Source organism: Candidatus Binatus sp. (assembly GCF_030646925.1).
Lineage (GTDB): Bacteria > Desulfobacterota > Binatia > Binatales > Binataceae > Binatus.
Genome location: NZ_JAUSKL010000125.1, coordinates 1 through 50,724 on the forward strand (window position 1 = coordinate 1; position 50,724 = coordinate 50,724).

Below are 50,724 nucleotides of genomic sequence, written 5' to 3' on the forward strand. Positions count from 1 at the left end.
TGAGACTCAAGTCGCTCGACATCGACATATCTGAACTCTCCTCGGGTTCGCTGCGCGTTCGCCCTTCGATGGCGTTCGGCGCTGGCGACGCGGAGCGCACACCGATGCTGCGCGTCCAACGACATGGATAGCGCCTTTGCCCGCTCGTCGTCCATCGCAACTCCGCTGTACTGCCTCGTTTAATCGGGTCATTGCCTTCCATTGGGCATCGGTGTTTTGCTTTGAAAAGGTGGCTGACTTTGCTACAGCGAGATCATTGGCAGATGACGACGAAGCCGAATCTCGCTCGCGGATCCAAGTCAAACGACATCGTTGTGATCACATCCTCGATGAATAAGTCGCTCGATATTCTGACACCGTAAACTAACCGCACGGGCAACCGCGCGAATCGCGATTCGAAACCGATACGGCCTGAACATTCCAAGGAGGAAACCCAATGGCCGAATACGATGCGGTGATACGGAACGGAATGGTGATCGATGGAACCAGGATGCCGCGCTATCGCGCCGACGTCGCGATCAAAGGCGGCCGCGTCGCAGCCATCGGGCGCTTCCCCACTAGCGCAGGCGCGAAGAACATCGACGCCACCGGCATGATCGTCGCCCCCGGCTTCGTCGATCTCCACACCCACTACGACGCGCAGTTGTTCTGGGATCCGTACTGCTCGATTTCGAGCTGGCACGGCGTCACCTCGATCGTTATCGGCAACTGCGGCTTCGGCTTCGCCCCGGTACGTCCCGCCGAACGCGAGCGCGCCATGCAGACCATGACCCGCGTCGAGGCGATTCCGTACCACGCGATGAAAGCCGGGATGCCGTGGGATTGGGAAACCTTCCCCCAATTTATGGACAGCATCGATCGCACGCCGAAGGCGATGAACATCCTGCCCTACATGGCGATCTCGCCGTTGCTCGTTTACGTGATGGGCCTCGAAGCAGCCAAGACGCGCCCGCCGTCCGAGCAGGAGGAGCGCGAAATCTGCCGCCTGCTCGACGAGGCGATGGATGCCGGCGCGTGCGGATGGTCCGCGCAGCGGCTCGATCCCAATGGTCCCGCCTGCGTGCAGCGCGATTTCGACGGCACGCCGATGGTCTCCGACCTGATGTCCGACGACACCTGCTATGCGCTCGCGCGCGTGCTCGGCCGCCGCAACGAAGGCTTCATCCAGATGACGCTCGCGTCCGGCGACACTGCGCACGACCTGGAGCATTTCGAAAAGCTGGCCGAGTTCAGCGGACGTCCGGTGCTGTTCAACGTGGTGCAGCCGCGCGACGGGATGCCCAATGTGCATCGCGGCAATATCGCGTGGCTCGAGAGCTGCCGCAAGAAAGGGCTGCGCGTGTACGGCCAGTCGGTCACAACCGACACCAACATGACCTTCACCTTCGTCGATTGGAACTTGTTCGATGAAGTGCAGGAGTGGTGCGATGCGACCACCGGCACTACCGAGGAACGGCTCGCGAAGCTTTCCGATCCGAAGGTCCGCGAAGCGCTGAAGAAAGCGCGCATCCCGATGATCATCACCGAGCAGTTCGACTTGATTTTCGTCACCGGGGTTGAGCGCGAGGATCTAAAGCATTTCGAGAACATGACGATTCGCGAAATCGCCGAGCAGACCGGCAAGCATCCGATCGACGCGATGCTCGATCTGGCGGTCGAAGACGGTCTGAAGACCGAGTTCTACGCGCCGGGGCCGAATCAGAACATGGACTTCATGAAAGAGATGCTCGACTACCCGTACCTGATTCCGGGCGTCTCGGACGGCGGCGCGCACACCAAGTTTTTCACCGGCGGCCGCTACCCGACCGAGTTCCTTCAGAAGCTGGTGCGCGAGCACAACATGATGACGCTCGAGGAAGCGCACTGGCGCCTCAGCGCCCTGCCCGCGATGTGCGCCGGCTTCCGCGACCGCGGCACGCTGCGAGTCGGCGCGCCCGCCGACGTCGTGATTTACGACTACGAGAACCTCACGATGGGCCCGATCGAAACCGTGCGCGATTTCCCGGGCGGCGAATGGCGTCGCGTGCAGAAGGCCAAGGGCTACAAGCACGTGATGGTAAACGGCGAAGTCACGCTCAACGACGGCGAGCCGACCGGCGCCTCGTCCGGACGGCTACTGCGGCATGGTGCATAGATAACGTCGGTCTGGCGGGCGAATCGATTCGCCCGCCAGACCGTGCTTGTCATTCAGAGCGAAGCGAAGAATCCCGGCTCCGAGTGAATTAATACGGAGTCCATGGGTACAGAATCTCGAATACGAATCGGAGAAGTAATCGGTGGCAAACTGGACTGAAGAAACAATCTCCGTCGCGGGCACCGAACTCGCGATGGTCAAAGGCGGCGCCGGCAAACCGCTCCTCATCTTTCACGACGAACTCGGCTACACCGGCTGGATGACCTGGAACATGGAACTCGCCGAGCAGCGCCAATTGCTGATGCCGCTGCAGCCCGGATTCGGCAAGACTCCGCGCCTCGACTGGGTCCGCAACTATCGCGATCTGGCCGGCTACTACTCGCGCGTCATGCGCGAGTTGCATCTCGATCCAGTTGACGTGATCGGGTTTTCCGCCGGCGGTTTCATTGCGGCTGAAATGGCCGCGGCTGACCCGCGGATTTTCTCGCGCATGATCCTGGTCGCGCCGATGGGCATCAGGCCCGCCGAGGGCGAAATCATGGACATCTTCCCGATGACGATGCGCACGCATCTGCGCGCCACTGTCGCCGATCCGCTGCACACGCCTGAGTTCACCAAGATTTACGGCGGCGAGATGACGCCCGTGCAGTTCGAGGCCTTCGAGGAAGCGCGCGCCGAAAGCGCTCGCATCGGCTGGGAGCCGTACATGCACAATCCCAGCCTGCCGCATCTGCTGGAGGGGCTATCGCTCCCCACGCTGCTCATATGGGGCGATCACGATCGAGTCGTGCCGCGCGGATGCGTCGATGCTTATCGCCGCGTGATCAAAGGCGCGCAGGTGCAGGTGATACAAGGCGCCGGCCATCGCCCCGAGATCGAGAATTGCGGCGAGTTTGTGAAAGGCGTCAGGAATTTTCTCAAAAGTTAATCGCAGCCAGGAGAATCGATCGTGCTGATAGGATATTTCACCGAACGTCCATATCGCTGGATTCCCGAGGACGAGGTTCTTCGCAACCACGCCTACTTCGCGATTTCGAATAAGTTCTTCGATCGCGAGAAAGCGGCCGACGACTACAACTACTTTCTCGACGAGTATTGCTACGGCGAAGAGCTCGGCTTCGACGCGCTCGCGCTGAACGAACATCACGGCAATCCGTTTTGCATGGGCAGCGTGATGAACGTCGAGGCGTCGATCCTCGCGCGCATCACCAAGAAACCGAAAATCGTGCTGATCGGCAATCCGCTGCCAGTGCTCAAGCATCCGCTCCGCATGGCGGAGGAACTCGCCGAGATCGATCTCATTTCGCACGGGCGGCTGGTCGCCGGATGGGTCCGCGGCGCAGGCAGCGAGCAATTCTTCAACAACGCCAATCCCGCTTACAATCGCGAGCTGTTCAACGAGGCGCACGATTTCATCATCCAGGCGTGGACGCGGCCCGGCCCGTGGCGCTACGAGGGCAAGCACTTCAATTATCGCCACGTGAATCCGTGGGCGCTGCCGTATCAAAAGCCGCATCCGCAGATGTGGATACCGGGCGTGCTCAGTCCCGAGACGGTGCAATGGTGCGCCGAGCATCGCTATCCTTACATCGGGCTCGGCACCGCGATCGGCCCGACCTGCGATCTCTGGGACTACTATGCCGACGCGGCGGCGAACCTCGGCTATCAGGCCGGGCCTGAGAACTTCGGCTACCTGGTCCCGACTTTCCTCGCGGAGACCGAAGAGCGCGCGCAGGAGCTTGGCCGCAACTTCGCGTTCGGCGGCGGCCAGAATGCGTTCTCGCGTCCCGAGCACACGCTGCCTCCCGGCTACAATTCCAAGGATGCGATTCGGCGACTGTCGCATCAGCCCGGCGGCAGTTGGCTTGGAATCAGCGCGGATAAACTCGGCGGCAGCCGGCACGACGAGGAAGAGGTCTCCGACTTGAACGAAGTCCGCGCCAAGCTCACCGCCGGATACAAAAAATCTCAGCAGAATCTCCAGACGATTATCGGGACGCCCAAGACCGTGCTGCCAAAGCTGAAAACCCTGATGCGAGTGCTGCGCCCGGGCGTCTTGATTGTCTTCAATATCCAGGGTCCGGTGAGCAACGAAGATCGCATGACCAGCATGCGCTTGCTCGCGAATGAAGTGATGCCCGCGATGCGCGAGTATGCTGACCAACTCGAGTTGCCCGATTCTTACACGAGGACTCCCGGTTCAGTTGCCTTTCGCTCAGGCACCAAACGCGATCCCGTCGTCGATCGTTCGCCACTCGCCGAGTTGGGTTTGAAATAGCCCCAAAAGTTTGTTTGACCGGATTCGGCGACGGCGATACGCATCCTGCGTTTCGCCGTCGCTTTTATTTCGAGGTCACGCCCGTAGATCCAATTGCGGGCCTGACGAGCACCGCGATCGCCCGGAGAAAAAACTCGCTGCCGTTTTGAATCTCCTCGGCCGAGAGCTGAGCCAGAAGCGGCCTGAGTAGTAGCTTGCCGCGTTTCGCCATCATCGCGATAAAGCTTTTCCCGTCCGGCGTCAGGCTGACCATCTGCTCGCGACCCGAGCGGGAATCTTCGCTTAGCTGCACCAACCGCAACGGCGGGCGAGCCATCGAACGCAACGCGCGGGTGATGGTCGGGCTGCTGATTTCGAACCAGGTTCCGATGAGCCGCTGAATGTCTTTGCGCCGCAGCCGCCCCTTTGCCCCGCCTTCTGAACGCAGCAGCCACAAGATAGCGACTTGTTTGCGCGACAGTTGCTCATTGCCGAGCGCATCCTCGAACGCCTTCCCGATCTGGTAATAGACCGGATAGAAGAATTCGAGAAACTCTGCGGCCGAGTCGCGGCGGCGGCCGGTTTTCACTCTGTCCACGCTGGTTCCAGTCCGTCGACGCTCTGCGGCGCACGTCGAGACTCACTCCTTTACGGAAATCCCCCTCGCTCGGCAAGCATGCGGCGCGACCGCCACGTTTTGCGTTGCCCAATTAGTTCTGTTATGAAACAGTTTCATAGTGAATGAATCTATTGCAATTGAAATCGCGGAGGCTGTCGCGTGGAATACAATCCGTTCCTGCCGGAAGTGAAAGCGAATCCATATCCGTACTACGCGCAACTGCGCCAGCATGCGCCGGTGTACCAGGTCGAGGGCGCGGGCATGTGGGCCGTCAGCCGCTACGACGACGTCCTCGAGGTGCTCAAGAGTCCCGATCGCTTTTCGTCGAAGATCCTGATGACGGCGCTGCTCGGCGATTTGAATCCCGTCCCTAACGCGTCGAACCTGATTGCCTCCGATCCGCCGGTGCATACGCGCCTGCGTAAACTGGTCAACCGCGGCTTCACGCGGCGGATGATCGCCGCACTGGAGCCCCGCATGCGCGCGATCACGACCGAGTTGCTCGCACCGCTGGCGTCACGCGGTGCGTGCGATCTCGTCCATGATTTGTCCACTCCCCTGCCGGTTATCGTCATCGCGGAAATGCTCGGCGTAGAGCCGGATCACCGCGGCCAATTCAAGCGATGGTCGGATGACATCGTCGGCGCCACCAATGGTGTCGCCGGAGACGAACGCAAGCGGGTTGCACAGAGCATCGCGGAATTCCGCGACTACTTCCAACGAGCAATCGAGTTGCGTCGCACCGAGCCGAAGAACGATCTCATCACCGCGTTGGTCCGCGCGGAAGAAGAGCAACAAATGCTGACCTCGGAGGAGGTCCTGAGTTTGACCACGCTGTTGTTGATCGCAGGCAATGAGACGACCACGAATCTGATCGGCAACGCGATGATTGCGCTGCTCGATCATCCCGAGACGATGGCGCGCGTGAGTTCTGATCCGACCCTCATCCCCAAGGTCGTCGAGGAGGCCCTGCGCTACGACGGACCGGTGCAGGGAATCTTCCGGCAGGCGACCGAGGACGTGAACCTCGCCGGCGCCAGGATTCCGGCCGGAGCGATGGTGCTGCCGCTGTTCGCGTCGGCCGATCGCGATGAGCGCCAATTTCCAAACTCAGAGCAGTTCGACATCGACCGCAACACGGACGGGCATCTGGCGTTCGGCTTCGGCACCCACTTTTGCCTGGGAGCGCCGCTGGCCCGGCTGGAAGCGAAGATCGCGCTGGAGGAACTGCTGGCGCGCTTCCATCGCATCGCGCAAAAGGAGCCGACGGTAACGAGGATCGATTCATTTATTTTGCGAGGACCGAAGACTCTGCCGCTGACGCTCGAGGCGATCGCTTAGAGATCGAATCAGGCGCGACGGGACGAACTTGCCTTCGGCGGCACGCTAGTGCGATACAGATGATTAGATGGCTTTTACTTGAGATTAGGAGGGACTATCCATGGCAAACCTACGCGTGATTTCCGCCGATTCGCACATGATGGAGCCTGCCGACCTTTGGACCGAGCGCCTCGATAATCAGTTCAAGGATCGAGCGCCCAAGGTGGTCCAGAACGAGCGCGGCTCGGGCTACATGTTTGTCGCTCCGGGAGTTCGCCCGTTTCCCGTCGCCGGCGGCTTCGGCATCGGCAAGAGCGGCGCGGAATTAAAGGAACATCTGAAGAAAGGCTACGAGGCGGCGCGGCCCAGCGGATGGGACCCCGTCGAACGCCTAAAGGACCAGGACGTTGACGGCGTCGAAGCCGAGGTCATCTATACGACACTCGGGATGCCGCTGTTCGGCCTCGATGACGACGAACTCAGGCGCGCGTGCTTCAGCGTGTACAACAACTGGGTCGCCGAATTTCGCTCGCATTGCCCCAGCCGGCTTCATCCCGTCGCACTCATCTCACTCGACGACATTCCGCTTGCGGTCAAGGAACTCGAGCGATGCGTCAAGATGGGCCTGAAGGGCGCGATGATCTGGGGCGTGCCGCCCGAGGACAAGCCCTACTTCAGCGAGATTTACGATCCGTTCTGGACCGTCGCGCAGGAGACGAAAACACCGCTCTCGTTGCATGTGATCACGCAGCGCGATCAGAAAGGCAAAAGCAAGGACGGCGCGGCGAAGAAAGAAGGCGCCGGCGGTATATCGCTGGGCGGCGTCAAGATGCTGCTCGGCACGATGCAACCGGTTTACCAGGTGCAGCGCACGCTTTCGAGTTTCATTTTCGGCAAAGTGTTCGAGCGTTTCCCGGGATTGCGGATCGTCTCGGCGGAAAACGACACTGGCTGGATCGCGCATTTCATGTACCGGATGGATCACATGTACGCCAAGTTCGGTACGATGAATGAAGACACCAAGCTCAAGCTGAAGCCGTCGGAATACGTGCGGCAAAACGTCTGGGCGACCTTCCAGGACGACATGATCGGCCCGATGATGCACGGCTACTTTGGCGCGGACAATTTCATGTGGGCGTCGGACTTTCCGCATACCGACTCGACCTGGCCCAACTCACTCAAGGTGATCGAGCAGGATTTCGAAGGCGTGCCGGCGAACGTCAAAAGCAAGATCGTGTTCGGCAACGCGGCGAAGCTCTACAACATCGAGTTGAACTAGCAGATCACGCACGACGGAAGTTCGAGAACGGTCGTCACTTTTCGTCGTCGAAGCTTGTAAATGGGGGGTTAACAACGGGTGCAAATCACCGGCAAGATTCTCACGGGATGTGCAGCGACAATCTTCTGTTGCGTGCTAGCTTCCTCGACCAGCCACGCCCAAGGCTGGCGGAATTATGGCACGCGGAGCGGACAATCGACCGGGCCAGGCGGCGGGCAGTCGACCGGTCCCGGTGGCGGGCTGTCGACAGGTCCGGGTGGCGGACAGTCGACCGGCCCGGGCGGCGGGCTCTCGACCGGTCCAGGTGGTGGACTTTCGACCGGTCCCGGTGGCGGGTTGTCGACAGGCCCGGGCGGCGGGCTGTCGACGGGTCCGGGCGGTGGACTTTCGACAGCGCCTTGCGGTGGCCTGTCGACCGCCCCGTGCCCTTGAACCTCGAGAAAGCGCGAAGCTTTAGTTGAACTAGCCGCGGACGCACGACTGGAGTTCCGAAGATCGCGGTTCCGGGCTCCCGTCGCGTTGCGGGAGCTTTCTACCGGCCCGTGTAGCGAGGTTTCCGTTTCTCCATGAAAGCGCGCGGGCCTTCCTTGGCGTCGTCGGTCACCATCACTTCGCGCGCGATTGCGTTCTCGATCTTGAACGCCTCCGGCAGCGGCACTCCGGAGCATTTGATCACTGCTTCCTTGATTTTGCGCACCGCGAACGGACCGTTTTCCGCGATCCGCGCGGCTAGTTCCTCCGCCTTCGGCATCAGTTGCTCGCGCGGCACAACGTAGTTGATAAGTCCGAGGCGGTACGCTTCCGCCGCGTCGATTCGATTTCCTGTCAGCAGAATCTCCATCGCCTTGCAGTACGGCATTTGCCGTTGCAGGCGCGCGAGCGATCCCGCGCCCGGAATGATCGCCCACTTCACTTCCTGCAAGCCGAAACTCGCGCTATCGACCGCGACGCGCAGATCCGTCGCCTGGATAAACTCCATCCCGCCCGCAATACAGAAGCCGTTGATCGCCGAGATCACTGGCTTGTAGAACTCGAAACCCCGCAGCAGCGCGGTATCCGATATCGACGGATCCGCCAGCAGCTTGCGATCCCAGTCATCCTCGGGCTGCCGCGCGCGCGAGAATAGCGGAATCAGCCGGCCGAGATCCGCGCCCGCCGAGAATGCCTTGTCGCCGGCGCCGGTTACGATTGCAACACGCACATCGTCATTGCGCGCGACTTCGCGCCACGCCTCCGACATCTGCACGAGCATCTCGGGGCTGAGCGCATTGTGCACCTCGGGACGGTTCAGCGTTAGGTAAGCGATATGTCCGCGGGTCTCGAACTTGAGTGCCGACATCGGAGCGATCCTCCAAGCGTGGGTTTCCCTTCTCGTAACTCACGCGACGCGCGAAAGCCACAGCGCGCACACGATCAGTTTGAGAATTTGATGCTACGCAAAAGGCAATGGCGCCGAGGATGCGGCCATCCCTGACGCCATCAAGCGACTTCAAGCTGATTCGCGGCGATACAGGACCTCTCCGCGAAGAGATTACTTCAGTTACCGGGCAACGCGCTGCCTAGATACGCGAAATCGCCGTTGCGATTCGCCGACATCGTCACCGCGCAAACCGTGTGCTTGGTCGATTCCAGAGTGTCGGCGGCCGGCAACGCTTCGGCCCTCGGCATCGTGAGATCCTCGAGCGTTTTGCCGCTGGTCAATTCATAGACCGCCTCGCGCCGGTCGGCATTCGATCCGCCGAACAGGATCGCTCCCGAATTGAGCACGACCGGATCGGCAACGCTCGCGAGCACCGGCCCGGCTTGCGCGTCCGGGTTGGTGCTGACCAGTACTTCGCGCCGCCGATAGACATCCGCGCTGACCAGCACCGGCGTCGTGCCGCATTGCGCCAGCAACGCGATCCTGCCGTTCGCATCGAGGCCCGGCCTGCCCGTCGAATAGAAATTCAGGCCCGCCTTGCCGCACGACATTCCCGACAGCGGAACCTGCTCGAGCTTGGAATCGTAAACGAACAGGCCCTCGCCCGCGGTGGTGCGAGCGGTGAACGCGGCCAGCGTTCCCTCGGCGCGCGGCAGCGGACTAACCGCCGCCGGCAGTCCGAAATTCTTTTTGAAGACGCCGCCGCCGGCCGCCGCTTCGCCTTCGATCGCCATCGCGCGCAGCCCGTCGCCGGAAAAGATCAGCTCGGCCTGTTTATCGCCCTCGAGAAAGCCGATGAACGCGCACGCGCCCGGCGCCCAACTCGTAACGCTGCCGAACTCGATATGCTTGAGCCGGCGTCCGTCCGGAATTTTGTCGCCGATCGCCACCAGCCGCGACAGCTCTCCCTCCGCGATGCGAAAGATTGCCTCGCTATTGCTCGAATCGCGCGCGACGAAGATTACCCCGCCCGCAGCATCCACTTCAGGCCGTGGATCGACGTTCACCACCGGCTCGGGAAAGGCGCCATGCGAACTCGGAACTGAAATGCGCGCCACCCGTCCGATCGAGTCGCCCGCTTCGGCGCGAAACATGATCCAGCGCGGCATGCGAGCCTCGAACACCATCCCGCCGAAGAGCACGCTGCCGTCGTCGCTCACCGACGGCTGGCCCAGATCGCTGAGAATCGGCAGGTCATCCTGGCGCGCATCCACTTCGACCAGTTCGATCTCGCGGCCGTCGCGATTGTGCAGGTAGAGTCCATTCGATCGATTGGCGGCCCCGCCGCCAAGCTCGAGCACGAATGCATGGCTCGAAGATGACGCGCCGGCCAGCAGGAAAATTGCGCCGATCGCGATGAACAGTTTCGATTTTATCCGTGGGTTCACTCGTGACAAAAGTGAGAACTCCTTGAGGCAGATGCGGATGCGAATCAGGTCGCTGCGATGAATGCCGGCCGAGGCGGTTCCTGCCGGCGTGATTCATCGGTACCAGATTTTTATCATTGGTACCTTTATGAAGCAATTTAATGTCAGGAAATTCCGACTTGCGCCGGACTTTCGTTCAGCCATGTCACGCTCGCGACATTCATGCGCGGCGCGCTGAGATCGCGACGAGCCAGCGTATCGATGAGAGCCAAAAAAAGCGGAGGAACTCAGGATCGACTCGTTGACCCGGCGGATCCGCCGCGAACCGGCATTGAGCGCCCAGGTATCGTCGCCTTTCCAGGCATCGGCGTAGCGGCATCGGATGAAGCCCGTGCCGCGGATTTCCTGCGGCGCAAGCAGTGGATAGAGCGCGAACAGCCAGTAGCGGCCGGTCGTCTTGAAGTCCTGATCGGTCGGCATCGGTTCGACTTCAGTGCGCCCGACCAGGTCATAGCCGGCGTAGTGGCCGACCTGGAAGTACTCGATCTGTCCAGTCTGCGGACCTTTCTTCTGGTAGGCCGAATCGCAGTCGAAGAAGCGCAGATCGTAGTCGTCGGTCGAGATCGGGCGGAACGCGTTGTTCCAAATGATCTTGACCGCGACGTCGCGATCGTTGGCACCGATCAGCGGAAACGGCTGTCCGGCCACGTAGCCGACGACCGAACGTTTGTCCTGGGATAGCCTGACCTGCGCGGAGTACTTTTCGGTCGCGTCCTTGTACGGCGGCGGCCAATCGACGCGCTGCGTCGGCACGATCTTCATCGTCATCCCGCGCTCGACCTTGTAATAAACCCCGGGCCCGACAAGATCTTTAACCTTGGTGGCGTTGTCGGGCGTGATGAAATCTCCGGGCCGGACCTGCGCGTAGCCCGGCGAGTAGCCCAAAATCAGAAACGCCAGAATCGAGATGGATGTTGCGCAGACAGACGAGACGCTTTACCCCTATGCATACGCTGCCTCCACTAGTAGTTATTGAGGTCTAAATTATGAAGAAAACTAATGTTGCCATTAGACTAAATTATTCTGAACGTCAAAATCTAATAATGCTGGTCGAAGAATCAATGAGGAATTAGGCTCGTCTAACGCTCGTTAGCCGCGACGCAAAGCGGATGCTCCGCCACCGGATGACGAGTTCGGAGCGCGGGAAATATTAGCGCGCAACGGTTTTACTTCTGCGCGGCTTGCGCTAAAGCTACTGACTCACATGACGACCGTAGTTCAGCACGAAATCGAGTCCTCGCGCATTCAGCGGGTTATTCGCGAAGCGGAAGAGCTTTTTCTGCAGGAAGGCTTTCTGCATTTCAGCACCAACGACCTCGCACAGCGCCTCCGATGCTCGAAGCGCACGCTCTACAGTATCGCCGCGGACCGCAGCAGCTTCCTCGAATTTATTATCGCGCGGCATCTGCTGCGCTTGAATGAAAACATGCTCGCCGCGGCCGAAGCGGCCCCCGATTGGATGTCCGCGATCAACGCGATCCTCGAAGCGACGCTCGAAACCTTCGGTGCCGAAGCCACGCGCTTCATCAGCGACCTGACCCTATTCCCCGGCGGCGTGCGCCTGCTGCGACAGACCGAAAATGCGCGCCTGGATATTCTCGCGCGCGTGATCGCCGCCGGAATCGCCGACGGAACGTTCCGCAAGATCGATTCGCGGCTCGCTGCCTACGCGATCATCGGAGCTTCGCGGCGAATATCGGAGGCGGATTTTCTGACGCGCTCGAAAATTCCCTGGAGCCACGCGCTAACCGGCTTGTACCAGTTCTTTTCGCGCGGATTGCTCGCGCCGGAATCGTCGCGCCGCATCCAGGCGCGCACTGCGCGCGGCGATTTATCGAGCGTCAAGGTTCTTTCCGGCAACGGCGCCCGGCCTGTTGTCGCCGGCCTGATATCGCGCGCCAAAAACGGCCGCGCGAATCGCTAACGCACGATCCATCCAATCGTCGCCCTACTCGGATCAAAGCTCTGCGTTTCTCAGCCGGAGCGCGTTGGTGATCACTGACACCGAGCTAAGACTCATCGCGGCGCTCGCGATAATCGGACTTAGCAGGATGCCAAAGAAGGGATACAGGACGCCCGCCGCGATCGGCACGCCCAGCACGTTGTAGAAAAAAGCAAAGAACAGATTCTGCCGGATATTGCGCATCGTCGCGCGGCTGAGGCGCCGCGCTTTCGCGATACCGCGAAGATCGCCCTTGATCAGCGTGACGCCCGCGCTCTCCATCGCAACGTCGGCGCCGGTGCCCATCGCGATACCGACCTGCGCCTGCGCCAGCGCCGGTGCGTCGTTGATACCGTCGCCGGCCATCGCGACGATGCGGCCCTCGGATTGCAATCGCTTCACCACCGACGCTTTCTCCTCGGGCATCACCTCGGCTTCAACCTGATCGATACCTAGCTTCTGCGCGACCGCCGCTGCGGTGATTCGATTATCGCCAGTCAGAATGACGATCCTGATGCCGTCATCGCGCAGCATCCCGATGGCTTCAGCGCTGGACGCCTTGATCGGATCGGCAACGCCGATCAGACCCGCCGCGCGGCCGTCGATCGCGACGAACATCACGGTGCGGCCGTCCTTTCGCTGCGCGTCGGCGTCAGCGGAAATCGCGTCGATCGCAACCCCGAGCGTGCGCATCAATTGAAGATTCCCCAGCGCAATCGCGCGCCCTTCGATTCGTCCGGTCACACCCTGCCCCGTGAGCGATTTGAAATCATCGGAGGATGCGAGCGCCAGCCCGCGCTCTTCAGCGCCCGCGACAATCGCCGCGGCCAGCGGATGCTCACTGCCGCGCTCGAGACTCGCAGCGAGCCGCAAAACGTCGGCGTCGGCGAAACCGGCGAGCGCAGTCACCGACGCCAGGCGCGGTTTTCCTTCGGTTAGAGTCCCGGTCTTATCGACTACCAGCGTGTCGATCTTTTCCAGAATCTCGAGCGCTTCCGCGTTCTTGATCAAAACGCCAGCCATCGCGCCGCGGCCAGTGCCGACCATGATCGACATTGGAGTGGCAAGCCCGAGCGCGCACGGACACGCGATGATCAACACCGCGACCGCATTGACCAGCGCATACGCCATCCGCGGTTGCGGCCCGAAGATCGCCCAGGCGGCGAACGTAATCGCCGCGGAAATCACAACCGCCGGGACGAAGTATGATGCGACCACGTCGGCGAGCCGCTGAATCGGCGCGCGGCTCCGTTGCGCTTCGCTCACCATGCGCACGATCTGCGCGAGCAAAGTGTCGCTGCCGACCCGCTCGGCGCGCATGATCAAGCCGCCGGTTCCGTTGATCGTCGCGCCAATCACGCGGTCGCCACGTTTCTTCTCGATGGGGATGGGTTCGCCGGTGACCATCGATTCGTCCACCGCGCTTTTTCCTTCTTCGACGACGCCATCGACCGGCACCTTCTCGCCGGGGCGCACGCGCAATCGATCACCGGGAACGACTCGATCAAGCGCGATATCCTCTTCGCGGCCGTCGGGCCGGATTGCGCGCGCAGTTTTCGGCGCCAGCCCGAGCAATGCCTTGATCGCGCTGCTGGTATTGCTGCGCGCGCGCAACTCCAGCACCTGCCCGAGCAGTACCAGCGCAGTGATAACCGCCGCCGCCTCGAAATAGACCGGCACCTCGCCGCCGGCGCCGCGGAACGAATCGGGAAAGATGACCGGGAAGACCGCTGCGATCAAGCTATACCCGTAGGCAACGCCGATACCCATTCCAATCAACGTGAACATGTTGAGGCTGCGATTGACGATCGATTGCCAGCCGCGAACGAATAGCGGCGCGCCCGCCCACAACACCACCGGGGTTGCCAGCGCCAACTCGAGCCACGGGATGAGCCCCATCGGAATCGCGCGCTGAACCGGATGCCCCGGTATCATGTGTGACATCTCGATCAGTATCAGCGGTATCGCGAGCGCGGCGCTGATCCAGAAGCGGCGCGTGATGTCGGCCAGTTCGGGTGAGACGGGTTCGTCGGCCGTCGCGACGCGCGGCTCCAGCACCATCCCGCAAATCGGGCAGTCGCCCGGCGCGGCGCGAACGATCTCCGGATGCATCGGGCAGGTGAAATCGCCCGCTTTGGACACTGATGCTTCCGGATGCGCGTGCTTCGGCGGCGACAGGTCAGTCTTCCGGGCTTCGAGATATTGATGCGGCGCGGCTTTGAACTTCTCTAGGCATTTGGAACCGCAAAGATAAAATTTGCGTCCATCGTGCTCGAACGACCACTTCGCGGTGGCGATATTCACCCGCATCCCGCAAACCGGATCGATCGCTTGATTCGCGGCTTGCGGACTCTCGGCGCTCTTCTCGGTGTCCATCTGGTTCAAATCTTACGACGTCGCGTCGTCATTTCAGCGACCAGCCTATCCATACTTAGTATGAGGCTCAAACCGACGCTATGAGTGCGCGTTTTCGAACAATTCGAATCGCACCAAGTCTATGCGACTCACGCGGCTAAAGAGAATTGCGCGCTCAGTTCGAATTACAGAAGCTTTATCCGAGCCGGCCTGGATTCTTCGCTATCGCCTACTTCGCCCCAACACTGCGATGCACATCATCGGTTGCGGGATTCGCCGGAGGCTGCCGCTCCGCGATGCCGACTGCATCATCCTCGACGGCGCGAGTGAAGAATTCAACCGTAGCATCCAGATGCGCCCGCTCCCGATCCGTCGAAGGCAGCTTGGGATAGAAGTGAGATTGAATCGTGCGCGACCGCTCGGGCGTTGGCCCGGGAAAAAAGCTGCGAGACCAGGCCGCCGTTGCGCGACGGCGCCATCGAGACGTTGGGAAATATTGTCCGCACCACCGCGACGCCTTCCTCGGTCCGCCATTCTTCGACTGGCTTGCTTCTAAGCGCCGCGATTTTATGCTCGGGGAAAGCGACCCGCTGATGAGGTCCGTAAGCGTCGTAAGTCATGATGTTGTTCATGACCTGAGTACCTATGCTCTTAGGATGCAGCGTTGCAAAGTGGTATCCCTCAAGATAGCCGTCGTGGGCCACCTTCCAGTTCGAAGTCGCCATCTCGTTGCGCTTGTAAACGTGACAGTTTTCGAAGCCGAACGATTCCAGCTCCGGCAGCATCCCGCCGAGATAGGTTTCAATATCGATGACCGCGCCGGGCTTCAAAGACACAAAGATGAGCCCCGCCTTCTCGACGGATGGCAACTGCACGAGTCCGCGCGACGATTGATCCAGCTCGCCGAACTTCCGCTTGCCCGCGATTCCTATCAGTTCCCCGCAGTCATCATAGGTCCAGCCGTGATAAGGACAAGTGAACCGATTACACTGCCCAACGCCCTGCTCAAGCAGCACCGCGCCGCGATGAGAGCATAAGTTGATAAAAGCTCGCGCTATTCCGTCCTTCCCGCGCACCATAGCCACGGGCACGCCTACGACTTCAATTGATTTGTAATCGCCCGACTGGCGTATCTCGCAGCTAAAGCCCAGCATCAGGGGCAGGCGCTTAAAGATTCGATCCATCTCGAGCTGCCAGCGTTCCGGATCGGTATAGTTGCGGATAGGGACATACTTCACTTCGTCGGCGGAATCGGTCGTACCGTTATCGATGTGTGCGATCAGGCGTTGCGCAAGGTCCAAATATTCAGCTCGTCTCATAAGCGCTCCTTGCGGACTTCCAGCCACTTTAAGTCAAATGCGTATTCAAGGCGAGTCTCAGCGATTCTTGCGTTTCTCGAGTTCTTCAAGCGTGGCCGGCCAATCCTCGTGCAGCAGCCGCGAAAGCGCGCGATCGGCGAGCAGTCGTCCGCCGGTCTGGCACGCGGCGCAATAGTTGGTCTCGTTCGAGGCGTAGCGGATGCGCTGCACCTTCGCGCCGCATCGCGGACACAGCTCGCCGTAACGGCCGTGCACCGCCATCGCGGGGTGAAAGGCCGTGACCTTTTCAGGAAATGCGCCGGCTAACTCAGATCGCAACCGATCGATCCATTCGCCGAGCGTCGCCTGCGTCGCGAGGTAGAGCTTTTCGATATCCTGCGGAGTGAGCTTTTGCGTCATAGCAAGCGGCGATAGCTGCGCGCGATGCAGAATCTCGTCGGAGTACGCGTTGCCGATTCCGCTGATAAGACTGGGGTCGGTAAGCGCGCGCTTAAGTGTATGGTTGGCCGATCGCAATACCTCTGTGAACGCGGCGAGGTCCGTCTCCAATGGTTCGATGCCGCCCGCGGTCATCGCCTGGATACCCGCATCGCCTTCGACCACGTGCAGCGACGCGCGATGCTGAGTACCGGCTTCAGTGAACGTCAACGCGCCGTTGTCGAACTCGAACGTAGCCAGGGCGCCTTTGCGTCCCGGCTTCGAATCCACCGGCTTCCAGTGCAGCCGGCCCGCGATTCGCAGATGCAGCACCAGCCACAAGTTGTTGTCCAGGCCAATCGCGATCTGCTTGCCAATGCGCCGCACGTCGCTAACAATCCTGCTATCGGTGGCCGACAACGGCGGGCTGGCAGAGCGCAGGAGAAAAGGACTCCTGACGATTGTGCGCTTGAGCTTGCGTCCGATAACGCGGTCGCTCAGTGCTTCGACGTAGAGAGTGATGTCAGGCAATTCCGGCATGATCGTGCTCGCGATGCAGGCCACCTAAGGCCGCGCTTGTGATAGATTTACTCAATGCGACAGCCATGAGAGGACTAGCGCATGAACTATTATCTTGCCAAGACCGACCCCGAGACTTATTCGATCGACGATCTCGAGCGCGAGAAGAAGACCGTCTGGGATGGCGTAACCAATCCGCAGGCGGTTCGCGTGATCCGCTCGATGAAGCCGGGCGATCGCGTATTCATTTATCATAGCGGAGAAGGTGTCGTTGGGATGGCGCTGGTTAAATCAGAAGGCCGCGACGATCCGAAAAATCCGAAATCGGCGGTCGTCGATTTGGAGTTCGTCGGGCGCTTGAGTCCGACAACGTCGCTCGCGGAAATCAAGGAGTCGAAGCTATTCGGCGATTGGGCGCTGGTGCGCCAGGGCCGTCTCTCGACGATGGCCGCGCCGGAAAAGTTCGTCGCGTGGATGCGCGAACGCTACTCGACATCGATTGTTTGAAGTACCAAAGGCGACCCGCGAGGACATCGCCGCCGATAGGGTGCTCGCCCGATTTTCCGAATAGCCGCTAGTCAGGCCAGCTACTAGTGGCCTGACCTGACAGCGGTACCCAAGCGCGATGCCGTCCGGCGATCCTGGATCGTGTTCAGGTACGCGATAATCTTGCCGACTACCTCGCCGATTCCGAGCTCCCCCTGCTCGCCGTGGCCGAGTGCATAGAGTTGCTCGCCCCAAACCGGCATGTCGCGCGTTCCGTGCGCGCGCACCGCGTCGCGGCCGTCAATGAACTTGGCAATTCGCGGCGCCGGAAGGGGCAGGCCGTACTTGTCGCCAAGCATCCGCAGATTTGCCGGAGGCTTCGAGAGCGCCTTCGCGACGGGGCCGTCGCCGGCGCCATCCTTGCCGTGGCAAGAAGCGCAATACCGGGCAAAATAACGTTGACCGTCTGCGACATCCTTGTCCTCGGCCAGCGCCGATTGAGACGCTAACGATGTTACAGCTATCGCGAATAGCAACCAGAAAACTCGCTTCATCAACACTCCGATTGATTTTCAGAAAAGCGGTGCGACTCAGTCGTTCTTTATTCCCCGGCCTTGGGACGGATCGTCAAAACTGGAACCGGCGATTCGCGAACCACGCGCTCTGCAACGCTGCCCAGTATGAAGTGCTTCACGCCTTTACGGCCATGCGTGCCCATCACGATCAGATCGATGCCCTCGTCAGCGGCGAGTTTCAGAATTTGCGGCGCCGCGTTCCCGCTTGCGACGAAAATCTCATGAGATATTCCCGACAGTTTTTCCTGCGCCAATGCTTCCAACCGATGGCGGCATACTGCTTCAAACAGCGGGTTGGGGTCCAGCGGAACGGGTGGCAGCTCGGTGGCCTCCGTAGGCGCGGCGATCACCGTCAAAAGGCAAACGGTCGCCGAACTCTGCCTCGCCAATTGCGACGCAAGTTCGAGCGCCTCCATCGAGTCGCGATCGAAATCGATCGGGCACAAAATTCTTGAAAAGAGTGCGGCCATCGTTCCCAGTCTGCGTTTAGCACGTTACCGCATTTCGCGGAATCAATCGACCTTGGCGCCCAGAAGAGGGCTTCAGGTATGCCGGAATTCGCTTGGCTGCGACGCGAATTGCAACCCAGCGAGCGCGACCGTATCGCGAATCCAGCAGCGAACCTATTCGCACCTCTGGATTGACCTGCTACGGTCGATATCGGAATTAGCTTTGCTAAAATTCGGTAGTGGCCGAGGAAGGATCCGCAAAGGACGGGTGACACGATGAGAAAGCTTATATTCGTCACGATTGCGGTGGCGCTTGCCGCTCCGGTGTTCGCTCAGAACCTCGGCAATCTGAGCAGCAATCCTTACGGCCCGGACTCAAGCGCAAACCAGTATGGCGCCGGGAGTCCGTACAATCCGAACTCGATCAACAATCCTTATGGTCGATTCGGCTCGCCTTACAGTCCCGATAGCGCGACCAATCCATACGCGATGGATGCCCCCAAGCTCTACGATGACCAGGGCAACTATCATGGCAAGCTGAGCGCCAATCCCTACGATCCCGACTCGACCTCGAACCAATTCGGCAGGTACGGCAGTCCGTACTCAGCGGACAGCATTAACAACCCGTTCGGGGCCGGCTCGCCTTATCGCTCGGATAGCCCAAACAATCCCTATGGGCACGGCATGGAAATGCAGGGCGACGCGAACTGACGCGCGATCGTGCGGGTACCGCGGCTATGTGCCAGATGTGTTTGGTGGGCCGTTCCGGGCTCGAACCGGAACGTAGATCGGCCCCCTTCGGTCGTGATCGGCAGTCGCTTGGCAGCGATTTGGTTCACGTGGATTCGTGCTTCTCGCAATAATAGCAACGCCGAAAGCGGACCACTCGCGGTATTCCCTGCGGGGAGATTTTCACGTAAAGGTCGCGACGCCACACGTCGTACCACGTGATCTTCTCCCCGTCGAAAGTCATTCGCTCAGCCGCGCGCCGCAAGACGTGCTGCTGGATCGGGTTCGGTATTACGACAAGTCCGTTAAGGTCTCGACAAAACTTCACCATCTGCTTCTTCAGAAATCGGTCCATGATCCTGATGAAGTCTTTGCCGTTGGCGGTGACAATAATCGCTTCTGCCTTGTATGCGGCCTCTACGACCGCCTCGTCGGATGCCCCGTCCTTAAGTTTTATATTGGCGCGGGAGATAACTCGAGCTTTCGGGAAATATTCAGCCGCGTCTCTTACGCACTCATCGAAAAGAAACCTGTAAGGTCTCATCAGTTCGATTGTCAGAGTCCCAACTAGAAAGAGCAAGGCCCAAAGGGCCGAACCGCGACCGCTAAACCCAGATTAAATGCTTGGAGTCGGCAGCGTGTGAACAATCCCGTGCATGTACGAGGCTGTGGTCTGCGGCCACGAATTGCCCGTAGAGAGGCGGTCTGTTAACACCGACATGAACGTGCCTCGCAAAATAAATCCGTCGCTCTCGTCACGCCCAGGGGCGGCGGCACGCCGAATGGGACTCTTGCCCCATGAGACTGGAAGTCGGAACATTGGTCCGCTCTGAAGGAACAAAAATATGAAAGCCAAGATCTCGCTGTTGTTGGGAACGATAATCGTGTTCTTTAGTTTCGGAACCGCATGGTCAACTGGAAGTTCACGCGTTAAAGTTTTTGTCGACTGCGGTGCCGAAGACATCGTAGGAACACGCGTATGCTCCCAACTAAAGGAGAAAATCAGAGGATCGAATGGATTCGAATTGGTTCAAGCAGTGAACAAGTTCGTTTTTTGTGTCCACCTTCTTTCGGTTGATATAGATCAAGGCAAGGGGTCCGCCGTATCTCGAATATACTCGCTCGGAACCGACCAAAATTCGGCAGCATACATCCGTCAAATATTAAAGCTTCCGCCGGATCCCAGCTTGGAATCAAAATATCCCGAGCACTCCGAATTGTTGCTGGCCTGGACGATGTCGACGTTCTCAACGGTGTCGACGTTCTCAGCTGTGCATGTGGCCGACACCGCCGACGCTATTTTTGCCGATATTGACAAAAACAGTGGGTTTTTACGGAAATGAGATTCCGTCGCGCCGCCGGGCGCCGCGACGACGATGCGAGGGCGCGCGGAGATGGCAAACAGTACATCCGGGATTTCGAATCCGAATAGTATAACTGGGCCGCTCCTAAGCAAGCGAAGCGAAGCCATCCGCCGCCATCGGTCCAGAATCACTCCGCGAACAGGACTCCGCCGCCAGGTCGCGACACTGGTACCCTGTACCTGCTTTTGATAATCGGGACCAACGACGAGCCAGTCGCACATGCCACCTCAACTTGCATCCAATCCCTTTTTCTCGAACTCCGTAGTGGCGGCGTCTGCACTCATCGGTGCGATTGTAGGCGGGCTTTTCGTACTGCAGGCGCAGCGAAGCGAACGCAAAAGCGCGATGCGCGGCGGTGCCCGCGCGGTGGCTTTCGAGATGCTTGGTAACTACATCGCTCTTAGGGCATTTGCCGAATCTCGGGGCAGTCCGGATTTCGACAGAATCGACGTCAGTATACCTACGGTGTCGCGGCAGATCTTCGATCAGCAATTTCATCGAATCTCGCAGCTGCTTATATTCGACGATCTTAAATCGGTAGTAAATCCATACACCATGAGCACCAGCATAGGTTCGCTCTTAAGCGATCGGTTGGCAGCCTCGCCCGGGCGCCTAACAACACAGGATGTCACTTTCCTGAAAACCATAGCTCAGATGTTTCTGGTCGGCGTAAAGACGATAATGGCAGCAGGCGTTTTCAACCGTCGCGAACGAGCGAGTATTCAAAACCAGATTTCAGAGATGGTAGATGTCGAGGACAGGGTTCGACAAGCGGTTAAGAACCCTCCCTCTTGATGAAATAGCTCAAGATACCTGCCTGAATCGCGCACCACTGGCGAGCATTCGAGAGTCGCTCGCGATACCGCCCGCCAATGGCTCGCCCCACAGCGCGGTAGAGATCTCGCGGCCGGCTAATCCAACGAGGTGATCGCTCAGACCACGAGTCTTGCGGGTTTTTGGTGGGCCGTTCCGGGCTCGAACCGGAGACCCGCTGATTAAGAGTCAGCTGCTCTACCAACTGAGCTAACGGCCCACCGTCGAAGGATGTTCTACGTAGCAGGATATCTGGGGTGAGTGAAGGGATTTGAACCCTCGACCACCGGATCCACAATCCGGCGCTCTACCAACTGAGCTACACCCACCATCGTCATTCGAAAAATTGCTCCGGCCTCGTTCCCTATCCTATCCGATTCGCTATCCGATTCGTCGGCCCTCAAAGCGGGCCCGGAAAATTCCTTGCATGGCGCGCCAGAAGGGATTCGAACCCCTGACCCGCGGCTTAGAAGGCCGCTGCTCTTTCCACCTGAGCTACTGGCGCGAATCGGGGCGAGCCGATTTGAACGGCCGACCCCCTGCTCCCAAGGCAGGTGCGCTGCCAGGCTGCGCTACGCCCCGTGCCTCAAGGGATTAACATACCCGCGATTCTCTCTCAACCAAGTGCCCGGAATCGGCGCAGAATCGCGTCGCCGGCCGATTCGACGAAAAGCCGCTGCGACGAGTCGCCTGGATCGGCTGCGCAGCCGCCGCCCTGCATCGAACAAATCACGACGCAATAAGCGAAACGTCGCAGCATCGATAGTATGCGGCTGCATCTTGCAAAAACCAAACATTTTCGCCCGGTTATGGCCCGATTGGAGCGATTGCACGCGCTCGGCATCGCAAAATGAGAAGGATTTTGAACTGGCTTGCCTCGATTTGGTTGAATTTTTCGAGGGCATAAATGTTGCTTTGACTTAGACCAGCGCTGCTGAAAACTCCTCCCCCGAGAATCAACAGCGCCTGTCTCCCCAAGCAAGGCCGGGCTGCTTGATCGTTGGCCCCCACCCGCGATCTCCCCTCAGTAGCCCGGCCATCCTCTTTTTCAGCCACCGCTCCGCTTCGTTTGATCGATCGTAGTTCCCGCCGCGGCCGCCGATCATTTCGACGCATTCGACGGATCGATCTATGATGCAGGCAGTCGCTTCGAGGAGACGCCCGCAGGAATTCCATGCAGAACAGCGAGATCGGCCGCGTGCTGAGCGAAATTGCCGACATGCTCGAAATCACCGGCGCGAATTTCTTCCGCGTGCGAGCTTATCGCAACGCGGCGCGCGCAGTCCTGGACTACCCCGCGAATTTCGCGGAACTCAGCCTCGACAAGATGTCCGCGGTCGCCGGCATCGGCAAAGACCTCTCCGCGAAAATCGCGACGCTGGCGAGCACCGGCGAACTCGCGCTTCATCGCGAGCTTAGTGCGAAGGTTCCGCCGGGCGTGCTCGCGCTGATGCGTCTGCCGGGGCTCGGGCCCAAGCGCGTGATGCAGATAACCCGTGAATTGGGCATCGAGGATTTGGCGCAACTCAAAGTTGCGGTCGAAGCGGGGGCGTTGCGCACGATTCGCGGTCTCGGGCCGAAGATGGAAGAGAAGCTGCTCGAGCATCTGAATCGGGAGCATCAAACCAAGCCCAAGCGATGGCTCTATGCCGACGCCGCGGTCGAAGTCGACGCGATGCTGAAGCATCTCCGCCGATGCAAAGCGGTCGAGCGCGCCGAAGCTGCGGGAAGTTTTCGTAGGAGGCGCGACACGGTCGGCGACCTGGACATCCTGGCGACCGCGTCGTCGCCGTCCGAGGTCACCAACTGGGTGCTTCAATATCCGCGCGCCGCGAAGACGCTCGGCAGCGGCGATACCAAGACCACGCTCGTGCTCAACGACGGCTTGCAGGTGGACGTGCGCGTCCTGCCCGCTGAGAGTTACGGCGCGGCGCTGATCTACTTCACCGGCTCGCAGGCGCATTGCATCCACATTCGGAGAATCGCGCAGAAGATGCGGCTGTCGCTCAACGAGTACGGGCTGATGCGGGCGGGCAAATCGATCGCCGGGCGCACCGAGGAGGAGGTTTACGCGAAACTCGGGATGGCGTGGATACCGCCGGAGATGCGCGAGGATCGCGGCGAAGTCGAGGCAGCGCTCGAGAATCGATTGCCGCGGCTAATCGAGCGATCGGACTTGCGCGGCGACCTGCATACGCATTCGACCTACACCGACGGCCGCGCGTCGATCGAAGAGATGGCGCGCGCGGCGAAAAAAGCCGGCCTCGAGTACTTCGCGGTGACCGATCATTCGCAGCGCCTCGCGATGGTGCATGGACTCGACCCCGCGCGCTTGCGCGAACAATGGCGCGAAATCGAGACGGTGCAGACGGGCCTCAGCGGAATCAAGCTGCTGCGTGGTATCGAGGTGGATATCCTGGATGACGGCTCGCTCGATTTGCCCGACGAAGTGCTGGCGGAACTCGATTGGGTGGTCGCGTCGGTGCATTCAAAGCTGAATCAGCCGGCGCCGGAGATGACGCAGCGGTTGATCAAGGCGATCAGGAATCGGCATGTCGATGTGATTGGGCATCCGACCGGCCGGCTGATCGACAAGCGCGACGAAAGCACTTTCGATTTTGGCGAGGTGCTCCGCGCGGCACGTGGAGAAGGATGCGCGCTCGAAGTCAATTCGCAGCCCGATCGGCTCGACCTGGTCGATACGGCGTGCATGGCGGCGAAGCATGCGGGCGTCAAGCTGGTCATCTCGACCGATGCGCATTCGAGCAATGGCTTCGATCTAATCGAGTTGGGCCTCGCGCAGGCGCGCCGCGGATGGATCGAGCCGTCCGACGTGCTGAACACGCGCCCGCTCCGCGATCTCCGCCAGCGCCGCTAGACGTTGCCCGCACGGCGCGGGATGCGGATGCTTCTGCTGCCGTTGCCACTCTATCAATCGAGCGCTGGAAAATACTGCTCAAACGGCCCTGCCGGATTGGACGTCGGCGTCGGAGTGCTAGTCGGCGTGGCGATCGTGGAGCAACGGCTTTAGTCTCCATCCGAGTCGTGGTACTCGGAACCGCTCGAAACGATCCCAGCTGTTCGGGTATCCAATCGGTTGCCGATATTGGCCCAACTCGCAGGCTCTCCAAATCAACAGGCTCCATAATCTAACCGGCTCAGAATATAGTACAGGCTCTTGACTATGGAGCCTCATTATATTATTAACTAGCCCATCAAAACGCCGCCACACAAAGCGGCCAAAGTAGGAGAGTTTTATGGATACCCAAGAAATCGAAACGACTGGACTCGCGGCCATGGCTCCCACGGCGGAAAGGAGGCCGAAAGCTCGAAGACGAAAGGTAGAAAAAATCAAGCCACCGACTAAGGAAGAACGGTCCACGTTGCTCCGAACGCGCCTCTGCGGGCTGACGGAGGAGTTGATCGCGAATGGCTTCGGCGCGATTTTGAAGCCACCACCGCCCATCAAGCTGATCGAACTCGAACCAGACATCGATCCCAAAAAAGGAGCATTTATTGGGAAGGTCAAGGAACCGCTCGCGTACTACTTACAGCGAGTTTCGGTTGTGGACAATCTGTCGCAGCGCCCGCCCTTCGATCACCTGAACGATTCTATCTATCGCAGACTGATCAGAGACTTTATCGAGGGTGCAGTGATACCGGAATCGAAGGTGGCCGCTCTTCTTCGCAGCACTAACGGAAAGGCAGAGACCTTGGCCAACGGAGACATTCGATACTCTATAGTCGACGGTCTTCAGCGCCTCTACTGCATGTGCATAGCGATCCTGCTGGTTTATTTGCGCGAGAAATCAGTTGAACAGGGTCTTGTCCCTGAGGAAATTTGGCGGGTCCATTTTGCAGATGTTGTTGCCAAGAAGGGCGACGCAAAGACCGCCACTGAGGAACTTCTCTCGCGTGCTATCAGGTACGAAGTTTTCTACAACATCGACCTCGGCGGATTGCTTCACTACATGGTGACGTTTAACACCGGCCAGCGTCGGATGAGCCTGCCCATCCAGCTTGAGATTATGCGCCGACCTCTGATCGAGGAGATCGAGCGTCGGGCCGAGGTCAAGCTCTGGCTGGATACAGACAAGTTGCCGGGGCAGACGAAGCCAGCGCAGGACTTCTCGGCGGCTCAACTTGTCCTCGCAACGGAGGCATTTGTGACTGGCAATTGCCAGATTGCGGCGGGGACGGAAGCTGATCGGTATCTCGAAAGTCAGGCGGACCTTGATGAGGTTGGGGATATCGAGGACACCGTCACGACGCTCAAGAGGATAATGGCGGAATTTCATCCCGCCATTATGAGGATATACGCGCAAGAAGTCGGTAGTCGTTACATCCTCTCAAACAGCATCACCTTCCTAATCGGGTTCGTCGCGGCATGCGGTTACGTTCGCAACAATAACAATCCCAAAGTTCTGGATGGCGTTCTCGACAAGTTGGCGGATTTGATGAAAAGGCCCGTCGATGATCCGTTGAACCTTCGCGAATACCAAGCGGTCGTGTTGCAAATAAAGACGTCTCGCGGCAAGGCCATGCGACGACTGGCAGACGACACGTTTCGCCGCTTCTTTCTGGGCGCCACGCGCTCGCTCGATTGGGTCGACACGTTTAAGAGTATCGGAGGCCTGTGATTTTGACTTCTGCTGAAAGCCCCGGCCTGTTCAAGGGCCGGGGCCAGCCTCTCCACCTTCCTCGTCACATGCCGCCCGGCAGAGAACTTGGTGGCGCGCCACTTCACGAGCGGCGATAGCTTGAAGGCTGAACGGACTTTCAGGGGCGAGGTTTCAGGTGGAAGGCGGAGGCGAGCAATTGATAGGAGTGGAGGCGCGCTTGGTGATCGTGCACCACAGTCACGATCATAGCTTCTTCGACACCTAGCACGCTTGCTATATCAATCAGTTGATCGCGCACCGTATCGGCGGTGCCGATCAAGGAGCGCGGCCATTCGCCGGTCTCGCGAAACATAGGATCGGGATCCAGCGGAGTGCTGCTTAGTTCGGCGAGCGCCGACTCAGGCGTGGGGATAGGTCCGCGATCGCCGCGGCGCGCATTGCGCACGAACATCCGGACGCTCGACGCAAGCCGCTGCGCTTCATCGTCGGTATCCGCGCAGATAGCACCTATTCCGAGCGCCGCGACCGGCTTCGATAGCTCATTAGAAGGCTTGAAGTGCGAGCGATAGTACTCGATCGCTTTGCGGGTCGGATTCGGATCGATGAAATGCGCGAAGCTGTAAGGCAATCCGAGTTGGGCGGCGGCGTCCGCGCTCCACATGCTCGAACCAAGCATCCAGATTTCAGGATGACCGGGCATCGCGGGCGAAAGATGGATGCGGCTGAAGGCGTGATCGGGACGAAAGCTCTGATTCAGAAAAGCGATCAGTTCGAGCAACTGCCGCGGGAAGTCATCAGTGGTGGACTGGCTCTCGCGATCGCGCCGCAATGCGTAAGTATCGAGCGGACTGCCGCCGGGCGCGCGCCCGATGCCGAGATCGATTCGACCCGGATAGAGCGCATGCAGCATCCGGAAGGTCTCCGCGACCTTCATCGGGCTGTAGTGCGGAAGCATCACGCCACCCGAGCCGACGCGGATATGGCGCGTCTCGGCGGCGACGCGGGCGATCATGATTTCCGGCGCGGGGCTCGCGAACGCGCCGGTCGCATGATGCTCGGCGATCCAGTAGCGCTGGTAGCCGAGGCGATCGCACAATTTTGCGAGATCGATCGTGTTGTTGAGCGCATCCGCGGCGGTGAATCCGGCCGGGACTGGCGATTGATCGACGACTGACAGTTTCATTCGGCTGATTCGCAAGAGTAATGCATTGACTTAATCTTGCTTGGCTTGCGGCGCCGATTCCATAGCTGGGGGCTGCGCGACGCGCTGCTCTGGTAAAACCGCCGGCTATTGGCGACAATCCACCCGCGTCCTGTTTGCACCGCAGGGTCCCGGGCGCAATCACAGGATCGCAGTATCGATGGAGGAACGAACATGAGTTGGGATTTTGAAACCGACCCCGAATATCAGAAGGAACTCGATTGGGCTGACAAGTTCGTGCGCGAGGAAGTCGAGCCGCTGCAGTACGTGCTCGATTGTCATCCGTACGACGTGCGCAATCCGAAGCGCAACGCGCTGGTGCGTCCGCTGCAGGCCGAAGTGAAGAAGCGCAAGCTGTGGGCGTGTCATCTCGGGCCTGAGCTCGGCGGTCCCGGCTACGGCCAGGTCAAGCTCGGACTCTTGAATGAGTTGCTCGGCGGTGCGGCGTATGCGCCGATCGTGTTTGGATGCCAGGCGCCCGATTCGGGCAATGGCGAAATCCTTGCTCATTACGGCACGCCCGAACAGAAAAAGCGCTTTCTGCAGCCGCTGCTCGACAATGAGATCGTGTCTGCATTTTCGATGACCGAGCCGCAGGGCGGCGCCGATCCGAAAGTGTTCACGACCAAAGCCGAAATGAAAGGCGACAACTGGGTCATCAACGGCGAGAAGTGGTTCTCGTCGAACGCGCATCTGGCGTCGTTTCTGATCGTGATGGCGGTGACGGATCCCGACGCGCCGATTTACAAGCGGATGTCGATGTTTATCGTGCCGAGCGAGACGCCGGGGGTGAAGATTCTGAAGAACCTGGCGGTCGGCATGAACGAACGCGAGGGCAGCCACGCCTACATCCGATATTCGGATGTGATGGTGCCGAAAGATCACATGCTCGGGCCTCGTGGCGGCGCGTTCGCGGTCGCGCAGACGCGGCTTGGCGGCGGACGCATCCATCATGCGATGCGCACGATCGGACAAGTGCGCCGCGCTTTCGACATGATGTGCGAGCGGGTGCTATCGCGCACGACGCAGGGATCGAAGCTGGCCGACAAGCAGATGGTGCAGGAAAAGATCGCGGACTCGTGGATGGAGATCGAGCAGTTCCGCCTGCTGGTGCTGCGCACGGCGTGGAAGGTCGATCGCTACAAGGATTATATGAAAGTGCGCAAGGACATCGCGGCGGTCAAGGCGCTGATGCCGAAAGTGTTTCACGACGTCGCATCGCGCGCGCTCTATCTGCATGGATCGCTCGGCGCGACCAACGAGATGCCGTTCGTCGAGCAGGTCATCCAGAGCTTCCACATGGGACTCGCCGACGGTCCGACCGAAGTACACAAGATCACGGTCGCGCGGCAGGTGTTGCGCGACTACAAGGCGACTGACGGCCTGTTCCCGTCGCAGCACATTCCGAAGCTGCGCGAAGAAGCGATCAAGAAGTATGCGAATCGCATCGAACTCGAGGTCGCCAATCAGTGATCGCGAGTTTCATTTCGAGGAGAGATTCAGATGGCCTATGAGCAGATCATCTACGAGGTCGCGGACAATATCCTGACGATTACGCTCAATCGCCCGGAGAAGTTGAATGCGTTCACGGGCCAGATGATGAACGAGATGATCGATGCGTTCGACAAGGCCGACGCGGACGACAATATCCGCGCGATAATCGTGACGGGCGCCGGGCGCGGATTCTGTGCCGGCGCCGACTTGTCGGCGGGTGCGAATACGTTCGATGCGACGCGGCCGGATCGTCCGGAGCGGCAGACCGCGATCAGGCCCGACGGCAGCGTCGATTGGAGCAATGACGCGGTGCGCGACGGCGGCGGGCGATTGACGCTGCGGATTTTCGAGAGCCTGAAGCCGGTGATCGCCGCGGTCAACGGACCCGCGGTCGGCGTGGGCGTGACGATGCAACTCGCGATGGACGTGCGAATCGCGTCGGAGAATGCGCGCTTCGGCTTCGTGTTCTCGCGGCGCGGGATCGTGCCGGAGGCTTGCTCGAGCTGGTTTCTGCCGCGGATCGTAGGAATCTCGCAGGCGCTCGAGTGGGCGTTTTCGGGCCGCGTGTTTTCCGCAGAGGAGGCGCTGCAAGGACGACTCGTCAGCAAGGTGTGCGCGCCCGATCAATTGCTTCCCTCGGCGCGGGCGCTCGCGCGCGAAATTGCGGACAACACGTCGCAGGTGGCGGTGGCGCTGATCCGCCAGATGTTCTGGAAGACACTCGGCGCGGACCATCCGATGGAAGCGCACAAAATCGACAGCCGCGGAATTTTCTCCCGCGGCGCGTCGGCTGACGTCAAGGAAGGAGTCACGTCGTTTCTGGAGAAGCGGCCGGCGAAGTTTCCAGACAAGATTTCGAAAGACATGCCGCCGTATTTTCCGTGGTGGCAAGATCGGAAGTATAGTTAGTCCGGAAATATAGCTAGTCCGGAAGTATAGTTAGTAGTTGAGTAGTAATCACTTCAGATAGTCAGTTGATTCGAAAGTATAGTTGATCTATTGCGCAGTGTATGGCCGCGAGCTGTGGTGAAACTGAAGTCATCGCGAATTTGTTCGTCGGCGATCTGCAGGATGCGCAAAGATTCGACGGCACGATTATCAGCGTGCTGCCCGACGTCCCGGACGGCGAGCCGCCGCACGCGATCCATATGCCGATCCTGGCGCGCGGAATCGAATCGCTCGACAGCACCGCCGAGTTGATCGATCGCGCGCTCGCCGAAGGGCGTCGAGTGCTCGTGCATTGCGAGGAAGGATGCGAGCGGGCGCCGCTCGTAATCGCATGGTTTCTCAAGACGCGGCGTGCGATGTCGCTCGACGAGGCCTATACGCTGCTGAAGAGCCGCCGCCCGATCGTCGAGGATCGCCGGCGCTGGCTCGGCATCCACAATCAGTAGGGTCGCGCGCCCAAAACAATCTTAAAGAGCATTAATGAGCGATCTTGGTTACGAAGCGTTGTCCTGCGCGTCTGAACTCGATCGGATAAGTTTGTCAGCGAGGCAATGCGATGAAGGCGATTCAGTTTGAGCGGCTTGGCGGTCCCGAAGTGATGCAATTGCGCGAGATCCCGCGGCCCGAGCTGCGCCCGGGGACCGTGCTGGTGAAGAATCAGGTGATCGCGCTGAACTACGGCGACACGTTTTTTATTCGCGGGCAATATCTGGTGAAGCCGGCGTTTCCCGATACTCCCGGGATGGAAGCGGCGGGAGTGATCGAGGAGGTCGCGCCGGACGTCAAAGGTCTGACTCCGGGCATGCGCGTCGCGTACATCGGGATGGGCGCATACGCGGAGTACACGAGGATCCGGCCATCGCGCGTGATGGCGATTCCCGACTTTATGGATTTCGAGCAGGCGGCGGCATTTCCGATCGCGGTGCTGACGGCGTGGCATCTGCTGCACACTTGTCATCGCATCGACGCGGGAGAGACCGTGATCGTACATTCGGCAGCGGGCGGCGTCGGAATCGCGGCGGTGCAAATCGCAAAGGCGGCGGGCGCGCGCGTGATCGGCACGGTGTCCGCGGACCACAAGATCGATTTCGTGCGCAGGTACGGCGCCGACGAAGTGATCAACTATGCGACGCACGACTTCGCGGAAGAATCGATGCGGCTAGGCGGCGGTCGCGGCGTCGATCTGATCCTCGATGCGGTCGGCAAGCCGACTTTCGGCAACGGCCTCAAGTGCCTCGCGCCGTTCGGGCATCTGATCCTGTACGGCAGCGCCGGGGGTCCGCCCGATCCGATCAATCCGATGATGATGCTGTTCGCCAAATCGTTGAAGGTGAGCGGTTTCGTAGTACCGATGGTTTATGCGATGCATGAAATTCATCAGCGCGGCGTGGACGACGTATTCAGGCTCGCGCGCGAGGGGCGATTGACGGTGCCGATCGGACAGCGATTCGCGCTGAGCGAGGCGGTCGAGGCGCTTCGATTCCTGGAATCGCGGCGGTCGGTGGGAAAGCTACTATTGATTCCTTGAACCACGATGGAGAAGCAGCCATGGCGAAAGAATCCAAAAACGATCGCGTTGCGGTGATACTCGGAGTCGGACCCGGCCTGGGCGCCTCGCTCGCGCGCAGATTCGCGAAGGGCTATGCAGTCGCGATCAACGCGCGGAACGAAAAATACCTGCATTCGCTGGCGGAAGAGATCGCGGCGGCGGGCGGCGAAGTGATCGAAGCGCCGGCCGACCTTGGCGATCGTGCGCAGATCGCGGCGGCATTCAAGTCGATTCGCGAGCGGTTGGGCGCGCCCGATGTGCTCGTGTACAACGCGGGCGGCGGAAAATGGGGTACGATCAACGAAGTCACGCCCGAGCAATACGAGGATGCGTGGCGGGTCGGCGCTTACGGAGCATTCGTCAGCGCCAAGGAGGTGGTGCCGGAGATGATCGCGCGCGGCCGCGGCGTGATCCTGTTCACTGGCGCGACCGCGGGAGTGAAGGCGGGGCCCAAATCGATCGCGTTCGGACCGGCGAAGTTTGCGTTGCGCGGACTGGCCCAGTCACTCGCGCGCGACTTAGGCCCTAAGGGCATCCATGTCGCCTGGATCAACGTGGACGGCTCGATCAACATCCCGGGGCGGCGCATCCCAAACCTCAAGGATGAAGACCAGCTAGAGCCCGACGCGATCGCCGACACCTACTGGCATCTGGCGCATCAGCATCCGAGCGCATGGACGATGGAGCTGGAAGTCAGGCCATTCAAGGAGAAGTTCTGACAGTCAGATAGTATGCGTCGATTTGGTAGGGACCGATGAACGGGATTGAAAGGATTGCAAGTTGAGATGCCGCCGAGAGGCGAGGGTTACACGCGCAACCGCTCCACGAACGGCGCGTCGCTCCGCACCGGGCTATTTTTCTGACGGGCGACTATGTTCGAGAAGTGAGCTAGGGGCGGGCGAACGGGCGGGGAAGTAACAGGGAACGCTGTTACTCAGGAGGCGAGGCGGGTCGCACAGACTATGTAGGGCGAGGTCAGGCGGTTGGGAGGTATTCGCCGATCGAGGAAGTCCTCGATTGACCAGATGGCAACAGAGGTTCCGACCAGCGCGAGGATAATCGATTTCTTGAGGCGATATTCGAATGAGCCGGGTTCGATGCCGCCGAGCGCGAGACAGACGCCGTAATTGGTCGAGAGAAAATATTCGCAATCGATTACCTCGAGGCCGGCGGCTTGGTGCGCGCGAAGAACCGCTTCCCGGTCGAGTATCACGTGGATGTCGTAAACGGGGCGATTCAGCAGGGCGAGAACGGCGCCGACCGAGCCTGCCATGTTGGGGACCATGGTCAGCAGCCAACCGCCGGGCCGCAGATAGCGAACGAAGGAACTTACTACGCCCGCGGTGTCGTGGAAGTGTTCGATGACGCCGAATGACCAGACGACATCGTAGGCGCCGAGCAGTCTGTCGGGAGGCTCGAAGAAATCTCCGCATACGATGTCGCCGGCGATGCTTGCATCGCGGAGCACTTCGGATGCTTGTTCGCATCCGGTCGGGGAGCGGTCGATTCCCGCGACCTCGAAACCGAATTCACGGGCGAACAACGGAAGCATCGAACTATTGGCGCAACCGAGTTCCAGCAGCCGCAGGCCGCGGGTCGGCTGGGTGAAGACGCGCTTCCTCAGATAGTCGCAGATCGCGCGATTGACGTGATTCGACAGGCGCCCGCTGGAGGGCGCAGTATTCTGCCAGACTCGATTCCAATATTGTTCGCCAGCCTTATCGCCCGATGCCGCGTCGATTGCCATCTCGGTTCTCCGAGCCTCGAAATTAGTTGATATCCTCGAGGCCGCTGCGAGGCGCCGCAAAGCCGTCGAGATCGCTTCGCGCGAGTTCGAACGCCCGGCTGAAGCTTGCGTGGGTCCAAATCCCGGTCGACATGTGCGCGCCAAATACCATCATAACGTTCGACAGGATCAGATTGACCATGTAGGCGAACGCTATTCCGTTCGCGCCGAAATCGCGCGCCAGCGCCGCGCCCAGGATGACCGATAACAAGCCGGAAATGATCGTGATGCTCGCCATCAGCCGGTGATTGCCGGTCATCATGAGCGTGGCGCCGCACGAACCGCTGATCACGTTGGCGCACTCGCCGATCCCGAGCAGGGCGAGGACGCTGGCCGCGTTGGAGTAATAGGGACCATAGATCGCCGCAAGGATCGAGCGCCCGAAAACGATCAAGACGCCCAAAATCAGCAGCGCCGGCAAGCCTGCGACGGCAGCCGATCCCCGCAGCATCCGATCAAGTTGAGCGAATTCTCTCCGCGCGTACAGCTCTGCTATCAACGGCGGGACGACGCCGTTGACCAGTCCGAGCATCATTCCGATCGGCATTACGAGGAACAGCGCCGTCGAGTAGAGTGCGACCTCCTGTTGGGTGCGAAAGATTCCGAGGATGAAGACCAACACGGGAGGTGTTCCACCGAACGCAATCGCCGCCAGCAGTAAGGCGCCCGAAATGCGGACCAACTCGGTGATCGAGGATCCGCCGCTCCCAATCAGTCCCACCAACTTGGGCCTGAGCAAGACGATTCCCGCCGCTACAGCGATGACGCCGGCTATCGAATGGACCGCGACCACGGCTTTGAATTCGCAATGGCCGTATGCGAGCCAAATGCCGATCAGTGCCGCGGCCGTCAATATGTTCGCCAGCCAGCCTTCCACCAGTGAGGCTATCCGAATGTCATGGAACCCGCGGAAGATTTGCGCGAGCAGCGTCTGTCCGGTCACCGTCGCGCCCCAGATTGCGATGAGAACGCTGTAACTAGCCAGATAGGTCGAATGAAAAATCCGCGCGTCGAGGTTGCGGAGCAGGAGCGCGAGGATGAAAGCGGTCAGCACCGCACCGCTCACACCGAGGATGAGGCTATTGGCGATCGCCGTGCGCGCCCGGCCGGGAAGATCGCGGCCAAGCGCGTCGGCGATAATGCGCATCGCGGCCTGCGGAAGTCCGAGTCCTCCGACGAGGGCCGCAAAGATGACAACGCTTGCAGCGAGGTAGTATGCGCCGGCTTGAGCCGGCGTCAGCAGGCGCGCGACGAATGCACTGATGCCGAGCGCGGCGACCGCAGCGGTCAATCTGCCGGTGAGCACCCAGAATCCACCGGATAGCAAGCGGCTCCGCAGCGAATGTTGCATCACTCGCCGACCCGCCGCGGGCGCCTCGAGGCCCCCCGGGTCTTGATGACGCTCGCGGGAGTTCCTACTGCGATTGACATCGGCGGAACGTTGCAGGTCACTACCGATCCAGCGCCTATTACCGATCCATGTCCAATCGTCACTCCGTCCAGCACCGTGAAGCGTGCGCCAAGCCACACGTCGTTCTCGATCTTGACTCCCTGCTGGGTGACACCTTGCAGCCTGATCGGGATTGAAGGATCAACGTAAACGTGGGCGGCCGGGATGATGACGCAGGAGGTCGCAATACGGATGTCATCCCCGATTTCGGCGCCCCCGTGACCGTAGATCATGACGTACGGATGGATGCCGACGTTGCGGCCGTAAGAAAGGAGCATCGCGCCGGGGAGGACGTAGCTATAGTCGCCAAGTTCGATTCTATCTCCTCAGTCGGCAACAATCCGGCTGCCGCGACCGACGAAAACTCCCGCGCCGAGTTGGACCTTTCCACCAACTGTCGCTCCGCGCTCTTTGCATCGCAAGCCCAGGCGGGCGGCAATTTTGGCTCTGAGACTAAGCATGATGCTCCGCGCGATCTTCTTCTTCCGGTGACGATCTCCACGCGGAGAGATCTCTTTGGATCAGATCTTCCAGTTTGACAATGTCGGGCTTGAGTAGTTCAAGAAGTTTCGCGCGGTCGGCGGGATCGAGGCGCACCGGATCGGAACTGTAGTACAATCGTTTCAGCGAGATCATCGCGCGCTTCGGCAATACGGCCGTGAGCAGACGCTTCGCGCCGCTCCTTTGGACGAACCGGTTTACCTTCGGCATCCGTAGGGTCATCGAGCCGTTGACCTTCGCCGCCGACAGCGGGACCATCCCGGCCGAGAGGCCGAGCAACCCGGCGACGCCGTCGATCGCGCGATCCATCTTTTGCAGATCCTCGTGCAGGATCACTTTGACCCGGGCTGGATCGAAAACCCTAAAATAGCGCTTCACCTGCTGGTAGTACTGGCTTTTTCCGAGCAAGTTCCATTCCGCGCAATCGGCGTATCCATTCAGCGCCTCTTCGATGAATGGCCGGCGCATCAATCCCTGGTTAAGATGCATCAGATAGTCGGAAAACGCCCTTTCGACCGGATTTCTTAGAAGGATGATGATCCTGGCGTCGGGAATGGATGACTTTATTTCTCGGGCGGCACACTGCGATGCCAGATAAGTGGTACTGCATTCGCCAATCGCGCGAGCCTTCGATGCTCTTGAAAACAGCCGCACGTAGTCATTCCATTCTTTGGCGTGCGCTAGATGTAACTGGCTTTTCATTCCGCTCGCGATGAACGCCTTGACGTCAGGTAAGCGCAGGCCCGGATACAACTGTTCGAAGTCAATGTCCTTGGAGAAGTAACTCGGCTCCTTGATCGGGCACATGAACACTTCGGGGTGATTACAAAGAGCCCGATACAGTAATGTCGTGCCCGAGCGAGGGGCGCCAACGACGAAGAAGTTCGGAAGCGGATCGTTAGGGTCGTTGGTCACAGGAAGTTCTCCGTGCAGTCGCAAGTTACTGACAGGATTTTCGATCGTGCGCCTTTTCCTGCGGTCTCAATATGAATACGTGGCACGACGCGCCAAACCAGCGCGCAAGGAGGCGGCGCGTTTCGATTCCCATAGAAGGAAAGAGACTGAAGCCGGTATAGAACAAGCCATTGTCACCCTGCCCGACGACTTCGAATCCATGCCTCCGAAATGTTCGCCGCCACACCTGAGCGCGGAAACGGAATAGCTCGTGCACCGAGGTCGGCGCAGCGCCGTGCGCGGCGGGGAACAGGGCGCGTGAAAAGGCGTAGAGCTTTCCAGATTTTCGCATCGAGTCACGCAAATCGGGCGATCGTCCACCGAGGACGTCGCGGCGCCCGGCGAGATATCGAACCGCAAATGCGTAGTGCGCTATGCTGGTCCAGAATCGCCAGGCGGACGACGGCAGCAAGCAAACGAAAATTCCCGTTTCTGGATTAAGGACGCGACGGATCTCGGGCAGTAGCAAATCCAGGTCCGCAGGCGTGACATGCTCGAGCACATTCGACGAAAAGATCGCATCCGCCGCGCCGGAACGCACCGGGATTGCGGTTCCGTCGTAGATAACAAGATTGGAGTATCCCGCTTCGGGCCGGACCGCGACCTCAAGCGGTAGCACGACGCAGCCCCAAGATTTCAGCAGCGAAGCTTGATACCCGTCGCCCGCGCCGACATCAATCACGAACGCACCGGCTTTGAACATTCGCTTGACGCCGTTCAGTTCAGCGGCGCGCGCAGTCTCGAGCCGAAAAGGAACATTAGTTTGATCGTCAGCGGGCATCGTCAATTGTTGGATCACGCTGTAGTTGGTATTTTCGCGGCGCGGCGATTTCACGAAGACTTGGCGGAATGGCGAGTTGTCAGAGTGAGAGAAGGAACTGAGTTGAGTCGTGATGTCAGCAACTCGGCGATGGACCCGGGCAAGTTTCTAAGGCGCGTAGTTCGCGCACGATGCCCGTACCTGTCGAATCGCATCGAGATACGCCTTCGCGCGCCGATCGCGCCAGATATTTTTGCCTTCCGAATAGATCCAAACGTACGGCTCACCGGTGCCGTACGCGATTGACAAACGACCGGTAAATCGCGGCGCCGATTCGAGTGAGAAGTTCTCTGGACTTACATAGCGGCCTACTGGCCACAGACCCAACGCGACCGACACACTGCCCGGAGCGACGCCGTTGTGTGCGAGATTTGGCGCGTATGCATTGCGCGTTTGTTCGAGGATAAGAGCGGGACGTTCGTAGAGGTAAGACCGCTCAGGCGCGAGGATAAGGCTCTGGAAATGCGCCTGCACAAGCCCGTCCCAGAAGCGGGTGCTCAATTCGTATTCCTTGCGCGCCTCGATGTTCCCAGGATTCTGCGCCTGGATCAGAGCTTCCGGCATCACGATTAGCGCGGCTGCGGGAAATTGGCCCTTGATGGCGGCGCCGACCTGCTTACCCAGTTGGAAGAGACGTTCTCCCTTATCGGGAATATTCGGATCGGCCGACCAAAGACCTTGATGGTCTTCGAGATCGAGCGAGATTCCTTTGAAGCCCGCGTACCGGGCGAGGTGAGCTGCGTCGCGAAAGTCGCCGACGATTTGCCTGAGCTGCGCATCGCTCAGCAGATTCACCGCCGCCGCATGCCATCGATTGTTGTGCACATAAATGTGCAGAAAATTATCGCTGATACCGACCTTTGAGTTGCCAATCTGGAACTGTCTTGCTCGACCGTAGGCTGGGCCATGCTCATCGTCGCCAACCGAATCCTGCCAGTTGGTAACGAGGTTCAGAACAAAGAATCCATCGACTCCTGAGTTTTGCCAATGCTCAGGATCCGACTCGGCCAGGTCGATTCCGAACAGCAGGATTTTCGGACAGGCCGCGGAGGCGTACCCGATCGTTACTAGTGAAACAAGAATGGCCAGCGCAAAAGTATGGCTATAGCGAATAGTCATTCGGTCAAGCTCCTGGCTATTCTATCGGCAAATCGGACTGAGTATCTATTAGCGCCGGTCATTGGCAAGTTCAAGGTAAAGTTGCTCGTATGCGTTGACGACGGCAGGCAGCGAAAAACGCTCGATCACCCGTTGACGCGCTGCGCAGCCCAGCGCACGGCGCCCTTCCGCATCGAGACTAAGCAGCTTCGCGCAGGCCTGCGCGAGCGCGTCCGAGTCGCGCGGCGGAACAATTGCTCCGCTGTTGCCAATGATGAAACCCGAGTCGCCCACGTCGGTCGCGACGCACGGAACGCCACAGGACATCGCCTCGATCAAAACGTTGGGACAGGACTCGCCATCGGAGGAAGGCAGGCAGAACAAATCGAATGAGTTCATCAGATCGGCGACATCGTGGCGTTCGCCGAGTAACTGGATGGAGTCCAAGATTCCCAATTTGCCGGCCAGGCCGGTGAGCCGCTCATTGTCCGGCGTCAGGCCGGCGCCGGCCAGCACTCCGCACAGACTCGGCATCCGGCTTTTGAGTTGCGCGAATGCCCGCAGAAAATTCGGGTGATCCTTCATCGGATTGTCGCGCGAGACGAGCCCAATCACAGGATCGCTTTGATTGATTTCGAGTTCCCGGCGGATGCGCTCGCGAGCACCGCAGTCCGGGCTGAAAGCCTCGAGGTCGCCTCCAGTGGGTATGTACTTCCAGCGCGAGGGGCTATAGCCGAAATGCTCGTGCCACAGCCGCGATGCGTCGGAGCAGACAACGGTAGCGGACGGGACCGACGACAGGGCTGCGAGCAGTCTGAAGATCAATTTGAAGCTCATCGGATAGGGATTGAAATCGAGTCCGGCGGCGTGGACGCTCCAGCAGAGACGCGCGCGGCGGTCCGCCGCTAGTGCGACCAATCCTGCGAGATTTGCGTGATACATCCAGGTCTGGATGACATCGAATTTGCCCGCGCGACAGATTTTCAGCAGTTGCCACAGAGCGACGATCGAGGTCGGATTACTCGATAATCCAAGCGCCGTGACTGGCACGCCGAGTTCCTTGATTCTCGGACCGATCGTTCCAAGCTCGCGAAGTGAAACTACTTCGCTCTCGAATTTCTCGCGGTCCTGATGCTGCAATAGCTTGAGCAGTATCATCTCGGCGCCGCCGGTCGTGAGGTTGGTTATCAGATGCAGTACACGCAATTTCACTACAGGGCGCTCCTGAGAAAGCATCGGGGATCGCAAACCAAGCCGAATTTTCGATTCCAGCACCAAAGGCGATCGAGCGGTCATGCCGGACGTCTTGGCGCCGACGATCGGTAGATCAGGCTTGCGCTGGGGATTCACGCTTGATTGCAACTGCGCACCAATACGGCGGCGAATCGGAAAAACTGACGTTTTCGAAGCCGGCCGACTCGAGCATCGCGGCGATTTCCGCGCGGGTGAAGCGGCGCTCGAGACGGGTACCGAATCGATCCAGGGCGTCGGTGCGCATAACGTAAAATGATGCGTCGCGATAGTAACTGAGCGGCCAATTGGCGGGGAGACGATGGTATCGATCGAGCAAACGGCCGAGCCGCGCCAGCGGAAAATAGACGACGCCGGCGAACAGTTGACTCAGTCCGTAACGAAGCGGCCCCGGAAGCCGCGCGATGCCGAGCCGCAACAGGTTCGAGAGTTGCCAGGTCGCGCGATACCACAACGGCCGATTGTCGAAGGCATAGTAGAGGTAGATCAGGAACGGGGCGCCGCGCTTGAGTTTGGCGGCGATGGCGCGAATCGCTGCCGCGGTATCCGGCAGATGATGCAGCACACCAAGCGAGAAGGCGAAATCGAGCGACTCGTCGGGAAACGGCAGCGAATCGACGCTGGCGAGATGAAAATCGGCGTTTTCGATTCCCGCCAGATTGAGCCGCGCGACTTCGAGCGCCTCCGCGCTCGCATCGATCAGATGAAGTCTGGCGACCCTGGGCGCGACCAGCATCGCCCAGCGTCCGCTCCCGCAGCCGATATCAGCGCCGACGCCGCCATTTTCGGGAAGTGACGCCCACGGAAAATTCGCAAAATAGCGCTCGAATAGTTCACGGCGCTCCGCGGCTTCGAGTTCGCGCTGCGTGAATCGGCTCCACTCGTAGCCAAAGCCTGCAATCGTTCGCGCATCCGAATTGGACATGATCGTCGTTACGCGCTGATCGAATGAGTCATCGGATGAAGTCGAGACAGAGACGCGGCGCTTGCCTGGTCGATAAAAGTGCGATGCCACATCTCGAGCATCAGCAGCGCCCAGAGCTGGGTTTGGCGATCGCGCGCCCCGCTGGTGTGCTCGTCGATGAGCGTCTTGACACGACTAGTATTGAAGTAACCGCGGTTGACGGCGGCCGGGCTGAGCAACACCTCGCGCAATAAATTGTGCCAGTTGCCTCTCATCCAATGGTCGAGCGGCACTCCAAAACCCATTTTACGGCGATTGAGTATCGCATCGGGCAGGATGCCGCGCAGCGCCGACTTGAAGATCGTCTTGCCTGCCGGTTCCCGCCAGTTCATTTTGAGGCGCGTGGGAAGGCGCGCAACGAATTCCATGAATTCATGATCCAGCATCGGCGAGCGCGCCTCGAGACCGACCGCCATCGTTGCTCGATCGACTTTCACGAGCAGATCGTCGGGCAGATACGATCGGACATCGACGCTCAGGATCGAATCGAGCGGTTCGATCGCGCGCGACCCGTCGTAGAGGCTTGCTAGATTCGGCGCGTCCGAACGCCTCGCATGCTCCGCAAAGCTGCCGCTGTAGAGCAGACGTTTTTCGTCGTCATCGAAGACCGTCATCAAGCCGCCGTAAGCGGATTTCCAGTCGCGGCCGAGCGCGTCGATCAGAGCCTTCATGCGGCGCTTGAGACGCCGGGTCGATCCGAGCACCGAGTAACCGGCCGACACGCCCGCCCCTAGCGCGCGACGAAGCGGCACCGGCAGATTGCGGAGATTGTACGCGAGCATCGCAACCGCGTAGCGCCGGTAGCCGGCAAAGTTCTCGTCGCCGGCATCGCCATTGAGCGCTACGGTCACGTAACGGCGCGCAAGCTTGGAGAGGTAGTAAACCGGAATCGCCGACGAATCCGCGTACGGCTCGTCGTAGAACCACGCCAACTCGCTGATAACGTCGGCGGCGTCGGGAGATTCGACGATGAATTCATGATGATCGGTTTGGAAGGCGGCCGCAACCATGCGGGCGTAGCGAGTCTCGTCGTAATCGGTTTCCTTGAAACCGATCGAAAATGTTTTCACCGGACGGCTGCTGAGGCGGCTCATCAGCGCGACGATTGCGCTTGAATCCACGCCGCCGCTGAGGAACGCACCGAGCGGAACGTCGCTAGTCAGGCGTATCCTGACGCTGTCGGTCAGGCGCCGAATAATTTCGCCGCGTGCATCCGGCTCGCTGATCGCGAGCTTCGGTTCGTAGTCGAGCGTCCAGTAACGATGGATCTGGACGCGGGCATTTTCGAACAGCAGATAATGCGCGGGCGCCAGTTTATTGATCCCGCTAAACGCACTTTGCGGACCGAGCAGGTACCCGAGCGTGAGATATTGGTCGATTCCGGCGGCATCCGGTTGCGCGTTTACCGAAGGATGGGCGAGCAGAGCTTTCGCTTCGGAGCCAAAGATCAGGTGGCGGCCGTCGAAACGATAGTAGAGAGGTTTCTTGCCGAGGCGATCGCGAGCCAGCAACAGACGCCGCGCGCGTTCGTCCCAAATCGCAAAGGCAAACATCCCCTTCAGCGTCTCGACGCACTTGGCGCCGAGCTCCTCATAGAGATGCACGATCACTTCGGTGTCGGTGTGGGAACGGAAGCGATGACCGCGTTTTTCCAGCCAGGGGCGCAATTCCGCGTAGTTGTAAATCTCGCCATTGAAAACGATGTACACCGACTGATCTTCGTTGACGATCGGCTGGCGGCCCTCCGGCCTGAGATCGATGATCGACAGCCGGCGATGACCCAGGCCGACGCCCGGCCCGAGGTAGAGACCCTCATCGTCAGGTCCGCGATGGCGCAGCATATCGCGCATCGTGATCAGAACGCCCGGGTCGATCCGCTCGCGCGGATCGCTGCTGACGATGCCACAAATACCGCACATAGCTTGAAATTTTTTCTACGAGGCGCGACGAATACTTACAGCGAATACTACTACGTTACTCAGTCGTACGCGGATGCGGCGCGCCGAGGTACAGCATCAGCAGTAACAACACGGGAAGAATCTGGAGACGAAATCTCACTGCGGCGCCCAGATTGTGCGAAGATATGATGCCGTAGATTGCACTCCAGATCAGGCAGAAGAAAATTGCCCACACGACCACTGGAGCGCGCAGGTCGCTGAGTCGAAAACGGGTCATCGCCCGGACGAGCAACCCCAGCAGGACGAGATCTTCGAGCCCTGCCAGCAGCCCAAACGGATTCATTATTTCACCGGGCAGCGGCCGAAATAACGCCGTGAATGCTCCGACGGGTGCGAATTCGATGAAGTCACTCCAGCTGACAAACACGGTTGTGGCGCCGGTCGACGAACCGCCGTAGTTGTACAACTGTCCCGCCTTGGCGACCTCTTCGATTAGTTCCTTGGCCGAAGCAGCCTTGAAACTCGCCATCAGTGGTCCGGCGGCATAGACGAAGGCCGCCATTCCAGCTATTCCGACGAACAATTTAATGTGGATGTTCTTGCTGGACCACCAGACCGTCCCGACGACCGGCAGAATCATGATTGGCGCCAGCCAGAGGCGAATTATTGACGCGATCGCGATACCGACTGCCATCAGGACGATGGAACTCCAGCTTCTCATCATCAGCAAGCGCACGGTGCCGTAGGTATAGATTGCGATACCTAGCATCCCTATCGGATCCTTGCCCAAAATCGAGGACCAGAAGAGGATCGTCGGACTGAGTCCGAGAATCCATAGGATGCGGCGATCCTCGTGGCCGAGGAACAGTACGGCGGCTCGATAGACCAGATAGACGGACAGCAAGCCGATCGACGCGCAGGTCAGCTTCATCGCGTGATATGAGGGGATCGACCACTGATAGTGAAGTCTGGTGAGTTCGTTCATCGTCTGCGTGCCGTCGCCGAGCGCCAATAACAAACGCGCGAATCCGGCCTGAGAACCACGAAAGTAATTGAACGCGTCGAGTTGATAGTGGTTTTCGTAGAACAGCATGAACCCAAGCGTGACGATGATTCGCACCGCCCATAGCCAAAGTAATGCGCTCCGGTCCCGATCGGGTACGGGCGCGACAAAAATGGCTGCACCAATAGCTAATCCCCAGAGTAACCCTAGTGAGTAATCGAACTGAATCTCGCGGCTGTGAATGTGATTGCCAAGACTCGACGCCAGTCCCATCGCCGCGATAACTCCGAAGGTCGTAGTCACGGCGAGCGCCAGGCAAAGTACCGCGCGCCGCAAGACCGGACCCGAGACACCGCTTGGTAGAATGATTGAAGATAAACTTGGCATTCGATGCGGGGAGCGGAGCAAGAAGGAACTAGTTGAGGGCGCCCGAATTGCGGTCGATCCCTTGGATTGGAAGTGCAGCCAGTTCATCTAGTTGCTGGCGGCGCGAAAGCTGTGAAAAATAAACTTCGTTGATTCGCCGCACCATCAGATCGGCGCTGAAGTGCTCGGTTGCGAATGTGCGGCCCGCCCTCCCGAACGCGGCGCGCCGATCCGGATCGGCAAGCAGCTCGAGCACCCGCTCGGCCAGCGCTGCGGTATCGAGCGGCGGCACCAGGTAGCCGGAGACTCCATCCTTGATAACTTCCGGAGCGCCGTCCAGGTCGAACGTCACGACCGGTTTGCCGACCGTACCGGCCTGCGGAAGCACGCGCGCGATTCCTTCCCTGAGCGACGTGTGAACGACCACGTCCATCGCCTGAAAGCACACGGGAATCTCCTCAGGTGAAACCAGGCCGGCGAACACCAGTCGATCGTGAATGCCCAGGGTCCGCGCGCGAGCCTCGAGCGAGTCGCGCAGCGAGCCGTCGCCGACCAGCAGAAATTTTGCCCGCGGCTGGCCGGCCGCGATGCGCACCGCGGCCTCGAGAAACTGATCGTGTCCCTTCAGCGGAAACAGGCGGGCGACCTTGCCGACCACCAGCGCTTCCGGCGCGATACCCAGCCGCCGCTTCGCATCGGCGGCCGACAGCCGATCGCCGATGGTGAGAAACGGCTCGAGCTCCATCCCGCTGTGAATCGTCACATGCTGTTCAGGCCGGCCGATTCGCTCGGCGATCGCGCCCTTGGCGGTCTGGTCGTTGACGCTGATTAGTACATCGGTAAAGGCGGCGCATCGCCGCTTCAACCGAATATATACTTGATTAGCAACTTCCGACTGATACTTGTGAAACACCAGGCTATGTAATGTATGAATTACTACTGGCACGTGCGCCATCCGCGCCGCGACGCGGCCGACGATGCCCGCTTTCGACGAATGAGTATGCACTACGTCGAACTGGCCGGCGCGGAAAATCCGGTACAGCTCGAGGTGCGCGCGCAGGTCAGTGACGGGCCGGATCGGCCGCACCAGCAGCGGCGTCAGCCGCAAGTTCACGCCCGCGGCGTGCGCCCGGTCATGCAGATTGCCTTCGCGGCCGTGGTCGATGCCGGCGATCAGAGTTACCTCGAACGCGGGATTCCGATGCTGCCCGATCGCGGTGTAGAGAGTGTTCTCCTGTGCGCCGCCGACGATCAGCCGGGTGATTACGTGACAGATGCGAATCGGCCTTGGCATTTTTAACTTTGCGGAGCACGCGCGCATGCGATCCAGTCGCGGCCGAGATCGATCAGGGAGAGCCGCTCGGTTGCAAGGCCGGCATCGGTGAACAGGCCGACGACTTCGCGGCGCGAGTAGAACCTGACGTACCCGTTCGCAATCGCGAACCTGAGCTTGCGGGTCGGCGCGCGATACTCCCACCTTTTGGGAAAGGAACAGAACAGGCGGCCGGAGCAATCGGCGATCATTTTTTTCAGATCGACGAGCGGATCTTTCAGGTAGTCGAAGTAGCCAGCCGCGATTACCGAGTCGAATTTCTGCGGAGCGGCGTAATCGACGAAGCTCGAGGCGACGAACTCGCAGTTGCCGGTCACGCGCGCGCGAACGGCCTCGGCGTGCGCCAGATCGAGCATCTCGGTCGAAACGTCCACGCCGACTACGCGCGCCGCGCCCGCCTGCGCGAGCGTGATCGTGTAGCGGCCGGAGCCGCATCCGACGTCAAGCGCGGTCCATCGATGACCGCACGGCGCGAGGTTGCAAATCAGCCGGTAGCGTTCGACCACCACCTGCCGGAACAGCCGATCGACGACCTGCTGCACAATCGGTTTGCGCTGCTCGTAGATCGCGTCGAATCTTTTCGCTTCGCGATCGAAGTAATCACGGACGACCTGGGTTGAACTCATGCTCGAGCACTTCTCCGAGCGGCGCGAAGCGAAAATCCCGCAGCAATCGTGCGAGCTTGTTGCTGGTCGCGCCGAGATTTACGTAGTGGGTGATCCACGGCTTCCAGTGAAACCTTATCCGCGGATGGTCCGGGTCGAGTTCCCACGGATGCAAATAGAAAACGATCGGTTGGCGATCGCGCTCGGCAGCGCGGAAATTGGAGCGCGTGACCGAGTAGGGATAGATGCGGAAGTAGGCGCCGCCCGACGCCGGGATATTGCGGCCCATCACGCGACGCACCGAAATCGGAAACTCGAAGAGCGGACCTTCGGCGGTTTCGAGGCGGCGCGGATGCGATCCGAAATCCGCAATTCCGTAGCGCCAGTTGCGCACCGGAAAGATGCTCGAATCGTAGCGATAACCGAGCTTCGCCAACACTTCGAGCGCCCACATCGATTCGCGCGTCACGGAAAAGTAGGCCGCCCGGTAGGCCACCACGCGCCGCCCGGTGGCGTCGGCGATCGCATCGGTCGCCCGCCGCGTTTCGTCGTGCAGGCGCTCGCGATTCATCGCGTACAGGAGATCGTGCGACCAGCCGTGGCATCCCATCTCATGGCCCGCGTCGGCGATTTTCCTGATCAGCGCCGGATACTCGCGCGCGATCGGCCCCAGCACGAAAAAAGTCGCGCGGACGCGGTGTTCGTTGAGCAGGTCGAGCAGCCGGTTGAGGCCGACCTCGAGCCGGCGCGCCGCGCCTCTCCTGGTCGTTTCGGCAATCGGTATTCCGTTGAACCAATCTTCGACGTCAACCGTGAACGCGTGAACGATTGGCGGCGGCAGCGCGCACTCCGATGCCTGGACAAGCGCCGCATCCGGCTCAACTGCCATTGATATGCGTCCCGTGCGAATTGTTGTCCTCGGTCATGCGGGTGGGACCGCCGCCGTCGAGTTCGTGCGCTTCGGTCAGTTCGACTTCGAACTGCTTCATCCGTTCGACCAGCGAATCGAAACGCTCGCGCGAGAGAAACCAGAAGCTCGCGAGGAGCGGCGCAAGGATCCCGACGAGCAACGTATCGACTAAGGTGAGCGGCGCTTGCGGATGTTCGGGCACCGCCGGCGGATCGATCAGGATGAACGCGAAATCTGCCTGAATTTTTGCCGTACCGAGTTGCTGCAATTGCTGCGCCAGCAATTGATCCAGTTGCGGCACCAGCAGCGCGTCCGAGGTTTTGCCGATCTGTTGTTCCAGCGAAACAACCGCCGCGCTGGCAGCTTGCACGTATCTGGTTCGGAGGCGCTCGCGCAGAGCCGCGATGTACAAATTGAGTACTCGCTCGGCTCCCTCGGGCTCCGGATCCCAGAAGGTCAGCGTCAGATTTCCGGTCTGCTCGTGGTAGTCGTAGTTGAACCGACGCGTCATCAATTTGTACATCTTCCACGGCGTGGGCTTTGAAATGCCGAGCCACAGGAACGGCGAGGACCACGGCGAAACGTGCCGAAGCAAGACCTTGGTGAGGTCGTTCGACTGGATTAAATCCTTAGTGAAAGTGACCGAAGTAACCGTTGCGATAAACTCATTTGCGTCGCTCGCACCGGACCCGCCGAAGAGACTGTTCAAGACGCCGCCGCTCCCGCCTCCACCGCCGCCCGTGATATTTCCCAGCAGGCCGCCAAGGGTAACCGACGATTGCGGCTCCTGTGACGCGGGCCTGAGCACCGCCCGCGCCTGATACCAATGCGTCATCAAAAAACGGGTGGTAACGAACGTCAACACCATCGCAAGCGCTGTAGCAACTCCGATTTCGCGCAGCCTGGGGCGCAGCGTCGAGTAGTAACTTAGTATTCGCTCTTCGATACCGGTTAATTCCGGCGCGGGCGAAGGCGGCTCCGCGGTCAGCCGGTCGTTGCTGGCCGGCTTGCGTCCCGCGCGGGTGATTCGAAAATTACTCACGGCCCTGATCGATCCGGTTGATGCCTCAAATGCCACCCACTCGCTAATGCAATTGTTGATAAACGAGTATCCAGAGTTTACGCTGCGCGATTAGAGTCTGGTCGCGAGCAGGCCGACCACCGCGAGCGCTGTCGCGCTGTTGGCCATGATCGTGGTGACGTCGGTCCAGTATTTTCGCTTGACCATCCCCTGCACGTTGGCGAGGCTTTCCGGCACGTATATGGTATCGCCGGCCTCGACGTATTCGCCCATGATGCCGTCCCCGATGAAGGTCAGCGCCGGAAAGATGGAACCGTTGCCGCTGTTCTTCAGGCTGTCCTGGGTGACCATCGCGCCGTCGGCCCTGACCAGGATTACGCGATCGACGTCGCCCTGTTGCGTCGCGCCACCCGCTTCATACAGATAATCCTTGAGCGTGAGGCCGCGGCGCGCGACCACCGCGGTTGGATGATAGACTTGCCCGAGCACGTAGACGGCGCTCGGCCGCCGCGGGACGGCGATCGTGTCGCCATCTTCCATTAGCACGTCCTGCTGGCTGCTGGGAACGAAAATCTTGTCGGCGCGGATTACCAGCCGGCCGTCGGCCTGCTGGCCTTGAGTGGTCGCGAGTAATTGCTGGAGCGACGCGAAGGTCGCGGACATCTCGCTGCCCGAACTGGAATTGCTGGTCGTCCGAGTGTTCAGCAACGGCAACGCGGTTGATAGCTGGAGCACCTCTTGCGAGATTCGCGTGCGAGCCTCTTCGAGGCGTTCCTGCTCGACTTGCTTGATCGACGCGCGGATGAATACCAGTCCCTTCGGAAACGCGTTGGTGCGATATCCGCCGGTGCGAGTCATCACCGCACTCAGTGTTTCCTGATCGTGGATAACGTACTGACCGGGGCGGACGACTTCGCCCTTGACCATAACTACCCACGGCAGATGCCAGTTGGGCGCGGTCGTCACGTAAAGCTGATCGTCCCACCTGAGCGCCAGTTCGAGTTCGGCCGAGCCGGTCCGCAAATCGAGGTCGCGCATGGTGCGGATCGTCTTGGCGCCTTCGATAACTTCGGTGCGCGCCAACTGGACCTTCTCGCGGTAGGCGTCATCCTTGAAACCGCCGGTCATCGAGAGCAGATCGCGCACGCGCATCCCGTCGTTGTAGTGGAAGCTGCCTGGATTCAGCACTTCACCCGAGGCCAGCACGGTGCGCTGCGGCAGTTGCCATCCGAGCACCTGCCAGATGAAGACTTCGTCGTTCGCCTTCAGCACCACATCCTGCCGCGAGGTGCCGTTCAGGATACTCGCGAGATCGATATCCTCGCTGGCGCGCTGGGCCTTGCCGCCCACGATGTTGGTTCGCACCAACGCGGCCCGTCCGGTGTAGGCGCCTTCCTTGAGACCGCCGGCCAGATAGATCAGATCGCTCACTTTCATCCGTTCGCTGAGCAGATACTGGCCCGGCGTTCGCACCTGGCCACTGACCGTGACGGCCGGGGTTTCGCGGAGCGCGTCGAGGCTGTAAACGTCGAGTTCGTCGTGCGGCATCAGGTATAGATCCGCTTTGCGATCGCCCGCAAGCGCCGCCGCGAGATTCACCTGCACGAAATGGGTGTACTTCTGCGATCCTTCGAGGCGCTTGATCAATGCGTATTTGAAATAAGTATGCGGCAGCACGCCCTGCCCTTCCGCGATCAGCTCCGAGACGCGCATGTTTTTGCGCCACTGGAATTCGCCGGGACGAGATACGTTGCCGCTCAGCACGACGCTGTTGGTATGCAACGAAAGCACCGGCATGATTTTGACCAGGTCGCCGTCGCGGACCTTGAACTCCTGCGAGCGAAGCTTGGTCAGCGGCATATCGAGCACCACCATCTGCTTGTGATTCTCGACGCGCTCGACCTGCAGGCGCTCGGTGAAGCCGAACGCGGTGACGCCGCCCGACAGCGTATCGACCACCGCGCCGAGACTCTCGAACTCCGGTGCATATTCGAAGATCGCGGGCCGCTTCACGTCGCCGACTACGCCGACCACCGGGCCGATCACCGGCACGAAGATCACGTCGTCGTTCCGCAAGCGTTCGTCGGCGGAATTATCGCCCAGCAGCAGGAACTGGTAAAGGTCGAGCACTTTTTGGACGGAATTGCCGCGCCGTATCTTGACCTGGCGGAGGCTCCCCGTTTTGGCAACGCCTCCTGCGGCGACCAAGGCATTCGAGACGTGCGACAGCGAGCTGACCGTATATACGCCGGGCTGATTCACCTCGCCGACCACGAACACCTGGATGGTGCGCAACTGGCCCATCGTGAGTTGCGCTTCGAGTCCGCGCGATTGTTTGAGACGGCCTTCGACCAGTTTTTTGGCCTGGCCGAAGGTGAGACCCGCCACCTGCAGCGGGCCAACCTGATCGATATGAATACTGCCGTCGCGATCGACAGTATATTGCACGGTTGAATTGACGCGGCCCCAGAGCACCAGGATCAACTGGTCGCCGGGACCGAGCATATAATCGTCCCCGACCGGAACGTTCTGCACCGGCGCAAAAGTAGATACTCCCGCGGTGAGAAAATTGTATCCGAACTGAGATACGTTATTGATAGTTGGAGTGGCCGCCTGCTGATTCGGATTGCCTAGCTGCAGAAATCTTGATTCGATCGCCGAAGGCGGCGTGAGCGCGACATTGGTCACCGGGCTGGATGCACTCGGCGCCGCCGGACCTGCGGGCATCTGATTTGGCGCTTGGGATTGCCGCGAGGCCTGCAAGGTCTGCGATAGCTGCGAGACCTGCTGATCGCTGAGCCCAAGCGCGTGGCCAATCGAAGCGGCGTCCCCGGCGGTGACATTCATCGCGCCGAGCCGCGCCGTCATCTGCTGCAACTGATCCTGCGACAGGCCGCCGTTCAGCGCCTGATTGGCGAGCGCCTGGACCTGGTCAGGCGACATGCCAAGTGCTTGCGCGGCAGCGCTCATCGCGGCGGGCGAATTGGCAACCGCTCCGGCCGCGGCGGCTATCGCCGGCGATCCTGAAGACCCCAACGCAGCGCTCGACGCTGCTGGAGCGGCACCCGGAACCGATGGCAGACTTGGGGAAATCGACCCCGGGACTGCGTAAGCTGGCGAGGTGCTTGGCACGGCGTTGCCGGAGCTGACGGAAGTTCCTAAAACAGGACCAGACATCACGCCAGCCGACGATCTCGAAAGCGCATTTCCCGGGACTCCATACGCGGGCAACGTACTCGTGACCGGCCCCCCATTGCTAGCTGAAGTGCCTGCGATGGGAACAGTCATTGCGCCAGCGGGCGCTCCCGAGGTCACACTTCCGTAAGCGCCGGAAGTGGGGGAGGACGGTCCAGAGGCGGACGCTGGAGCACTTGAGGCCGTGCCTGGATTCATCGGCGCGCTCGTTTGGGCAAGCGCATTTGCGCCAATGAGCGAAATCAGGACGGACCACGATGCGAGGCGAATCAACCGGCAGAACGATTCTTTGGTGCGCTGGATATTCACTGTCTTACACCGTTCCTGACTA

43 protein-coding genes and 4 tRNA genes are annotated in these 50,724 nt (G+C 60.0%); 17 read left to right on the forward strand and 30 right to left on the reverse strand.

The window, feature by feature from the left end:
• The first annotated feature begins 436 nt into the window (after window positions 1–436).
• From Q7S58_RS21685 to Q7S58_RS21695, 3 genes are all read left to right on the forward strand, one after another.
• On the forward strand, window positions 437–2,134 hold the full coding sequence (locus tag Q7S58_RS21685; RefSeq protein WP_304830949.1) for an amidohydrolase family protein: 1,698 nt from the start codon (window positions 437–439) through the stop codon (window positions 2,132–2,134).
• A gap of 142 nt (window positions 2,135–2,276) precedes the next feature.
• Window positions 2,277–3,062 (forward strand): alpha/beta fold hydrolase, encoded by a 786-nt coding sequence (locus tag Q7S58_RS21690; RefSeq protein ID WP_304830951.1) that lies wholly within the window; start codon window positions 2,277–2,279, stop codon window positions 3,060–3,062.
• A 21-nt stretch (window positions 3,063–3,083) separates the two neighbouring features.
• The gene (locus Q7S58_RS21695; RefSeq protein ID WP_304830953.1) at window positions 3,084–4,412 is read left to right on the forward strand and encodes an LLM class flavin-dependent oxidoreductase; all 1,329 of its coding nucleotides are present in this window, start codon (window positions 3,084–3,086) and stop codon (window positions 4,410–4,412) included.
• Window positions 4,413–4,476: 64 nt separating this feature from the next.
• Here Q7S58_RS21695 and Q7S58_RS21700 read toward each other — a convergent pair whose 3' ends face one another.
• The gene (locus tag Q7S58_RS21700) at window positions 4,477–4,989 is read right to left on the reverse strand and encodes a winged helix DNA-binding protein (RefSeq protein WP_304830955.1); all 513 of its coding nucleotides are present in this window, start codon (window positions 4,987–4,989) and stop codon (window positions 4,477–4,479) included.
• 180 nt (window positions 4,990–5,169) lie between these two features.
• Between Q7S58_RS21700 and Q7S58_RS21705 the strand changes: the two genes are divergently transcribed.
• The gene (locus tag Q7S58_RS21705) at window positions 5,170–6,351 is read left to right on the forward strand and encodes a cytochrome P450 (RefSeq protein ID WP_304830956.1); all 1,182 of its coding nucleotides are present in this window, start codon (window positions 5,170–5,172) and stop codon (window positions 6,349–6,351) included.
• Between the two features lie 100 nt (window positions 6,352–6,451).
• A complete protein-coding gene (locus tag Q7S58_RS21710) occupies window positions 6,452–7,609 on the forward strand; it encodes an amidohydrolase family protein (protein WP_304830958.1) in 1,158 nt (385 codons plus the stop codon).
• A gap of 532 nt (window positions 7,610–8,141) precedes the next feature.
• Here Q7S58_RS21710 and Q7S58_RS21715 read toward each other — a convergent pair.
• The 3 genes from Q7S58_RS21715 to Q7S58_RS21725 form a co-directional block, all read right to left on the reverse strand.
• Complete coding sequence (locus Q7S58_RS21715; RefSeq protein ID WP_304830961.1) at window positions 8,142–8,948, reverse strand: enoyl-CoA hydratase-related protein; 807 nt, start codon at window positions 8,946–8,948, stop codon at window positions 8,142–8,144.
• A gap of 197 nt (window positions 8,949–9,145) precedes the next feature.
• Window positions 9,146–10,417 carry a hypothetical protein gene (locus Q7S58_RS21720; RefSeq protein WP_304830963.1) on the reverse strand — a complete coding sequence of 424 codons (1,272 nt, stop codon included), beginning with the start codon at window positions 10,415–10,417 and terminating at the stop codon, window positions 9,146–9,148.
• A gap of 93 nt (window positions 10,418–10,510) precedes the next feature.
• Complete coding sequence (locus tag Q7S58_RS21725; RefSeq protein WP_304830965.1) at window positions 10,511–11,341, reverse strand: DUF1329 domain-containing protein; 831 nt, start codon at window positions 11,339–11,341, stop codon at window positions 10,511–10,513.
• Window positions 11,342–11,660: 319 nt separating this feature from the next.
• Here Q7S58_RS21725 and Q7S58_RS21730 point away from each other — a divergent pair, with 319 nt between their 5' ends.
• Window positions 11,661–12,380, forward strand: a complete 720-nt coding sequence (locus Q7S58_RS21730) for a TetR/AcrR family transcriptional regulator (protein WP_304830967.1) — start codon at window positions 11,661–11,663, stop codon at window positions 12,378–12,380.
• 33 nt (window positions 12,381–12,413) lie between these two features.
• Here Q7S58_RS21730 and Q7S58_RS21735 read toward each other — a convergent pair whose 3' ends face one another.
• The 3 genes from Q7S58_RS21735 to Q7S58_RS21745 form a co-directional block, all read right to left on the reverse strand.
• Window positions 12,414–14,774, reverse strand: coding sequence for a heavy metal translocating P-type ATPase (locus Q7S58_RS21735; RefSeq protein ID WP_304830969.1), 2,361 nt, complete (start codon window positions 14,772–14,774; stop codon window positions 12,414–12,416).
• A 314-nt stretch (window positions 14,775–15,088) separates the two neighbouring features.
• Window positions 15,089–16,072 (reverse strand): Rieske 2Fe-2S domain-containing protein, encoded by a 984-nt coding sequence (locus Q7S58_RS21740; RefSeq protein WP_304830971.1) that lies wholly within the window; start codon window positions 16,070–16,072, stop codon window positions 15,089–15,091.
• Between the two features lie 57 nt (window positions 16,073–16,129).
• Entirely contained in the window at window positions 16,130–17,029 is a 900-nt protein-coding gene (locus Q7S58_RS21745; protein ID WP_304830973.1) for an Fpg/Nei family DNA glycosylase, read from the reverse strand.
• An 81-nt stretch (window positions 17,030–17,110) separates the two neighbouring features.
• Here Q7S58_RS21745 and Q7S58_RS21750 point away from each other — a divergent pair, with 81 nt between their 5' ends.
• Window positions 17,111–17,515 carry an EVE domain-containing protein gene (locus Q7S58_RS21750; protein ID WP_304830976.1) on the forward strand — a complete coding sequence of 135 codons (405 nt, stop codon included), beginning with the start codon at window positions 17,111–17,113 and terminating at the stop codon, window positions 17,513–17,515.
• Between the two features lie 83 nt (window positions 17,516–17,598).
• On the opposite strand, the gene Q7S58_RS21755 is transcribed toward Q7S58_RS21750, so the two are convergent.
• A complete protein-coding gene (locus Q7S58_RS21755; RefSeq protein WP_304830978.1) occupies window positions 17,599–18,048 on the reverse strand; it encodes a cytochrome c in 450 nt (149 codons plus the stop codon).
• Window positions 18,049–18,095: 47 nt separating this feature from the next.
• Window positions 18,096–18,539, reverse strand: coding sequence for a universal stress protein (locus Q7S58_RS21760; RefSeq protein WP_304830980.1), 444 nt, complete (start codon window positions 18,537–18,539; stop codon window positions 18,096–18,098).
• A gap of 255 nt (window positions 18,540–18,794) precedes the next feature.
• Between Q7S58_RS21760 and Q7S58_RS21765 the strand changes: the two genes are divergently transcribed.
• Window positions 18,795–19,229 (forward strand): hypothetical protein, encoded by a 435-nt coding sequence (locus Q7S58_RS21765; protein WP_304830982.1) that lies wholly within the window; start codon window positions 18,795–18,797, stop codon window positions 19,227–19,229.
• A gap of 124 nt (window positions 19,230–19,353) precedes the next feature.
• On the opposite strand, the gene Q7S58_RS22400 is transcribed toward Q7S58_RS21765, so the two are convergent.
• Window positions 19,354–19,791 (reverse strand): DUF5615 family PIN-like protein, encoded by a 438-nt coding sequence (locus tag Q7S58_RS22400; RefSeq protein WP_370655575.1) that lies wholly within the window; start codon window positions 19,789–19,791, stop codon window positions 19,354–19,356.
• A gap of 301 nt (window positions 19,792–20,092) precedes the next feature.
• Between Q7S58_RS22400 and Q7S58_RS21770 the strand changes: the two genes are divergently transcribed.
• Window positions 20,093–20,590 carry a hypothetical protein gene (locus Q7S58_RS21770; RefSeq protein ID WP_304830984.1) on the forward strand — a complete coding sequence of 166 codons (498 nt, stop codon included), beginning with the start codon at window positions 20,093–20,095 and terminating at the stop codon, window positions 20,588–20,590.
• 240 nt (window positions 20,591–20,830) lie between these two features.
• Window positions 20,831–21,406: a hypothetical protein gene (locus Q7S58_RS21775; RefSeq protein ID WP_304830986.1), complete on the forward strand. Its 576-nt coding sequence runs from the start codon at window positions 20,831–20,833 to the stop codon at window positions 21,404–21,406.
• 162 nt (window positions 21,407–21,568) lie between these two features.
• Here Q7S58_RS21775 and Q7S58_RS21780 read toward each other — a convergent pair.
• From Q7S58_RS21780 to Q7S58_RS21795, 4 genes are all read right to left on the reverse strand, one after another.
• Window positions 21,569–21,644, reverse strand: a tRNA-Lys gene (locus Q7S58_RS21780).
• Window positions 21,645–21,677: 33 nt separating this feature from the next.
• Window positions 21,678–21,753, reverse strand: a tRNA-His gene (locus tag Q7S58_RS21785).
• Window positions 21,754–21,852: 99 nt separating this feature from the next.
• Window positions 21,853–21,929 (reverse strand) — tRNA-Arg (locus tag Q7S58_RS21790).
• Between the two features lie 3 nt (window positions 21,930–21,932).
• Window positions 21,933–22,006 (reverse strand) — tRNA-Pro (locus Q7S58_RS21795).
• A 592-nt stretch (window positions 22,007–22,598) separates the two neighbouring features.
• Here Q7S58_RS21795 and polX point away from each other — a divergent pair.
• Both polX and Q7S58_RS21805 read left to right on the forward strand, forming a co-directional pair.
• Window positions 22,599–24,302 (forward strand): DNA polymerase/3'-5' exonuclease PolX, encoded by a 1,704-nt coding sequence (gene polX, locus Q7S58_RS21800; RefSeq protein WP_304830988.1) that lies wholly within the window; start codon window positions 22,599–22,601, stop codon window positions 24,300–24,302.
• A gap of 379 nt (window positions 24,303–24,681) precedes the next feature.
• Complete coding sequence (locus Q7S58_RS21805; RefSeq protein ID WP_304830990.1) at window positions 24,682–26,064, forward strand: hypothetical protein; 1,383 nt, start codon at window positions 24,682–24,684, stop codon at window positions 26,062–26,064.
• 139 nt (window positions 26,065–26,203) lie between these two features.
• On the opposite strand, the gene Q7S58_RS21810 is transcribed toward Q7S58_RS21805, so the two are convergent.
• Window positions 26,204–27,229, reverse strand: a complete 1,026-nt coding sequence (locus Q7S58_RS21810; RefSeq protein ID WP_304830992.1) for an LLM class flavin-dependent oxidoreductase — start codon at window positions 27,227–27,229, stop codon at window positions 26,204–26,206.
• A gap of 192 nt (window positions 27,230–27,421) precedes the next feature.
• Here Q7S58_RS21810 and Q7S58_RS21815 point away from each other — a divergent pair, with 192 nt between their 5' ends.
• From Q7S58_RS21815 to Q7S58_RS21835, 5 genes are all read left to right on the forward strand, one after another.
• The gene (locus tag Q7S58_RS21815) at window positions 27,422–28,720 is read left to right on the forward strand and encodes an acyl-CoA dehydrogenase family protein (protein WP_304830994.1); all 1,299 of its coding nucleotides are present in this window, start codon (window positions 27,422–27,424) and stop codon (window positions 28,718–28,720) included.
• Between the two features lie 30 nt (window positions 28,721–28,750).
• Complete coding sequence (locus Q7S58_RS21820) at window positions 28,751–29,650, forward strand: crotonase/enoyl-CoA hydratase family protein (RefSeq protein ID WP_304830996.1); 900 nt, start codon at window positions 28,751–28,753, stop codon at window positions 29,648–29,650.
• A gap of 101 nt (window positions 29,651–29,751) precedes the next feature.
• Window positions 29,752–30,135: a dual specificity protein phosphatase gene (locus Q7S58_RS21825; protein ID WP_304830998.1), complete on the forward strand. Its 384-nt coding sequence runs from the start codon at window positions 29,752–29,754 to the stop codon at window positions 30,133–30,135.
• Window positions 30,136–30,245: 110 nt separating this feature from the next.
• The gene (locus Q7S58_RS21830) at window positions 30,246–31,217 is read left to right on the forward strand and encodes a quinone oxidoreductase (RefSeq protein ID WP_304831000.1); all 972 of its coding nucleotides are present in this window, start codon (window positions 30,246–30,248) and stop codon (window positions 31,215–31,217) included.
• A gap of 20 nt (window positions 31,218–31,237) precedes the next feature.
• A complete protein-coding gene (locus tag Q7S58_RS21835; RefSeq protein WP_304831002.1) occupies window positions 31,238–31,957 on the forward strand; it encodes an SDR family NAD(P)-dependent oxidoreductase in 720 nt (239 codons plus the stop codon).
• Window positions 31,958–32,172: 215 nt separating this feature from the next.
• Here the strand turns inward: Q7S58_RS21835 and Q7S58_RS21840 are convergent, their stop codons facing one another.
• From Q7S58_RS21840 to Q7S58_RS21910, 15 genes are all read right to left on the reverse strand, one after another.
• Complete coding sequence (locus Q7S58_RS21840; protein WP_304831004.1) at window positions 32,173–32,985, reverse strand: bifunctional 2-polyprenyl-6-hydroxyphenol methylase/3-demethylubiquinol 3-O-methyltransferase UbiG; 813 nt, start codon at window positions 32,983–32,985, stop codon at window positions 32,173–32,175.
• 22 nt (window positions 32,986–33,007) lie between these two features.
• On the reverse strand, window positions 33,008–34,375 hold the full coding sequence (locus Q7S58_RS21845; protein ID WP_304831006.1) for an oligosaccharide flippase family protein: 1,368 nt from the start codon (window positions 34,373–34,375) through the stop codon (window positions 33,008–33,010).
• Entirely contained in the window at window positions 34,375–34,752 is a 378-nt protein-coding gene (locus tag Q7S58_RS21850; RefSeq protein ID WP_304831008.1) for an acyltransferase, read from the reverse strand. Before Q7S58_RS21850 ends, Q7S58_RS21845 begins: the two co-directional genes overlap by 1 nt.
• A 175-nt stretch (window positions 34,753–34,927) precedes the next feature.
• Window positions 34,928–35,890 carry a sulfotransferase gene (locus Q7S58_RS21855; RefSeq protein ID WP_304831010.1) on the reverse strand — a complete coding sequence of 321 codons (963 nt, stop codon included), beginning with the start codon at window positions 35,888–35,890 and terminating at the stop codon, window positions 34,928–34,930.
• Between the two features lie 25 nt (window positions 35,891–35,915).
• Window positions 35,916–36,710, reverse strand: coding sequence for a bifunctional 2-polyprenyl-6-hydroxyphenol methylase/3-demethylubiquinol 3-O-methyltransferase UbiG (locus tag Q7S58_RS21860; protein WP_304831012.1), 795 nt, complete (start codon window positions 36,708–36,710; stop codon window positions 35,916–35,918).
• Between the two features lie 147 nt (window positions 36,711–36,857).
• Window positions 36,858–37,868: a hypothetical protein gene (locus tag Q7S58_RS21865; RefSeq protein ID WP_304831014.1), complete on the reverse strand. Its 1,011-nt coding sequence runs from the start codon at window positions 37,866–37,868 to the stop codon at window positions 36,858–36,860.
• Window positions 37,869–37,916: 48 nt separating this feature from the next.
• Window positions 37,917–39,059: a glycosyltransferase gene (locus tag Q7S58_RS21870; protein ID WP_304831016.1), complete on the reverse strand. Its 1,143-nt coding sequence runs from the start codon at window positions 39,057–39,059 to the stop codon at window positions 37,917–37,919.
• 115 nt (window positions 39,060–39,174) lie between these two features.
• The gene (locus Q7S58_RS21875) at window positions 39,175–40,023 is read right to left on the reverse strand and encodes a class I SAM-dependent methyltransferase (RefSeq protein ID WP_304831018.1); all 849 of its coding nucleotides are present in this window, start codon (window positions 40,021–40,023) and stop codon (window positions 39,175–39,177) included.
• A gap of 8 nt (window positions 40,024–40,031) precedes the next feature.
• A complete protein-coding gene (asnB, locus tag Q7S58_RS21880) occupies window positions 40,032–41,981 on the reverse strand; it encodes an asparagine synthase (glutamine-hydrolyzing) (protein ID WP_304831020.1) in 1,950 nt (649 codons plus the stop codon).
• A 55-nt stretch (window positions 41,982–42,036) separates the two neighbouring features.
• On the reverse strand, window positions 42,037–43,266 hold the full coding sequence (locus Q7S58_RS21885; protein ID WP_304831021.1) for a hypothetical protein: 1,230 nt from the start codon (window positions 43,264–43,266) through the stop codon (window positions 42,037–42,039).
• Between the two features lie 112 nt (window positions 43,267–43,378).
• Window positions 43,379–44,623: a glycosyltransferase family 4 protein gene (locus tag Q7S58_RS21890; protein ID WP_304831023.1), complete on the reverse strand. Its 1,245-nt coding sequence runs from the start codon at window positions 44,621–44,623 to the stop codon at window positions 43,379–43,381.
• A 2-nt stretch (window positions 44,624–44,625) separates the two neighbouring features.
• Window positions 44,626–45,288 carry a bifunctional 2-polyprenyl-6-hydroxyphenol methylase/3-demethylubiquinol 3-O-methyltransferase UbiG gene (locus tag Q7S58_RS21895; protein ID WP_304831026.1) on the reverse strand — a complete coding sequence of 221 codons (663 nt, stop codon included), beginning with the start codon at window positions 45,286–45,288 and terminating at the stop codon, window positions 44,626–44,628.
• Window positions 45,263–46,156 (reverse strand): XrtA system polysaccharide deacetylase, encoded by an 894-nt coding sequence (locus Q7S58_RS21900; protein ID WP_304831028.1) that lies wholly within the window; start codon window positions 46,154–46,156, stop codon window positions 45,263–45,265. Before Q7S58_RS21900 ends, Q7S58_RS21895 begins: the two co-directional genes overlap by 26 nt.
• Window positions 46,146–47,219: a hypothetical protein gene (locus tag Q7S58_RS21905; protein WP_304831030.1), complete on the reverse strand. Its 1,074-nt coding sequence runs from the start codon at window positions 47,217–47,219 to the stop codon at window positions 46,146–46,148. Before Q7S58_RS21905 ends, Q7S58_RS21900 begins: the two co-directional genes overlap by 11 nt.
• A gap of 90 nt (window positions 47,220–47,309) precedes the next feature.
• Window positions 47,310–50,141: an SLBB domain-containing protein gene (locus tag Q7S58_RS21910; protein WP_304831032.1), complete on the reverse strand. Its 2,832-nt coding sequence runs from the start codon at window positions 50,139–50,141 to the stop codon at window positions 47,310–47,312.
• Window positions 50,142–50,724 lie beyond the last annotated feature (583 nt).

Bases quoted from the DNA above. Each gene is read 5' to 3' on its own strand.
- Q7S58_RS21685 (WP_304830949.1), top strand. From the start codon at position 437: ATGGCCGAATACGATGCGGTGATACGGAACGGAATGGTGATCGATGGA.
- Q7S58_RS21710 (WP_304830958.1), top strand. From the start codon at position 6,452: ATGGCAAACCTACGCGTGATTTCCGCCGATTCGCACATGATGGAGCCT.
- Q7S58_RS21715 (WP_304830961.1), bottom strand. From the start codon at position 8,948: ATGTCGGCACTCAAGTTCGAGACCCGCGGACATATCGCTTACCTAACG.
- Q7S58_RS21730 (WP_304830967.1), top strand. From the start codon at position 11,661: ATGACGACCGTAGTTCAGCACGAAATCGAGTCCTCGCGCATTCAGCGG.
- Q7S58_RS21735 (WP_304830969.1), bottom strand. From the start codon at position 14,774: ATGGACACCGAGAAGAGCGCCGAGAGTCCGCAAGCCGCGAATCAAGCG.
- Q7S58_RS21740 (WP_304830971.1), bottom strand. From the start codon at position 16,072: ATGAGACGAGCTGAATATTTGGACCTTGCGCAACGCCTGATCGCACAC.
- Q7S58_RS21745 (WP_304830973.1), bottom strand. From the start codon at position 17,029: ATGCCGGAATTGCCTGACATCACTCTCTACGTCGAAGCACTGAGCGAC.
- Q7S58_RS21750 (WP_304830976.1), top strand. From the start codon at position 17,111: ATGAACTATTATCTTGCCAAGACCGACCCCGAGACTTATTCGATCGAC.
- Q7S58_RS21755 (WP_304830978.1), bottom strand. From the start codon at position 18,048: ATGAAGCGAGTTTTCTGGTTGCTATTCGCGATAGCTGTAACATCGTTA.
- Q7S58_RS21760 (WP_304830980.1), bottom strand. From the start codon at position 18,539: ATGGCCGCACTCTTTTCAAGAATTTTGTGCCCGATCGATTTCGATCGC.
- Q7S58_RS21765 (WP_304830982.1), top strand. From the start codon at position 18,795: ATGAGAAAGCTTATATTCGTCACGATTGCGGTGGCGCTTGCCGCTCCG.
- Q7S58_RS22400 (WP_370655575.1), bottom strand. From the start codon at position 19,791: ATGAGACCTTACAGGTTTCTTTTCGATGAGTGCGTAAGAGACGCGGCT.
- Q7S58_RS21770 (WP_304830984.1), top strand. From the start codon at position 20,093: ATGAAAGCCAAGATCTCGCTGTTGTTGGGAACGATAATCGTGTTCTTT.
- Q7S58_RS21775 (WP_304830986.1), top strand. From the start codon at position 20,831: ATGCCACCTCAACTTGCATCCAATCCCTTTTTCTCGAACTCCGTAGTG.
- polX (WP_304830988.1), top strand. From the start codon at position 22,599: ATGCAGAACAGCGAGATCGGCCGCGTGCTGAGCGAAATTGCCGACATG.
- Q7S58_RS21805 (WP_304830990.1), top strand. From the start codon at position 24,682: ATGGATACCCAAGAAATCGAAACGACTGGACTCGCGGCCATGGCTCCC.
- Q7S58_RS21810 (WP_304830992.1), bottom strand. From the start codon at position 27,229: ATGAAACTGTCAGTCGTCGATCAATCGCCAGTCCCGGCCGGATTCACC.
- Q7S58_RS21815 (WP_304830994.1), top strand. From the start codon at position 27,422: ATGAGTTGGGATTTTGAAACCGACCCCGAATATCAGAAGGAACTCGAT.
- Q7S58_RS21820 (WP_304830996.1), top strand. From the start codon at position 28,751: ATGGCCTATGAGCAGATCATCTACGAGGTCGCGGACAATATCCTGACG.
- Q7S58_RS21825 (WP_304830998.1), top strand. From the start codon at position 29,752: ATGGCCGCGAGCTGTGGTGAAACTGAAGTCATCGCGAATTTGTTCGTC.
- Q7S58_RS21830 (WP_304831000.1), top strand. From the start codon at position 30,246: ATGAAGGCGATTCAGTTTGAGCGGCTTGGCGGTCCCGAAGTGATGCAA.
- Q7S58_RS21835 (WP_304831002.1), top strand. From the start codon at position 31,238: ATGGCGAAAGAATCCAAAAACGATCGCGTTGCGGTGATACTCGGAGTC.
- Q7S58_RS21840 (WP_304831004.1), bottom strand. From the start codon at position 32,985: ATGGCAATCGACGCGGCATCGGGCGATAAGGCTGGCGAACAATATTGG.
- Q7S58_RS21845 (WP_304831006.1), bottom strand. From the start codon at position 34,375: ATGCAACATTCGCTGCGGAGCCGCTTGCTATCCGGTGGATTCTGGGTG.
- Q7S58_RS21850 (WP_304831008.1), bottom strand. From the start codon at position 34,752: ATGCTCCTTTCTTACGGCCGCAACGTCGGCATCCATCCGTACGTCATG.
- Q7S58_RS21860 (WP_304831012.1), bottom strand. From the start codon at position 36,710: ATGCCCGCTGACGATCAAACTAATGTTCCTTTTCGGCTCGAGACTGCG.
- Q7S58_RS21865 (WP_304831014.1), bottom strand. From the start codon at position 37,868: ATGACTATTCGCTATAGCCATACTTTTGCGCTGGCCATTCTTGTTTCA.
- Q7S58_RS21875 (WP_304831018.1), bottom strand. From the start codon at position 40,023: ATGTCCAATTCGGATGCGCGAACGATTGCAGGCTTTGGCTACGAGTGG.
- asnB (WP_304831020.1), bottom strand. From the start codon at position 41,981: ATGTGCGGTATTTGTGGCATCGTCAGCAGCGATCCGCGCGAGCGGATC.
- Q7S58_RS21890 (WP_304831023.1), bottom strand. From the start codon at position 44,623: ATGCCAAGGCCGATTCGCATCTGTCACGTAATCACCCGGCTGATCGTC.
- Q7S58_RS21895 (WP_304831026.1), bottom strand. From the start codon at position 45,288: ATGAGTTCAACCCAGGTCGTCCGTGATTACTTCGATCGCGAAGCGAAA.
- Q7S58_RS21900 (WP_304831028.1), bottom strand. From the start codon at position 46,156: ATGGCAGTTGAGCCGGATGCGGCGCTTGTCCAGGCATCGGAGTGCGCG.
- Q7S58_RS21910 (WP_304831032.1), bottom strand. From the start codon at position 50,141: ATGTCGCCTGACCAGGTCCAGGCGCTCGCCAATCAGGCGCTGAACGGC.